Raw genomic sequence first — 53,145 nt, 5'->3', positions numbered from 1 at the left:
AAGCCAGGCTTCTACAGCTCAGACGGTGTTTTCAAAACAGTATTCCTCTCTCAAGCCGAGTACATGCGATGTCCACTTCCCCCTTCTCGGGCTACGGCCTGGGCCTGCGCAAGGAGCACTATCGGGACTTCCTGGAGACCCGGGTTGCCGTCGACTTCGTCGAGGTGATCTCGGAGAATTTCATGGTCGACGGCGGTCAGCCGCGGCATATCCTGCGCCAGATCCGCGAGCGTTATCCGGTCGCGCTGCACGGTGTCTCGATGTCCGTCGGCTCGGCGGACGGGCTCGATTCCGCTTACCTGAAGCGCCTGAAGGCACTGGTCGACGAGATCGAGCCCCTGTTCGTCTCCGATCACCTGAGCTGGTCGCGCATCGACCATTTCAATTCCCATGACCTGCTGCCGGTGCCCTATACCGACGAGGCGCTGGATCTGGTCTGCGACAATATTTTCCGCGCCCAGGATGTCCTGGGCCGCACCCTGCTCCTTGAAAATCCCTCCAGCTACCTGGCCTTCGACGGCGCCTCGATGACCGAGTGGGAATTTATCGCCGCGATGTCCAGGCGCACCGGCTGTGAACTGCTGCTCGACGTCAACAACCTCTTCGTCAGTGCGAGCAACCACCGCTTCGACGCCCTGGCGTTTCTCGACGGCCTGCCGACCGACCGGGTGCGGCAGATCCACCTGGCCGGCCACAGCCAGGGCAGGGAGTTGCTGATCGATACCCATGACAGCCCGATCTGTGCCGAGGTCTGGGCGCTGTATACCCTGGCGATGACCCGCTTCGGCCCGCTGGCGACAATGATCGAGCGCGATGACCGGATCCCGCCGCTGGCCGATCTGCTCAAGGAGCTGGACATCGCCCGGACCCTCGGTGCCCTCGATGGGCGGGCCTGCTCGCGGAGTGGCGCATGAGCCTGGCGCAATGGCAGCGTGAGCTGCGCAACTGGCTGGTCAGCGCCTCGGAAGAATCGGCCGCCAAACTGGGTGCTACGGCGCAGGCCGGCTTACCCGTCTACCAGAACAACTACCGCGCGCAGTTGCTGGGGTGCCTTGAAGAGGCTTTCCCCCAGGTCCGTGCATGGATCGGCGCCGAGGCCTTTTTTACCGCCGCCGTCACCCATGTCGATCAGCATCCGCCCCATGCCTGGACCCTGGATGCCTACCCGCACGGATTCGCCGCGACCCTGGCGACGCTGTTTCCCGACAACCCCGAGGTGCATGAGCTGGCCTGGATCGAGCGGGCCCTCGACGAGTCATTCGTCGCCGCCGATGCCGAGCCGCTGCCCATGGAAGCACTGGCGAACGTGGATTGGGAGGCGGCCTGCCTGAGGCTCACGCCGTCCCTCAGAACCTGTGCCCTGACCAGCAACGCCGAGCCGATCTGGTCGGCCCTCAGCGAAGGGCTGCCGCCACCCGCGCCTGAGCGCTTGCCCGAGGCGGCTGGCCTGTTGGTGTGGCGCCGGCAGTTGTTGGTGCGCCTGCGATCCGTCGAGGCACTGGAGCACCAGGCACTGCTGTACTTGCAGGAGAGCGGCAGTTTTTCCGGGCTCTGCGAATGGCTCGTCGAACGCCTTGGCGAAACCGCCGGTATTGCCAGGGCCGGCTCGCTGCTCGCCAGTTGGCTGGGCGCTGAACTGATTGTCGGTGTCGACTGAGCTTGTGCAGGTTTCACTGGAAAACAGCCAGGGGAGTGCATGATTCTGTAGTGGGCACGCGGGTATTCTGCGCCCGTCAGCGGGTTATGATTGCCCATCGCACCTTGGAGCATTGCCATGCTGGATATCCTGAAAGACACCACCTATCGGCACCTGTTCCTCGCCCAGATCATCGCGCTGGTGGGGACCGGTCTGGCCACGGTTGCCCTCGGCCTGCTGGCCTACGACCTGGCCGGCGCGCAGGCCGGGGTCGTGCTGGGTACCGCCCTGGTGATCAAGATGACAGCCTATATCGGTATCGCCCCCGTGGCCGCGGCCTTTACCGAACGTCTTCCATGGCCTGTTCGGCGGCACCGCGGCGCAGTTTGCGCTGTCCCATGCCTGCTGGCTGATCACCTATACGCGCGCCGGCTGGTTGGGCGCGCAGGTCGGTCTCGGCGTTTCGTTCATGGTCTTGAGCGGGCTCGCCGCCTTGGCGGTCACGGTGTGTCTGGTGATCTGGCGGCCGGCCCACGAACAGGCAGCGCTCAGGCATAGCCATGACGATCTGCCCGCGGATCATCCACACCTGCAGGCCGTCGGTGGCAGGATTCACGAACACGCCTATATTATTGACGACCAGCATCGTCGCTGGCCGGCGTGAGGGTAACCCCCAGCGCCGCCGACGGCTGGTCCGGCGGGGGTTGACTTCTCTTTTTATATCAGTAACATACACGGCATTCCGCAATAGCTCAGTTGGTAGAGCAAGTGACTGTTAATCACTGGGTCCCTGGTTCGAGTCCAGGTTGTGGAGCCAGATAGAAGAAAAGCCTGCAGCGATGCAGGCTTTTTTTTGCGCGTTTTTCAGTTCTGACATCGACGGACCGGGAGCGCCAGGCTCCCGGACCGAGGGATCACCTCAGCGGCGGTCCAGCCACACCGTCTGGGCATTGCAGAACTCGCGCACCCCGAAGTGCGACAGTTCGCGACCAAAACCGCTTTTCTTCACACCGCCGAAGCTGACCCGTGGGTCGCTGGCGCTGTAGCCGTTGATGAACACTCCACCGGTTTCCAGCTCGTCGGCGAACTTGCCGGCCAGCTCCAGATCCGCGGTGTAAACGGTCGCCGTAAGCCCGAACTCGCTGTCATTGGCCAGTTCCAGCGCATGGGCGGCATCCCGTGCGGTGATGATGGAGGCCACCGGGCCGAACAGTTCCTGCTTGAACGAGGTCATCTGGTCGGTGACATCGGCCAATACCGTGGGCTCGTAGAAGTTGCCAGGTCCTTCGGCTTTTTTACCGCCGAGCAGCAAGGTCGCGCCTTGCGCCAGGGTGTCCCGGACCTGTTGATCCAGCTCGTCACGCAGATCGAAGCGAGCCATGGGGCCGATATAGGTGTCGGCGGCCAGCGGGTCGCCGATCACCAGGCGACGGGTGGCCTCGACGAACTTCTGGGTGAAGGCCTCGACGACACCTTGCTCGATGATCAGGCGCTTGGCGGCTGCGCAGACTTGCCCGGTGTTCTGGTAACGGCCGATCACGGCGGCCTTCACCGCTTCGTCGAGGTCGGCGTCATTGAGCACGATAAAGGGGTCCGAACCGCCCAGTTCCAGCACGCACTTCTTCAAGGCCGCGCCGGCCTGTGCGCCGATGGCCATGCCGGCGCGTACGCTGCCGGTGAGGGTGATCGCGGCGATGCGTGGGTCGGCAATGGCCCGGGAGACACCGTCCGGCGTGACGTTGATGACTTCGAAGACGCCTTCGGGAAAGCCGGCGCGTTTGAAGGCGTCTAACAGCAGGTAGGCGCTGCCCATGACGTTGGGCGCATGCTTGAGCACGAAGGTGTTGCCGGCCAGCAGCGTCGGCACCGCGCCGCGCAGCACTTGCCAGATGGGAAAATTCCACGGCATCACGGCCAGGATCGGACCCAGCGGGCGGTACTCGATGCGCGCCTTGCCACCTTCCACCTGGGTGGGTTCGGCACTGAGCATGGCCGGGCCGTTTTCCGCGTACCACACGCAGAGTTGTGCACATTTCTCAATTTCGCCACGGGCCTGGGCGACGGGCTTGCCCATCTCCCGGGTGATCATCTCGGCCATTTTCGTGGCGTTGTCACGTAGCGCCTGGGCCAGGGCGATCAACGCCTGTGAGCGTTGTTCCAGCGGCGTGCGCCGCCAGAGCGAGAACCCGGCCGTGGCCCGGGACAGGGCGGCATCCAGGCTCGAATCGGATTCGAAAGGGTAGTGGCCGATCTGCTCGCCATTGGCGGGGTTGATCGACAGGGCATGGGTAAGGCTGGAGATCGAAGACATGACACCGTCCTGCTGAATGGGTATGGCCTCAGAGTACGGTGGCGCTAGTTTTCTGGAAACTGAATAATGGTGAGCATATCGTTCACGATTGGAGAATGACTTGGATCTGGTCCAGTTGGAGATTTTCAAAGCCGTTGCCGAGCACGGCAGCATCAGTGCGGCCGCCCAGCAGATCCATCGGGTGCCGTCGAACCTGACCACGCGGATCAAGCAGTTGGAGCAGGATCTGGGGGTGGATCTGTTTATCCGCGAGAAAAGTCGCCTGCGGTTGTCACCGGCGGGCTGGAGTTTTCTCGACTATGCCCGGCGCATCCTCGACCTGGTCGGCGAGGCGCGGGCCACCGTGGCCGGCGAAGAACCCCAGGGCGCCTTTGCCCTGGGCTCGCTGGAGAGCACGGCGGCGGTGCGTATTCCGCAACTGCTGGCGGCCTATAACCAGCGCTATGCCAAGGTTGACCTGGACCTGTCCACCGGCCCGTCCGGGACCATGATCGATGGGGTGCTGTCCGGGCGCCTGGCGGCTGCGTTTGTCGATGGGCCGGTGCTGCATCCGGCGCTGGAAGGGGTGCCGGCCTTTGAAGAGGAGATGGTGCTGATCGCGCCGTTGCAGCATGCTCCTGTCCGGCGTGCGCAAGAGGTCAACGGCGAGAGCATCTATGCCTTTCGCGCCAACTGTTCCTACCGGCACCATTTTGAAAGCTGGTTTACCCGGGACGGCGCGGTACCCGGCAAGATCCATGAGATGGAGTCCTATCACGGCATGCTCGCCTGTGTGAGTGCCGGGGCCGGCCTGGCGCTGATGCCCCGCAGCATGCTGGAAAGCATGCCGGGCTGCAGCACCGTGAGTGTCTGGCCGTTGACCGAGTCCATGCGTTATCTGCGAACCTGGCTGGTGTGGCGCCGGGGCACGGTGTCGCAAAGCTTGAGCATGTTCGTGCGTCTGCTCGAGGAGCAGGGCGTGGTCCGCGAGGAGGCCTGAGGCGCCTGTGGACCCGCCCGAAGTGGGTTGGGAAAATGGCTGCTGGCGGCTTAGCTGACCGTCAGCAAGTAATAGCTGGATCCGAGGGTCGAGTTGTCGACGATGGCGGTGACGGTAGCCTTGGGGTTGGAGGTCGTTACCGTTTCGGTGGCGATACCGTTGATCACCGCATTGATCGAGAAGGTGTTGCTGATGTCCAGCGTCTGGGTCTGGAAACTATTGGTCACTACGACGTTTTGCAGAGGTTTGCCATTCTTGCGGATGGTGAATGTCGCTGGATTGATGCAGGTTTTCTCAAAGGCCAGTTGATCGGGGGCGACGTTTTGAAACATGACCACGTCGAAGTCATAAGTCCCCTGGGAGGCAGATTGCCGCATTTGCGCCAGAAAACCCATGCTGCCTGAAACCGTCAGCGGAGCAGACGCGTAGGTGTTGCCATCGATCAGGGTGGTGGCAATCACCTCATAGATGTCGCTCACCGGAACGGTCATCTGGCCGTTTGGTTGGACGGCGGGCACCTTCGCGATGACCTGCCGGCCTTCTTTGATGGTGTACTGAGCAGCGTATTGGGTCTGGTTGAGCAAGATAATACTCATGGACGGCTCCTGGGGCGGGGTTGTCCTTCGCCCGGACAGGTTCTCGGTGGCCGGTGCAAAAAAGCGTTCTGGAGCTTGGCTGAAATATCCAGAATGTCCAGGCTTGCCTCGATTGGGCTGGCTGCGAAGGTCTGGACAGGCGCTTACCCCCTGCTTTGACATCAGGCAGTCAAGGGATTAACGTCGCGGCTTTTTCCCGTCAGCCCAAAAGGTTGCGGGCAGTTATGGTTAAGGAAGGGCACGATGACGGAAGAAATGGTACAGCAGGACGATTTGTTTCAAACCGACAAGCGACTCTCCCTCAAGCCCGTGACGGACTTCAATGCCTTCCTGCTCCAGGCGTTTGCCGATGGGCCGTGTAAATGCATGCGTTGCGTGGAAGCGGCGGGTGTCGAAACCGGCTATGCCTTCCAGCACACCTTCGAACTGGGCAAGGTGGTCAACCGCCAGTTCGCCCGGACCACTCCAAGTGAAGTTCTCCTGGTGTTGAAGAAGGCCTGGCTGTCGTTCTTCAAGAGCGAACTGGAGGTTCCAGGTGTGCTGGATTTGTCCAGGGTGCATGAGTTCGTGAAGCCGGAACTGCATGTCCGGTTGCGTCCGCTGCTGCTGGCCTGTGGCCTGATCGTGGAGCAGGATGGCGGATGGGTGTTGCAGGCGGTTTCGGAATAGCGCGTGGGCAAGCTCCTCTGGCACGCAGATTAATGCTGACTTAACCTGCAACCGTTCAAGTAGCGTATCTTTTCCCGCAACCTTCATTTGTTGGCGTCCTCGATGTTCAGGTTTCAGCTGATCTTGACCCTGGTACTCAGCCTGATGCTGCCGATCTTCGGCAGCGTGGCCGCGGCCGCGTCTTTTTCTGAACCTTGCCCGATGCCGCTGATGAACCACGCCGGGTCGAAAATGACCGGCGCACCCTGCTGTAATGATATGGAACACGGTGCCGCCTCCAAGTCGCCCTGCAAGTCCGGCGAGGAGTGCAAGATCGGTGGCCTGGTCCAGGTCCTGACGATCAGCACCTTTACCCCTGTTCCACCGCTTCCGCTCACCCTGCAACCACCCGCCGTGCTCCAGTCTGCGCCGGCCGATCTGTGGCGCCCCCCACGTTACGTCTGATGCCTTGATCCGAACCCCCGCACGCCTGCACAAAATGGCGTAGGGGCCATCGCGACCGCGATTTGCCGCGGACGCGTCGATCCTGCATTGGAGACGAAAGCATGTTCGCTTTCCTTCCCTCACACCGCGTATTGGCCGGTGTGATCGCTGTTGTCCTGGGCGCAAGCCCCCTGGTGGTCGTCAGGGCCGAGCCGCTGAGTTTCGAGCGAGCCCAGCACCTGGCTGAAAACACCGCCCCCGAAAACCTCGCGCGCCTGGCGCAGGTCGAGTCGGCACAGTCCTCGGTCGGTCCCGCCGATGCGTTGCCCGATCCCAAGTTGATGCTGGGGATCCAGGACCTGCCGATCCAGGGTTCCGGGCGTTACTCCTTTGACGGCGACTCGATGACCGAGCGCCAGATCGGCCTGCGCCAGGAGGTGCCCAACAGTGACAAGCGCCTGGCCCGCAAGCAGCTGGCGCTGGCAAACGTGGACGTCGCCGAAGCCGAACGTCGGGCCTCGCTGCTGGAGGTCAAGCGGCAAACCGCGCTGGCCTGGCTGAATGTCTATTACGCCGAACTCAGCGTGAAAAGCTTCGATCAACTGGATCATCAGGTCGCGCTGTTGCGCAGCACCACACCGTCGCGTATCGCCGCCGGCACCGCGCAGGCGGGCGATCTGCTCCAGGCCGACCAGGAAGCCCTGGCCCTGGCCGACCGGCGTGACGAACTGGTACAGAACATCGCCATGGCCCGGGCCAAGCTGCGTCGCTGGATCGGTGCCGATGCCGATCAACCCCTGGCCGACGGGCCGCCGACCTGGGGCCCGATCCTGCCGCATAGCCAGCACACCCTGGGTCGCCATCCGGACTTGCAGGCCGCCACGGCCCGGGTCAGCGAAGCCAATGCCGAACTGGCCGATGCCATCGCCCAGAAGAAGCCTGACTGGGGCGTCGAGCTGGTCTACGGCCATCGGGACCGGCAGTTCGGCGGCGATATGGCGTCGCTGCAATTCACCTTCGACCTGCCGCTGTTCACCGGTTCCCGCCAGGGGCCGCGGATCAATGCGCGGCAGCATGAGGTCGAGCAACGGGAAGCCGAGCAGGAAGTCATGTTGCGTGAGCACAAGGCCGATCTGGAAAGCGGGCTGGCCGAACTCGAGCGCTTGAAGAAAGCCCTGGAGCGCTCGCAGCAGTCAGCGATTCCCCTGGCCGAGCGCCGTGCCGAGCTTTCATTGGCCTCCTACAAGGCCGGCAAGAGCCCGTTGAACGAAGTGATCGGTGCCCGTCGCGATCTGATCGAGGCGCAGTTGCGCAGCGTCAGCCAACAGAATCAGTTCAGCCAACTGTCCGCCAGCCTGTATTACGCCTATGTCGAGGGCCTGAAATGAAGAAGCTCACTTACTCGCTGTTGACCCTCGCGCTGGCGGGACTGGGCGTTGCCGGGGGCTACTGGCTCGGCCACGGTGGGACTGCGATGTCCGCTGCGGCCGATGGCGCAAAAAAGGAACGCCCGGCCCTGTACTGGTTCGACCCGATGTACCCGACCCAGCATTTCAATGCACCGGGTAAGTCGCCGTTCATGGATATGCAACTGGTGCCCAAGTATGTCGATGGCGTCGAGGATACCTCGTCCATCAGCGTGTCACCGCAGCTGGCCCAGAACCTCGGCATGCGCACCGCCGTGGTGGTGCGTGAACGCCTGCCCGGCGGTCTTGATGCCGTCGGTTCGTTGGGCTACAACCAGCGCGATATCGCCAATCTGCAAGCCCGTGCGGCGGGCTTTGTCGAGCGCGTCTATGACCGCGCGCCCGGCGATGTGCTGCCGGCCGGCGCGCCCCTGGTGGATCTGTTGATACCCGAGTGGTCGGCCGCGCAACTGGAGTTCGTCGCGGTCCTTGCCAGCGGCGACAGCCGTTTGATCCAGGCCTCGCGCCAACGCCTGCAACTGCTCGGCATGCCCGAGGCAGTGATCGCCCAGGTGGCGAAGACCCGCACGGTGCGTCCGGTGCTGACCCTGACCACGCCGATTGCCGGTGAGCTGCAAAGCCTGGAGGTGCGCGCGGGCATGAGCGTGTCCGCCGGGATGAGTCTGGCGCGGATCAACGGGCTGGGCAGCGTCTGGCTCGATAGCGCGATCCCCGAGGCGCAGGCGACCTTGGTCCAGGTGGGCGCCCCGGTGTCCGTGGCCTTGTCCGCTTATCCCGCACAGACCTTGACGGGAAAGGTGGTGGCGATATTACCGAGTGTCGATCCGCAGAACCGCACTCTGACGGTACGCAGCCAGTTGCCCAACCCGGACGGCAAGCTGCGTCCGGGCATGTTCGCCAGCGTGCGCCTCGCCGATCCCGATCCGACCCCGAGCCTGCTGGTACCCAGCGAAGCGGTGATCCGCACGGGCAAGCGCACCCTGGTGATGCTGGCCGGGGATCAGGGCCGCTACAAACCGCTGGAAGTCCGTATCGGCCGTGAATCCGCCGGGCGTATCGAAGTGCTCGACGGCCTGAGCGAAGGCCAGAAAGTGGTGACCTCCGGGCAGTTCCTGCTCGATTCGGAAGCCAGCCTGCAAGGCATCGTTCCAACCGATGAAGCAATGGCTCCGATGGCACGAATGGACGCGACGGACTCGATGGAGGGCATGAAATGATCACGCGCCTGATCCACTGGTCCATCGGCAATCGTTTCCTGATCCTGCTGGCGACTCTGTTTATTGTCGCCTGGGGTATCTGGTCGGTGCGCAACACGCCGCTCGATGCACTGCCGGACCTGTCCGACACCCAGGTAATCGTCCGTACCACTTTCCCCGGACAGGCGCCGCAGATCGTCGAAAACCAGATCACCTATCCGTTGGCCAGCACCTTGCTGTCGGTCCCCGGGGCGAAGACCGTGCGCGGCTACTCGTTCTTCGGCGACTCCTTTGTCTATGTGATTTTCGAGGACGGCACCGACCTGTACTGGGCTCGCTCGCGGGTGCTGGAATACCTCAACCAGGCCCAGGGTCGTTTGCCCCAGGGGGTGACCAGCACACTCGGCCCGGATGCCACCGGCGTCGGCTGGATTTATCAATACGCCCTGGTGGACCGCAGCGGCCAGCATGACCTGGCGCAACTGCGCGGGATCCAGGACTGGTTCCTCAAGTACGAGCTCAAGACTGTACCCAACGTGGCTGAAGTCGCCACCATCGGCGGCATGGTCAAGGAGTACCAGGTGCTGCTCGACCCGCAGAAGATGGTGGCCTACGGCATCACCCAGCAACAGGTGAACGAGGCGCTGAAGAGTGCCAACCAGGAGGCGGGCGGTTCGGTGTTGGAACTGGCCGAACGCGAATACATGGTGCGGGCTTCGGGGTACCTGAAGAGCCTGGAGGACTTTCGCAATATTCCGTTGAAAACCTCGGCGCAAGGCGTGCCGGTGTTGCTCGGCCAGGTGGCGACGATCCAGATCGGCCCGCAGATGCGCCGTGGCATTGCCGAGCTGGACGGCCAGGGCGAGGCGGTCGGCGGCGTGGTGATCCTGCGCTCGGGCAAGAACGCCGATGAAACCCTGAAGGCGGTGAAAGCTCGTATCGACAGCTTGCGCGGCAGCCTGCCGTCCGGAGTAGAACTGATCACCACCTACGACCGTTCGCAGCTGATCGACCGGGCGGTGCACAACCTCAGCTTCAAACTGCTGGAAGAGTTCGGTGTGGTGGCGCTGGTGTGTCTGCTGTTCCTCTGGCACTGGCGCTCGTCCCTGGTGGCGATCATCACCCTGCCGTTGGGGGTGTTGATGGCCTTTATCGTGATGCGCATCGAGGGCGTCAACGCCAATATCATGTCCCTGGGCGGTATCGCCATTGCCATCGGCGCGATGGTCGATGCGGCGGTGGTGATGATCGAGAACGCCCATAAACATATCGAGGCCTGGCAACTGCGCCATCCCGGCCAGAAGCTGCAAGGCGAGGCCCATTGGCGGGTGATCGGCGAGGCGGCGGCGGAGGTCGGACCGGCGCTGTTTTTCAGCCTGTTGATCATCACGTTGTCGTTCCTCCCGGTGTTCACCCTGGAGGCCCAGGAAGGGCGGTTGTTCGGGCCGCTGGCGTTTACCAAGTCCTATTCGATGGCCGCAGCTGCCGGGTTGTCGGTGACCCTGGTGCCGGTACTGATGGGCTACTGGATTCGCGGTCATATTCCCAGTGAGCAGCAGAACCCGCTCAATCGCTGGTTGATCGCAGCCTATCGTCCTCTGCTGGATGCGGTGCTGAAATGGCCGAAGTTGACCCTGGCACTGGCGCTGCTGATCTTCCTTTCCAGCCTCTGGCCCTTGAGCCAGTTGGGTGGGGAATTCATGCCGGCGCTGGATGAAGGTGACCTGCTGTATATGCCTTCGGCATTGCCGGGGTTGCCGGCGAGCAAGGCCAGTGAGCTGTTGCAGCAGACCAACCGGATGATCCGTACGGTGCCGGAAGTCGAGCATGTCTTCGGCAAGTCCGGACGGGCTGAAAGTGCTACCGATCCGGCGCCGTTGGAGATGTTTGAAACCACCATCAAGTTCAAACCCCGTGAGCAATGGCGCGCCGGTATGACCCCAGAGAAGTTGATCGAAGCGCTGGATCAGGCGGTCAAGGTGCCGGGTCTGTCGAACCTCTGGGTCCCGCCGATCCGCAACCGGATCGATATGCTCGCCACCGGTATCAAGAGCCCGATCGGGGTCAAGGTGGCCGGCACGTCCCTGGCCGATATCGATGAGGTCGCTCACCAGGTTGAAGCCGTTGCCAAGCAGGTGCCGGGTGTCAGTTCGGCCCTGGCGGAGCGCTTGACCGGAGGCAGTTACCTCGATATTCGGATCAATCGCCTGGCGGCGGCCCGCTACGGATTGAGCATTGCCGATGTGCAAGCGGTGGTGTCCGGTGCCGTGGGCGGCAGCACGGTGGGGGAGACGGTCGAGGGCGTCGCCCGTTATCCGATCAACCTGCGTTATCCGCGGGAATGGCGCGACAGTCCGCAGGCCTTGCAGCAATTGCCGATGCTGACCGCCAGCGGGCAGCAGATCACCCTCGGTGCGGTGGCGGATATCGGTGTGAGCGCGGGGCCGCCGATGCTGCGCAGCGAGAATGGTCGGCTGTCCGGTTGGGTCTATGTGGATGTCCGGGGCCGCGACCTCGCCTCGACCGCCCGCGACCTGCAGCAACAGGTGGCACAGCAGGTGAAGCTCAAGGCCGGGATGACGGTGTCGTATTCCGGGCAGTACGAGTTCCTGGAACGGGCCAATGCCCGGCTGATGTGGGTGGTGCCGGCCACCTTGCTGATCATTTTTGTACTGCTGTACCTGACCTTCGGGCGTTTCAGCGAAGCGGGATTGATCATGCTGACCCTGCCTTTTGCGCTGTCCGGCGGCGTCTGGTTGCTCTACCTGCTGGGCTTCAACCTGTCGGTGGCCACGGGCGTGGGGTTTATTGCCCTGGCCGGGGTGTCGGCGGAGTTTGGCGTGATCATGCTGCTGTATCTGAAGAACGCCTGGATGGCGCGTCTGGATGCCGGGCGGGAGGAGAATCGTGACTTGCTGGAGGCAATAGGCGAGGGCGCGGTGTTGCGGGTTCGGCCGAAGGTGATGACGGTGGCGGTGATTATTGCCGGTCTGCTGCCGATTCTCTGGGGCAGCGGTACCGGGTCCGAAGTGATGAAGCGGATTGCCGCGCCGATGGTTGGCGGGATGATCACCGCGCCGTTGTTGTCGATGCTGGTGCTGCCGGCGGCGTATTGGTTGATGAAGCGTCGGCGTTAGAGTGATAAGGGGGGCTGTCAGCCTCCCCAGGATTTTTGTTCCTCTTTACTGGCCTGGATCAAATTGCCGAAGTGCCGAATCCCTTAGCGTGCACCTTTCACGCTAGTCATGGACGATGCACCTATGCAAAACCTGGATCGACAACACGATATCCAACCCCTTTCCCAGGTGGACATGACCGTCCACCTCAACGGTCAACCCGTACCGGCCGCCGCCGGCGAGACCGTCCTCAGCGTGCTGCAATCGGTCGGCCTGCGACAGCTGGCGCGCAACGATCATGGCGAAGTTGCCGGGGCCTTCTGCGGCATGGGCGTTTGCCAGTGCTGCCTGGTCTCGATTGATGGCCGGCACAAGCGCCGGGCCTGCCAGACGCTGGTACGGCCCGGCATGCAGATCGAAACCGCTGTCAGCCGCTTCCCCGTGCTGGAGGTGCTATGAGCCGCCTGCCTGTGGTGATTGTCGGCGGAGGTCCGGCCGCCATGGCCGCTGCCGCCGAGCTGGCCCGGCATTCGGTGCCCAGCGTGCTGTTCGAGGAAGCCTCGCGCCTGGGCGGCGTGGTCTATCGCGGGCCGTTGCGCAAGGGGGTCGACCTCGGCTACCTGGGCACGCGCTACCGCGAGGTGCTGGAGCGCCTGCACGGTGAGTTCGCGCGCTATTCCGACCGGGTCGATGTGCGCCTGGGCACGCGGATTGTCGGTGGCGAAGGCACACGAACGCTGATGGCGCTGGATGCCGATGAGCGCCTGCAGCAGATCGAGTATTCGCAACTGTTGCTGGCGGCCGGCTGCCATGAGCGCAATGTGCCGTTTCCCGGCTGGACCTTGCCCGGGGTCATGCTGCTCGGCGGTTTGCAGTTGCAGATCAAGAGCGGTGTGGTCAAACCGTTGGGAACCACGGTCATTGCCGGCACTGGTCCCTTGCTGCCGTTGGTGGCCTGCCAGTTGCACGCGGCCGGGGTGCCGGTGGCGGGTGTCTATGAAGCCAGCGCCTTGGGCCGGATTGCCCGCGAAAGCCTGGCCTTGCTGAACAAGCCGCAGATGTTTCTCGATGGCTTGAGCATGCTCGCCTACCTGAAATTGCACGGCATCCCGTTCTACTACGGCTGGGGCGTGGTCGAAGCCCAGGGACAGGAAGAGTTGACCAGCGTGACCCTGGCGCCATATTCCAGCGATTGGCAGCCGGACCTCGCCCAGGCGCAGCGGGTCGAGGCGCGGACCCTGGCGGTTGGTTATGGCTTTGTCCCGCGCACCCAACTCAGCCAGCAGATGGGCTTGGCCCATGGCGTCGGCGAGGACGGCTGCCTGCGGCCCGAAAGCAACGTCTGGCAGCAGAGCAGCGAGCCGACCATCCATCTGGCCGGCGACATGAGCGGGATTCGTGGCGGCGAGGCGGCGATGCTGGCCGGCAGGATTGCCGCCGTGTCGATCCTGATGCAGCGCGATGTGCTCGACGCCGAGGGGGCCCTGGTCCTGCGCCAGATCTACCTGGACAAGCTGACGAAAATCCGCAAGTTCCGCGCCGGCGTCGATCGCTACACCCGACGCGGCATCCGGCAGATCGACCTGCCCCGCGCCGACACACTGATCTGCCGCTGCGAACACACGACCCGCGCCGAGATCGACCGCGCCCTGTCCCAGGGCGTCGAGGACATGGCCGCGCTGAAGATGCGTACGCGGGTCAGCATGGGCGATTGCCAGGGGCGCATGTGCGTCGGTTATTGCAGCGACCGCCTGCGGCAGGCCACCGGACGCACGGATGTCGGTTGGCTGCGCCCGCGTTTTCCCATCGAACCGATTCCCTTTTCCGCCTTCGAGAGTCTGGGCAAGGACGTCTGAACCATGAACAGAACCTATGATGTGGTGATTGCCGGTGGTGGAGTGATCGGTGCTTCCTGTGCCTACCACCTGTCCCGGCGCCAGAACCTGCGGATCGCCCTGATCGACGCCAAGCGTCCCGGCAATGCGACCCGCGCTTCGGCCGGCGGTCTGTGGGCCATCGGTGAGTCGGTTGGGCTGGGTTGTGGGGTGATCTTCTTTCGCATGATGTCGGCCCAGCGTCGCGAGGCCCATGGTGCGGCGGTGGCGGTGGATGCAAGTACCCCGCATATCCTGCCGCCGGCATTCTTCGAGTTTGCCTTGCAGTCCAACGCTCTCTATCCGCAGCTGCACCGCGAACTGATTGTACACCATGGCATGGATTTCAAGTTCGAACGCACCGGCTTGAAATACGTGATCTATGACGATGAAGACCGACTGTATGCCGAGCATATCGTTTCGCGGATTCCGCACCTGGCGGACCAGTTGCGCTGGCTGGACCGGGAAGCACTGCGCGAGGCGGAACCTGCGGTAAGCCATGAAGCGCAAGGTGCGCTGGAGTTTCTCTGCGACCACCAGGTCAGCCCGTTCCGCCTGGCCGACGCCTACACCGAGGGCGCGCGGCAGAATGGCGTGGACCTGTATTTCAATACCAACGTCACCGGCGTTCTGCGCCAGGGCGAGCGGGTCACTGGCGTGCGCACCGCCGAGCAGGGCACCTTCCACTGCGGCACCTTGATCAATGCCGCCGGGGCCTGGGCCGCCGAACTCAGCGAGCAGGCCAGCGGGATCAGGCTGCCGGTCAAGCCGGTAAAGGGGCAGATCCTCCTGACCGAGCGCATGCCCAAGCTGCTGGAGGGCTGCCTGACCACCAGCGATTGTTATATGGCGCAAAAGGACAACGGTGAAATCCTGATTGGCAGCACCACCGAGGACAAGGGCTTCGATGTCAGCACGACCTTTCCGGAAGTCGCCGGCCTGGTGCAGGGGGCCATACGCTGTGTGCCCGGACTCAAGGACATCAACCTCAAACGCTGCTGGGCCGGCCTGCGTCCGGGCTCGCCCGACGAATTGCCGATACTCGGGCCGATGGCCGGTGTCGAGGGCTATCTCAATGCCTGCGGACATTTCCGTACCGGCATCCTCACATCGGCGATCACCGGCGTGATGCTGGAGCACCTGGTCCATCAGGAACCGTTGCCCCTGGATATCACGCCGTTTCTGGCGGATCGCTTCGAGGCGGGCTTGCTCAAAGGCGTCGGATAACGGTATCTATCCAGGTGTTTCGCGGGCTCACGCATTGAGCCGCGCCCGAATGGATACCTGCATGGACTATTTCGCCGCCCTCACGGCCTTTGTCGAGGCCGCCCAGGCCAACAATTTTTCCCGGGCGGCCGAGAAGCTTTCGATCAAGGCCTCGACCGTATCGCGTTATATCAAGGACCTGGAGCAGGACCTGGGCATTGCCTTGTTCAATCGCTCCACCCGTACCCTGCGCCTGACCGAGGGCGGCGAAACCTTTCTGCATCACGCCTTGCGGGTGCTCGCCGAACTGGACCAGGCGCGGGCCGCGACCTCGGCCCTCAACCAGCAACCCCGGGGGCTGCTCAAACTCAACCTGCCACCGGCCTTTGCCCGGCACCATGTGTTGCCGCTGTTGGGCGACTTTGCCGAACGTTTTCCACAAATCCGCCTGGAGCTGACCCTGGAAGACAGTCATGTCAACCTGATCAGTGCCGGGGTCGATCTGGCGCTGCGGGTCGGGGTGCTGCCGGACTCGTCGCTCAAGGCACGCAAGCTGGCAGCCGAACACACGCTGCTGTGCGTCAGCCCCGAATATGCCCGGCAGCATTCGCCGCCACGCTCGCCGCAAGCGCTGGCGGAGAGTTCCGCGATACTGAATGGCAACCTGCCTGACGAGGTGTTTTTTGTTTCGCGGCAGGCCCCTGGCGCCCAGGCCGAGCGTGTTGCAATCAAGGGCCACCTGCGGATCAACGATCTGGATGCGCAACTGCTGGCGGTACGTCAGGGATTGGGCATGGCGTTGTTGCCGGATTGGCTGGTGGCCGATCTGCTCGGGCGAGGCGAACTGGTGCACTGGCTGCCCGACTGGCAGGCCCAGGCCACACAGATCGCCGCGTCACTCTGGTTTGTCTATCCGCCCAAGCGCACCGTCTCGTCGAAGGTGCGCAGTTTTATCGACTTCATGCTCGAACGTATCGGCACGCCACCTTATTGGCAGCCTTGATCCGCTCAACTGAAGCGAATGTCCAGGGCGCGCAGGTAGGTCTGCAGGCCGGCATCCTGGATCGGAATCAGGAAGGCTTCGCGGTCCGACTCGTTGTAGTGCGCATGCCAGTACCCCGGCGGCGTGACGAAGGCCAGCCCGGGTGCCCAGTCGACCCGGGTCGGGTTGCGGATCTGGCCGTGTTCATCGACCTCGGTGCCGACCAGGCTGTAGCAGCCGGGCGGGCAGTCGATGATGAAGTCCAGGGCGATCGACTGGTGACGGTGGGGTTTCTGCACCGAGCCCGGCGGCAGGATGCCGTACATCGCCCAGAGCACGTGGGTCACGGTGCGGGTCTGGGGGAAGTGCCGATTGCCCAGCAGGATGCTGATCCGACTGCGGTCCTGGGCGCGTGGGTCGTCGGCGGCTTCGCGCAGCTTGGCGTTGGCGGTTTGCGCCGGGTACAGGGTGGCACTGAAGCGGTCTTGCTGGCTGCTGACACCGAGATAACGCAGCAGCGGTTCGTCATGCACGTAGTAGAAGCGGCTGTCCTCGCTGGCGGCCAGTTCGATTGCCTGGCGGCCGGGCAGGGCGATAAAGCAGCCCTTGTCCCACTCGAACCGGGCCTCGCCCTGCACCAGGCGGCCGCGCCCTGCAATCACATAAAGCACCTGGGACGTGGCATTGGGTTGCAGGGTCAGCGAGTCGCCGGCATTCAAGCGGATAAAGTTCGCGCACAGCCCGGGCCCGGTGGCCGGGCCTTCGCAGCCGAGGGCCTCGCTCAGGTCCAGTGGCACCAGCCGCGACGGTCCGCTGTTGTAGAGCGAGGCGGGAAAGTCCTGGTAGGGGATGCGCGAGATCAATCCGGCGCTGATCGGGTTGGCGGCCTTGCTGTATTCGAAGTACTCGGCGTCCTGTTCACAGGCGGGCAGTTCGGTGCTGGCGATCATCGGTTGTTGACGGTTCATGCTCGGGCCTCTCGACGTTATGGTTATAGGGCGCAGAGCGCTCACTATACGAAGCCCGCCGCTGTGGATTAAGGCCTCAACGGGAACAGCAGTTATGTGCAAAAGGGCAGTGGGGCGCGGGTGCCGGGCTGCAAACTCGCTCGCCGCCTCAGGCCAGGGACGCCAGGCGCTCCACGGTTTCCGGGTACTTCTCGACCAGGCGGATCAGCGTGGTGGCCTGGGCATTGGGTTTGGCCCGGCCCTGTTCCCAGTTTTCCAGGGTCCGGGTGTTGGTGCGCAGGTACAGGGCGAACACCGCCCGCGACAGCTTCAACTGGGTACGGATCGCCACCAGTTCATCGGCGCTGATCGGTTGCAGCTTGTTCAACTGGACCTTGTGGGTGCGCAGGGTGACTTTGCCCCGACGGTCATCGGCCAGGGCATCGAAGCCCTCGACCAGTTCTGCAAAAATGTCACGCTTCATGATGGTTTCTCGCCTCTATCTCGGTGTCCAGAAGCCGCTTCAGGATTCCCTTCTGCTGCGGGCTCAAATCGTCCTGCTCGTTTTTGTCGTACAGGGTGAACAGCCAGAACTGGGAACCTGGCGGCCATTTGTAATAGATCACCCGGATGCCACCCCGTTTACCTTTTTGTCGCTTCATGTCCACGCAGCGGACCTTGCGTAATCCACCGGTGCCCTGGATGACCTCGCCGGCTTCAGGATTGCGCAGCAAGGCGAGTTGAAAACAGCGAAACGCCTCGTCGCCCAGGTAGGCTCTGCGATGACGCTCGAAGGGAGGTAGTTCGATAAACAGAGCATTCATTATTTGTACGCTACTTACGTATGGATTTGAAGGGGGAATATGTGTCTGTTCTTCACCCTAGTTGAGTCCTGACAGACTCTTTGTGGGGCTTTTCTCTCATGGATGCAGCTTTGAGCAACGGTATTTGTCAGGCGATGTTTGTCGATCGCGATTGATATTTTTCCCTTGCAACGGGTCGTTTTCCATCAATCCCGGCCCGGGAGGCTGCTCTAGATTAGGTTCCAACGCCGGCAGACGAACCGAGCGCTCAAACCTGGTCGAGGAGCACGTCCATGCAACCGATTCATATCCAGAAACAACAATCCCGGGTCGAAGGCTGGGATCAGCAGGATCCCGAAGAAGCCTTCACCTTGCCGTCGCGGTATTTCTTCGATGCGGGGCTGTTCCAGGCCGAGCGCGACAATATCTTCATGCGCGCCTGGCACGTGGCCGGGCACAAGAACGAGTTCGCCGAGCCAGGGCAGTACGTGGTCTGCGACCTGTTCGACCAGAGCATCGTGGTGGCCTGTAGTCGGGAAGGGCAGATCCATGCTTTCCATAATGTCTGTCAGCATCGCGGCAACCGTCTGCTTGAACAGCGCCGTGGCACCACCGGCGGGGTGGTGCGCTGTGCCTACCATTCCTGGTGTTATGAAATGGATGGCAGCCTGCGGGGTGCACCACGTTGCGAGCGGATGAAAAACTTCGAGTTGCAGCAGTTCAATATTCCCAAGGTACGGACCGAAGAGCTGGGCGGTTTTATCTACTTCAACCTGGACCCCGAGGCAGCGTCGTTGCGCGAGCTGTTTCCCGGGGCCGACGAGGAAATGCGCCGGGTGTTTCCCGACCTCGAGCAGATGCAATTGATCGACGAGCAGGACGTGATCGTGCCGGCCAACTGGAAGGTGATCATGGACAACTCCATCGAGGGGTATCACTTCAAGTTGTCCGGTCCGTGCCATGTCGACCTGGCCAAACTGATCGACTTCAAGGGCTACCAGTTGACCAAACGCGACAACTGGTGGACCTACGCCGCGCCGGCCAATCTCGCCGCCACCGAGGCCTATGGGGTGAAACTGCGCAGCGACCTGAACCCCGAGGAATGCTTTTTCAATATCGGCCTGTGGCCGAACAACACCTTCTATACCTTCCCGTTTTCCGAGTTCCTTGGCTCGTTCATGATGATTCCGCTGGATGCCGAGCGCTCGCTGCTGCGCTTCGGTTACTACTCCGCCAATGCCCGCACGGCCGAGATCAGCACGGCCTGTATGAAATGGATGAACGAGGACCTCGGGCCGGAAGATATCGCCCTGAATATCTCGGTGCAGAAGGGCCTTCGCTCCCTGGGTTACGACCAGGGCCGCTACATGATCGACGCCCAGCGCAGCAACGAAAGCGAGCACCTGGTGCATCACTTTCATCGGCTGGTGTTCCAGGGCATTCACGGCCACAACGACCGCTGAAACGCCTCGAGGCGAGTCGCGCCGCTGCTCGCCTGAACCTTGCGACGGAGTACGCCCGGTCATGTCCGAACACGAATTCGATTACCTGATTGTCGGTGCCGGCTCGGCCGGTTGTGTCCTGGCCCATCGCCTGGGGGAAGACCCGGACGTGCGCATCCTGCTGCTGGAAGCCGGGCCCGCCGACAGCAGCTGGACCATCGATATGCCGTCGGCGGTGGGTATCGTCGTCGGCGGCAGCCGCTACAACTGGAGCTATCTGTCCGAGCCTGAACCGGGACTCGATGGACGGCGGATCGGCACGCCGCGTGGGCGCACCCTGGGTGGCTCGTCGTCGATCAATGGCATGGTCTATATCCGTGGTCATGCCCGTGACTACGACCAGTGGGCCGCCCAGGGCTGCAGCGGCTGGAGTTACCAGGAGGTGCTGCCGTACTTTATTCGCGCCCAGGCCCATGCCGAGGGACCGGATAGCTACCGCGGTGCCCAGGGGCATTTGCACGTCACCCCGGGGAATATCGGTACGCCGTTGTGTGCCGCTTTTGTCGAAGCCGGGGTCGAGGCCGGTTATGCACCGAGCAACGACCTCAATGGCTATCGCCAGGAGGGCTTCGGTCCGGTGGATCGCACTACCCGTGGCGGCAAGCGCTGGAGTACTGCCAAAGGCTATCTGCGCGAGGCCTTGCTGCGCGGCAATGTGCAGGTGGCCACCGGTGCCCTGGCGCTGCGGATCCTGTTCAAGGACAAGCGCGCCTATGGCCTGGAGTACGAGCAGAATGGCCATGTCTGGCAGGCCCGGGCCCGGCGTGAGGTATTGCTCACGGCGGGGGCGATCAACTCGCCGCAATTGCTGCTGTTGTCTGGCATCGGCCCGGCCGCCGAGCTGCGCGATCTCGGGCTGACGGTGCGGCATGATCTGCCGGGTGTCGGCCGGCGCCTCAACGATCATCCCGACGCCGTGGTGCAGTACCTGTGCAAGAAGCCGGTATCGCTCTACCCCTGGACCACCGCGCCGGGCAAATGGTGGATCGGCGCTCGCTGGTTCGTCAGTCACGACGGCCCGGCGGCCAGCAATCACTTCGAGGCTGGAGCGTTTATCCGTTCGCGGGCCGGGGTCGAGCATCCGGACCTGCAACTGACCTTCATGCCCCTGGCGGTCAAGCCCGGCAGCGTCGACCTGGTGCCGGCCCATGCGTTCCAGGTGCATATCGACCTGATGCGCCCCAGCAGCCTGGGCCGCGTCACTCTCGGCAGCAGTGACCCACGCCAGCCGCCGCGAATCCTGTTCAACTACCTCAGTACCGAGCAGGACTGTGCCGATATGCGTGCGGGGGCGCGGCTGGTGCGGGAAATCATCGGGCAACCGGCGATGGCGGCGTTTGCGGGGGAGGAGCTGGTGCCCGGTGCCCAGGCGCAAAGCGATGCAGAGCTCGATGCCTGGGCCCGGCGTATCACCGAAACCGGCTACCATGCCAGCGGTACCTGCAAGATGGGGCCCGGCGACGATCCCGAGGCGGTGGTTGACCCGCAGTTGCGGGTCCATGGCGTGGAGGGCTTGCGGGTAGTGGATGCCTCGATCATGCCGGTGATTGTCAGCGGCAACACCAATGCGCCGACGGTGATGATCGCCGAGAAGGCCAGCGACCTGATCCGTGGGCGGACACCTTTGCCGACGGCGCAGGTGCCGGTGTGGATACATCCGCGCTGGCAAACCGAGCAACGTTGAGAGCTGCGGTCCGATATATTGAAACCACCACGGAACCTGTAGGAGCAGGGCTTGCCCGCGAAGCTTTTGGCGATCTCAAAGGCCTCTTCGCTACGATGCGGCGTCCCGACAAGCCAGGCTCCTACAGGGATCGCGTCGGGTCCCAGATTCATGTTCGGCCTTAACAACCGTAGAGCCCGTCAAAGAGGCCAGTGATGAACCCGCAAACCAGTACTCAGCCACCCGATTGGCGCCGCGCCGATGCCGCGCCCTGGCGTATCGTCGTATTGCTGTTGCCGTCGTTCTCCCATCTGGGCCTGGCGGCGGCGATCGAGCCGTTGGCGATTGCCAACTGGCTGACCCAGCGCCCGCTTTTCGAATGGACCCTGTTGTCCCTCGACGGTCAGCCGGTGCCCGCCAGCAACGGCTTGTCCACGATGGTCGCCGGCAGCCCCGACGCCGAGCAGGGTTTTGATGCCTGTCTGGTGATCGCCAGTTTCGATGTGCACAAGCACAGCCGCAATCAATCGCTGAAGAGCTGGTTGCGCAAGCAGGCGCTGTTCGGCGCGGTGTTGATGGGGGTGGAAACCGGCACCGAACTGCTGGCCGCCGCCGGCGTGCTGGACGGCTATGAAGCGGCAGTGCACTGGGACAACTGGCAGGGTTTCCAGGAAAGTTACCCACGGGTGAAAGCGCGGACCCAGCTCTATACCCTGGAGCGCCAGCGCCTGACCTGTGCCGGTGCTACCTCGACCCTGGACATGATGATCAGTTGGCTGGGACAGAGCGTGGACGGCGACCTGGCCCGCGAGATTGCCATGCACCTGCTGATGGGCCGCGTGCGCCAGCCGCTGGACAACCAGCTCGACGACGGTCTGGCGAGTACCCGGTTGTCCAGCGCCAAGATGCGCCGTGCGGTGCAGTTGATGGAGCAGGCGCTGGAGGAACCGCTGGACTGCGAGGCGATTGCCGCCAAGGTCGGCTTGTCCCAGCGCCAACTGGAGCGCCAGTTCAAGCAGCACACCGGCTTGTCGCCGCTCAAGTACTACATGAGCCTGCGTCTGGCGCGGGCCCATAACCTGTTGCAACAGACGCGCCTGAGCGTGGCCCAGGTCGCGGCCTGTTCGGGATTCGGTTCGCTGGAGCATTTCTCCCGCACCTACCGCGCGCGTTTCGGTTGCCCGCCGAGCGAGGACCGCAGCCAGGTGTTCAGTGCGCCGGTGATGCGCCAGCCACTGAGTCGCGAACTGCTTGAGGAATAACCCCGATCCACCAGACTACACGCGTTCCCCCTGTAGGAGCCGCGTTAACCAGTATCGACAACGGTTCTGCGGGCTCAAGGTCTGTGGGCTAGTGCGCAAACTCCGGCTCCTCCTCCTCGAGAATCCCCAGCAACGCCGCGAAATGCTTCTCGGCGAACCCTGGATAGTCCAGCCATTGCCGCGCGGTCTTGCGCGCCACTTCGTCGCTGGCGATACGCAATGGCCGCCCCGTCGACAACGCGGTGATATACACCTCACATGCCCGCTCGAAGTAGTACAAATCATCGAAAGCCTGGGCCACGCTGGGCGCTGCCACCAACAGGCCATGGTTGCCCATCAGCAGGATCGGCTTGTCCCCCAGCAGCCGGCTGACCCGCTCGGCCTCGTCGCCCAGGCCCATGCCATCGAACCCGTCATCGACCGCCACGCGCTCGAAAAAACGCATGGCGTTCTGGTCGATGGGCGGCAGGTTTGAATCCGCCAGGCAGGCCAGTGCGGTGGCATATTTCGAATGGGTGTGCAGGATGCAGCGGGCATGGGGCTGGTTGCGGTGCAGCGCGCTGTGCAAGGCCGAGGCGGTGATATCTGGTGCGTTCGGGCCCGCCAGGCTCGATGGATCGTCGGCATTGACCAGCAACAGGTCGCTGGCCCTGATCCGCGAGAAATGTCGGCCGTAAGGGTTGATCAGAAACTCCCGCCCATCCGCCGACAGCGCCACGCTGAAGTGGTTGGCGATCGACTCGTGCAACCCCAGCCGCGCCGCCCAGCGAAAGGCGCAGGCCAGCTCCCGGCGCAACAACGTCTGTGGGGATGACGCCTCGGTGGCGATGTTCATGCTGGACTCCTGATCCCGGCGGGTGATGTTCAGGAGTCTAGGGATGTCAGCCGCGGCCGCTTGATGGGAAGCGACACGGCTTGACGTCATTGCCTCAGTCCGCCACGAACAGTTGCACGATCAGCCAGGCGTTCGCCGCGCTGATCACCACGAACAAACCCCAGGCCAGTGCCTTGGTGTACCAGCGATTCACGAACTCACCCATCAGGCGTTCATCGCTGGTCATGCGGATCAACGGATACAACGCAAAGGGCAATTGCAGGCTCAGCACCACCTGGCTCAGCACCAGCAATTTGCCCACCGCATCTTCGCCCATCAGCCAGACCCCGACAAAGGCCGGGATCAGCGCCAGGCCACGGGTGATCAAGCGGCGCTGCCAGCAGGGAATCTTCAGGTTCAGGTAGCCTTCCATGATCACCTGGCCGGCGATGGTGCCGGTAAAGGTCGAACTCTGCCCGGACGCCAGCAGCGCGATGCCGAACAAGGTACTGGCGAACGCGCCGCCCACCAGCGGATCGAGCAGGTGATAGGCGTCCTGGATTTCCACCACGGCGGTATGCCCGTTCTGGTGGAAGGCCGCCGCGGCGAGGATCAGGATCGCCGCGTTGACCAGCAAGGCCAGGGCCAGGGAGCCGAGGGTGTCGATACGCGCCAGTTGCACGGCGTCCTGGCGGCTGGCCAGGTCCGTGCCGATCAGCCGGGTCTGCACCACCGAGGTGTGCAGGTAGAGGTTATGGGGCATCACCGTGGCCCCGAGAATACCGATGGCCAGGTACAACGGCGCGGCGTCGCTGATGGCCGAGAGGGACGGCTTGAAGCCCTGGAACACGTCCGGCCAGTAGGGTTTGATCAGCACCAGCTCGATGAAAAAACACACGCCGATGGTCGCCACCAGCACCAGCATGATTGCTTCCAGGCGCCGGAAACCGCGATTCTGCAGGGCCAGGATAAGCAGGGTATCGAAGGCCGTCAGGGCAATGCCGAAGGTCAGCGAGCAGCCCAGCAGCAGATGAAAGGCCAAGGCACAACCGAGGACTTCGGCGAGGTCGGTGGCGATGATCGAGATTTCCGCCAGCAGCCACTGGAACCTGGCCGAGCGCCGGCTGTAGCGCTCGCGACAGAGCTGCGCCAGGTCGCGGCCGGTGGCGATCCCCAGGCGTGAGCAAAGGCACTGCACCGCCATGCCGGCGAGGCTCGCCAGCAGCACCACGAACAACAGGTTGTAGCCGTAACGCGAGCCGGCCTCGATGGCCGTGGCCCAGTTGCCCGGGTCCATATAACCGATGGAAATCAGCAGGCCGGGTCCGGCGAAGCGCAGGGCGCGCTTGAAGAACGGCGCCCCGCGGTCGACGGCGATCGAACCGTTCACTTCAGAGGGACAGAAGGGGGCGGTGGCAACTTTCGGCAGGCTGAATTTCACTCGGCGTTCCAGGACAGCGGGCGGGAAATGCCAGCTTAGACGTTTGGCGCACGGGGCCCAAGCTATCGAGGTGATTGAAAAAGGCATTCAATCTGACAAGCTCCGCTCCCACACAAGTTCCGCTCCTCACAAAATCCGTGTTCAGCATGGCGCAGATAGCGGCTTCAGGGTTGCCACGGGGTGATATCGCCGCTGAGTTTGCGGTCGAGGAAACACGCGGCACTGATCAGCGCCAGGTGGGTCAGGGCTTGCGGGGTATTGCCCAGGTGCCTGGCTTGCGGATCGAACTCTTCGGCATACAACCCCAATGGGTTGGCGTAGCGCAGCAGTTGTTCGAACTCCAGGTGCGCCTGCTCAACCCGTCCGGCCCGGGCCAGGCATTCGACATACCAGAACGAGCAGGCGGCGAAAGCGCCTTCGCTGCCTGGCAAGCCGTCGATGGGGTGATCGTCGTTGCGATAGCGATAGACCATGCCGTCGCGCACCAGGCTTTTCTGGATCGCCTCCAGGGTCGCCAGCCAGCGCGGATCGGTGGCGCCGACAAAACGCACCAGTGGCATCAGCAGCATCGAGCCGTCGAGGCCGGTGCCGCCGATATGCTGGACGAAATGCCCGCGCTCGGCGTTCCAGAAGTTGCTCCAGATATCGGCGTGGATCGCCTGGCGAGTCTGGTCCCAGCGGGCGAACGGGGCCGGCAGCGAGCGCTTGGAGGCCAGGCGAATGGCGCGGTCCAGGGCGACCCAGCACATCAGTCGCGAGTGCAGGAAGTGGTGTTTCTCGCCGCGCATTTCCCAGATCCCGACGTCGCTCTGGTTCCAGGTGTCGCAGACTTGATCGACAATCTGGCCGACATGCAGCCAGCCTTCATGGGAAATCGCTTCGCCATATTTGTTTGTCAGGTACACCGCGTCCAGCAACTCGCCGAAGATATCCAGTTGGACCTGCTCGTAGGCCTGGTTGCCGATGCGCACCGGGCGGGCATTGCCATAGCCGGACAGGTGCGTCAGTTCGGTTTCCGGCAGTTCCTGGGTGCCGTCGATGGCATAGAGGATGTTCAGCTTCAACGGCTGATCGCTGCAATCGCCGACCCGTCCGCGCAACCAGCGCATAAAGTTGTTGGCTTCCTCGACATAGCCCAGGCGCATGAAGGCGTAGACGGTGAAGGAGGCGTCGCGGATCCAGGTATAGCGATAATCCCAGTTACGCTGGCCGCCGGGGCTTTCCGGCAGGCCGAAGGTCACGGCGGCGAGGATCGCGCCGTGCTTGCGGGAGGTCAGCAGCTTGAGGGCCAGGGCCGAGCGGTTGACCGCCTCGCGCCAGCGCCCGCGATAGTTCGAGCGCCCGAGCCAGTGGCGCCAGAAGGTCAGGGTGCGTTGCAGGGCCAACTCACTGGTGCCGACCTTGATGCGTGGATCGTCGGCCGCACCGAGAAGGAATTCGGCGCTTTGTTGCTGTTCCAGGGTGAAGCTGGCGACGGCGGCCTGTCGGTCCAGTTGCAGCGGTTGGTCGGAACACAGACGCAGGCTGGGCTGATCCGGTGCGTCGAAGCACACATCGTCGCCGTCGAGGCGGGCACTCGTTGCGGCTCGGGCGTAGTCATGGCGCACCGCGCAGCGCAGCTGGAACGTGGCCCGGCCGCTGATCACCCGGACCCGGCGGATCAGCATCGGCAGGTCGTTTTCGTCGTCGCTGACCGGCAGCAGGTCGGTGATTTCCACCACCGCGCTGGCGCTCAGCCAGCGGGTTTGCAGGACATTGGTGTCCGGCAGGTAGATTTGTTCGCGACGGGCATCGGGCAGGTCCGGGGCCAGTTGGAAAATCCCGGCTTCGGGGGTGTCGAGCAAGGAGCAGAAGATCGAAGGGCTGTCGAAGGCCGGCCAACAGAAAAAGTCGATGCTGCCGCGGTCGTTGATCAGCGCGGCACTGCTCATGTCGCCAATGACGCCGTGGGCCTCGATTGCGCTCTGGGGTTCGTTGGAAAGATCAGGCATGGCCGAGAAACTCCGGGTAGAGAGGCATGCGGCTGTCAGCGCAGGCCTTTGAATGCACTTACTGAGCTGACTGGCATTCCTCGGCGGAGTTCAGGCGGGCAGGTGCTTATTGCTCCGGGGTGTCGTCGGGGGCCGGGTCACCGCCGTAGTGCTGGCCCAGTTCGACGCGCTTTTCCTCGACCCAGCCGCTGAAGTCATCACCGTTCTTGGCGATGTACGTCACCTGGTCCCAGCCGTCTTCGGTGCTGGCATACACCGTGAGGCCGTCGCCGGGCACGACGAAGACTTTTTTGGTGATACAGGCGCTGTTGGGGGCGCTATGAAAGTAGGCCCGGCCCTGGCCGATAACCTTGCCTTCGACGGGGGGGCGGTAGCTGCCGGCTTCGGCGTTGGCCTTTTCATGCAGGGCATCGCAATCGACCGCCGCCTCGGCGGCAAAGGCCGAGGGCGAGAGGTTCAGCAGCAGGCAGGCAACAGGCAGCAGGCGGGCGGTGCGTTCCATGCGGGAGGTGTCCATTCAGGTGCGTGTGAAGGTGTTGATCATACTGTGTCGGCTCGCTGGTCTTCAGCCGGGAAGGGCAATCGGCGTGAGTACCGGCTTGCCGGAAAAATACGCCAGCAGGTTTTCGGCCACCAGCGCCACCGTGGCTTCGGAGGCTTCCGGCGACAGACCGGCCACATGGGGTGTCAGCACCACGTTGTCGAGGCCCTTGAGGACATCCGGCACATTCGGTTCGTCGTCGAATACATCCAGCGCCGCGCCGGCGAGACGACCTTGCTGCAGGGCGGCCACCAGGTCGGCGGTCACCACTACGCTGGCCCGTGCGATGTTGACCAGGAAACCCTGCGGGCCGAGGGCTTCAAGGGTCTGCCGGTCGATCAGGCCGTCGGTGCTGGCGCCGCCCGGAGTGGCGATGATCAGGTAGTCCGAGGCCAGCGCCAGCTCGGTGGTCGTGGCGCAATAGTGGTAATCGATATCCGTGCGCGGTCGTCGGTTGTGATAGCTCACGGTCATGCCGAAACCCAGGGCCGCGCGCTGGGCAATCGCCTGGCCCACCGCGCCCATGCCGAGGATGCCCAGGCGCTTGCCGCCCAGGGACGGACGCGTCAGCTTGCGCCATTCGCCGCGGCGCACCGAGGCATCGGCGCGGGGAATATCGCGCACCAGCGACAGCAGCAGGGCCATGGCATGGTCGGCCACGGGGGCGGCGTTGGCACCGGCGCCGTTGGTCACGACGATGCCCCGCTGCGCGGCAGCGTGCAGGTCGACCTTTTCATAGCCGGCACCGATCACGCAGATGATTTCGAGTTGGGGCAGGGCGGCCATTTCATCGGCGAACAGCCCCAGTGGGCCACGAGTGAGCACGGCGTTGATGCGTGCGCCATGCTCGGCAATGGCTTGCGCGCGCAGGGCTTGGGTCGGCGCCAGGATCAGTTCGAAGCCGTGCTTCTGGATGATTGGCAGGTAGTCGTCGACGGTTTCCACGAGTACCAGCAGCACGTTGCTCATGTGTTTCTCCGGGCCGTATCAATAAGGATGACCGGCAAGGTATCGCCCCGCCGGTGGTTGAGCTCAGGTTGCTCTGGCGCCGTAGCGACCACGGTAATCACTGGGAGAAAAACCGGTGATTTTCTTGAAGGTCGAACGGAATGCACCGGGGTCCTGGTAACCCACGGTCCAGGCGATATGGTCGACGGTGCCGTTGGTGAATTCAAGCATTTCCCGCGCCTTGCCGACTCGCAGGTGCTGGCAGTACTCCGTTGGACGCAGGCCGGTGGCGGCACGAAAGTGGCGCAGGAAGGTCCGTTCTTCCAGGCCGGCCTTGTCGGCCATGGCATTGACGCTGACCTCCAGCGCACCGCTGCTTTGCAGCCAGTGCTGGACCTTGAGGATCGCGGCGTCGCCGTGTCCCAGGATCGGCGCAAAGTTGCCGGCGCATTCACTGCTGTCACGGTGTTCGATCAGCAGGTAGCGCGCGGTACGCGTTGCGATCCCCGGCCCCAGCAGCCGTTCGACCAGGCGCATGCCCAGCTCGGCCCAGGCCATCAGCCCGGCGGTGGTGATCAGGTCGCCGTCGTCGATGATCGGCTTGTGGGTGTCGAGGCGTATCTGCGGGTAGAGCGCGGCAAAGGCCTTGGCCGAATTCCAGTGGGTGGTGGCGGGGCGCTGGTCGAGCAGCCCGGTCTGGGCCAGCACGAAGGCGCCCATGCACACAGAGCCGATGATCGCCCCGTGGCTATGTTGTTCGCGGACCCAGGCGGCACTGAGCTGCAGGGACGCGGGCGAGGGTGTATCGCCCAGCGATGGCGGAATGACCACGGCGACCGGTTGGCCGTCCGCGCCCGGCTGGCTGTCGTAGATCCGTTCGAGGGACTCGCCCGTGGCGCGGGTCGCCCAATGGCTGATGCGCAGCAGCCGGGCGGCATCGCCGTGTTCGGCGACCATGCGATTGGCCACGCTGAACAGGTCGGTCAGGCCGTGGATGGCGGCGGTCTGCGCGCCGGGATAGAGGAGCAGGCCGATCTCGGCCACGGCGCTGTCGTTGCGCCCTTCGGCGGTGGTGGCGCGGTCGATGGCGGCCGTGGGCGCGTCCATTGTCAGTTTTCCCCTCGAAAGTGTCGGTCCGGCCAATCCCCGGAGCCCGGTGGGAACTGGATACTTGATCCGGTAAAGCAAAGCAACCGAACGCTGCACCACTCAATCGAGGAAGATGATATGTCCGTACAAGCGCTGATCCTGGTGGATATCCAGAATGACTATTTCCCGGGCGGAAAATGGACCCTGAGCGGCGCCGATGCGGCGGCCGACAAGGCCGCCGCGATTCTGGCCGCCGCCCGTGAGGCGGGCGACCTGGTGGTGCATGTCCGCCACGAGTCCGCGAGCGCCGATGCGCCGTTTTTTGTCCCCGGTTCCGAAGGGGCTAAGTTGCACACCAAGGTCCTCAACCGTGCCGACGAGCAGGTGATTCTCAAGCATTTCATCAACTCGTTTCGCGACACCGAACTGGCGACGGTGCTGGAGCGCAATGGCATCAAGGAACTGGTGGTGGTCGGCAGCATGAGTCACCTGTGTGTCGACGCCATCACCCGCGCGGCGGCTGACCAGGGCTACACGGTCACGGTGATTCACGATGCCTGTGCGTCACGGGACCTGGAGTTCAATGGCCTGACGGTGCCGGCGGCCCATGTGCACGGCGCATTCATGGCCTCCCTGGCGTTCGGTTATGCCACGGTGATTTCCGCCGAGCAGTGGCTGGCGCGCTAAGCCGCGATCTCCCCGGCAGGCATCGGCCTGCCGGGGAGTCGGTTATTGAGTTCCCCCCAGAATCGATTTCGGCTCGAGGAACGCCTCCAGCCCGAAGGTTCCGTATTCCCGGCCGATGCCCGACTGCTTGAAACCGCCGAAAGGTGCCGCCGGCTCGTGGGCCAGGGTGTTGATCAGCACGCGCCCGGCCTCCAGGCGGTCGGCGACCTGGCGGGCCCGTTCGACATCGGCGGACATCACGTAGGCCTGCAGGCCATAGGGCGTGTCATTGGCGATGCGGATCGCTTCTTCCTGATCGCGATAGGTAATGATCGACAGCACCGGCCCGAAGATTTCCTCGCGGGCGATGGTCATCTCGTTGGTCACGCCACTGAACACGGTCGGGCGTACGAACCAGCCCTTGTCCACGCCCTGGGGCAGGCCTTCGCCACCCACCAGCAGACGGGCGCCATCGTCGATACCGATACGGATATAGCGTTGCACCCGCTGCCATTGTTTTTCACTGACCATCGGCCCGACGGTGGTCTGTGGATCCAGGGGATCACCGGCCTTGACCGTGTCGATGGCCTGGACCACGGCAGCTTCGACCTCATGCAGGCGTTTTTCCGGCACCAGTATCCGGGTCCCGGCGATGCACGCCTGGCCGCTGTTCATGAAACCGGCCTGCAAGGCCAGGGGAATGGCCTGGCTCAGGTCGGCATCGTCGAGGATCACCACCGGCGATTTACCGCCCAGTTCCAGGGTGACGCGCTTGAGTGTCTCGGCGGCGCTGCGCAGGATGCTTTTGCCCACCGGGGTGGAGCCGGTAAAGGAGATTTTCGCGACATCCGGATGACTGCTGATGGTCGCGCCGACGGTTTCACCGCGGCCGGTGACGATATTGAACAACCCCGGCGGCAGGTCGGCTTCGTGCAGGGCTTCGGTGACGATGCGAGTCTGGATCGCACTCATCTCGCTGGGCTTGATCACCGCAGTACAACCGGCGGCCAGGGCGGCGGCAAGCTTGCCGCAGATAAAACCGGCGTCGTTGTTCCAGGGGGTGATCAGGCCGGCCACACCGAGGGGCTGCATGATCACCTCGGCGGTTCCGGCGCGGCGCTTGAAGTCGTAGTGTTCGAGGATCTTCGCCGCTTCGAGCAAAACGCTGGCGGCATGCTGGGCCATCCAGCGCGAGCGCGAGGCGGGGGCACCGTACTCCTCGATCAGGGCGTCGCTGAGCGGGTCTTCCCGGGCGGCAATGGCGGCGTGCATACGCTGCAACATGGCCAGGCGTTCGGTCTTGGTCGTGTGGGAGAAGGCTGGAAACGCGGCCTTGGCGGCGGCAATCGCGGCGTGGGCATCCTGTTCGTCCGCCAGGCGCACCTGACCGATGACCTGGCCTGTCGCCGGGTTGAACAGGTCGAACAGTTCCTCGCCATGAGGCGTGACAAAGGCGCCATTGATATAGATATGGTCGATGCGTTGCATGGCTGCTCCGAGGTGGGTGTCTGTGGTGTGAGTCAGGATAAGCGGCTAGGATTGGCCTGATAAGCCGGATGAAGCGGCATGGGTTAATGAGTGATCTGGGATAATGCGCACATCAGGCCTGACAGAATTGGAAGCGGTGCTGGCTGTGGCCCGGCATCGGAGTTTTCGTGCGGCGGCCACTGAACTGGACGTCTCGACCTCGGCGCTGAGCCATGCGGTGTCGGCGCTGGAGGCGCGGATTGGCGCGCGCCTGTTCAATCGCACCACCCGCAGCGTGGCGTTGTCCGAGGCCGGGGCGCAATTTGTCGAGAGCATTGCGCCGGCGATGTCGACCATTCGTGAAGCGATGGAGCAGGCCGGCAACCATGGGGATATGCCGACGGGCACCTTGCGTATCAACAGCGCGGTGGGAGCGGTGAAGCAGGCGATGCCCTTGTTCCTGGAGTACATGCGGCGTTATCCGGACATGAAGGTGGATATCGTCACCGAGGGCAAGTTGATCGATATCGTCGTCGAGGGGTTTGATGCCGGGATTCGCCTGACCGAAAGCGTGCCCCAGGACATGATCGCCATTCCCCTGGGTTTACCGTTGCGGCTGCTGGTGATGGGCAGCCCGGAGTATTTTTCCCGGCATCCGGTGCCGCAGGTGCCGATGGATCTGCTGAACCACCGTTGCATCCGCCTGCGCCTGCCCAGCGGGCGGATCTACCACTGGGAGTTCGAGCGCCATGGTGAGTCCTACGAGGTCGATGTACAGGGTGTGCTGACCCTGGACGAATCGACTCTGGTGCTGGAGGCGGCGCGGGCGGGATTGGGGTTGGCGTATGCCTCGCAGTGGAACGCCACCGCCGATCTGGCGGCGGGTACCCTGGTGCCGGTGCTGGAGGAGTGGACGCCGCCTTACGGTGGCTTGTCGCTGTATTACCCGGGGCGCCGCTATGTGCCGGCGGGGTTGCGGGCGTTGATCGAGTTGATCAGGGAGCGCAGTGGTCAGTCTGTGTAGTTATGGGGTGCCTGTTTCTGCCTCTTCGCGGGCAAGCTCCGCTCCCACTTTGCACCGAGCAAGGCTGGAGAGGTGAGCGCCGTGCAGGGCAAGTCTTTGTGGAGAAATCAGGACCTGTGGGAGGGGAGCTTGTCGGATAGCCGCGAAGGGGTCAGGACAGGCACCTACGATTGAATGGACTCACACGAAATATTCAGTGTCATTGATCCACCCGCTCCCTGACCCAGCTCCTGTATTTTCAAGCTTTTCCAGCCTCAGGAGGGTCAAGGATGACTACTCGTTTCAACTCCTGCCATTTACGTAAGGGCCGTTATTCGGAATCCGGTGGTATTTATTTGCTGACGGCAGTAGTCCGGGAACGTGAACCCATCTTCAGGGATTTCAATCTTGGACGCCTGCTGGTCCGCAGCTTCAGATATGCAGAGGAAGAACAGTTGGCGCGTTCCCTGGCTTGGGTGGTGATGCCTGACCATTTCCATTGGCTCATCGAGCTTCAGGGGACCTGCCTTGGAGATTTGGTGCGCAGGACCAAGTCCCGGGCAACCAGTGCTGTCAATCGAAGACTGCAACGCACGGGCGCACTCTGGCAAAGCAGCTTTCATGATCGGGCGATACGTCGGGAAGAAGATTTGCAGTCTGTGGCACGCTACATAGTGGCCAATCCACTGCGAGCCGGCCTGGTGAAACGGGTGGGCGATTACCCGTTGTGGGACGCCATTTGGCTTTAGTTGTGTGTTGTCTGCTCCGGCCTCTTCGCGGGCAAGCTCCGCTCCCACTTTGCACCGAGTAAGGCTTGAGTGGTGCTTGCCGTGTAGATCCGACGGAAGCAGAACCAGGCTTTATGCCCAATACAGGGTCTGTGGGCAGAGTCAGGCTTTGATGCACAACACAGGACTCATGTGGGAGCGGAGCTTGCCCGCGAAGAGGCCGGCAGAATCAATGTGCTTCCCCAGCCTTGATCCCCGCCGGCAGCGCCTTGGTCAACAGCACCGCCAACATGCTGATTCCCAGCGCGATCCCGACAAAATGGAAGGCGTCGTTATAGGCCATGATCGATGCCTGCTGATGGGTGATCTCGCTCAGTTTGCCCAGCGCCGCACCGTCGCCACCCAGCTTCTCCGAAAGCATCGTCAGGCGCTCGGCCACCTGCGGGTTGCCCGGCACGATTGCCTCGCGCAAATAGTCGAAATAGACCTTGGTCCGCGCATCCAGCAAGGTCGCCAGCAGGGCGATGCCGATGGCCCCGCCGAGGTTGCGCAGGATGTTGAACAGGCTCGACGCCGACCCCGCGTCCTGGGGCAGGATATAGGCGGTGGCGATCAGCGAGATGGTCACCATGATCAGCGGCTGGCCCAGCGCCCGGATGATCTGGATCTGGTTGAACTGCGGGCCGGCAAAGTCCGGGTTGAGTACCCCGGAGGAAAAACTCGCCAGGCCGAACAAGCCGAAACCCAAGGTACACAGCAGCTTCGGCGAGATGAATTTCATCAGCTTGGGCACCAGCGGAATCAGGAACAGCTGCGGCACCCCCATCCACATGATCACTTCGCCGATCTGCAAGGCGTTGTAGTTCTGGATCTGCGCCAGGTACAGCGGCAGCAGGTAGATCGAGCCATACAGGCCCACGCCCATGCCCAGGCTGGCAATGCTGGACAGGCCGAAGTTGCGGTTCTGCAGGATGCGCAGGTTGATCAGCGGGTTGGCCTTGGACAGTTGCAGGATCACGAAGGTGATCAGGCTCAGCAGGGCGATACTGCCCAGCGTCACGATCAGGTCCGATTCCAGCCAGTCCTTGCGATGGCCTTCTTCGAGGAACACTTGCAGGCAGCCCAGGCCGATGCCGAGGCTGACGATCCCGGCGTAGTCGGTGCTCTTGAGCAGTTCCCAATGGGACTCTTTCTTTTCCAGGCCGTAGAGCAGGCCAGCGATCATGATCAGGCCGGGCGGGATATTGATGTAGAAAATGTACTGCCAGCCCCAGTTCTCCGTGAGCCAGCCGCCAATGGTCGGTCCGATGGACGGGGCGAAGGTGGCGGTCATGGCGAACATCGCCATGCCCTTGGCGCGGTGGTGGTCCGGCAGCTTGATCAGGGTCAGGGTGAACGCCAGGGGGATCAGCGCGCCACCGGTGAAACCCTGCATGGCGCGGAACACGATCATGCTTTCCAGGCTCCAGGCCATGGAGCAGAGCAGCGACGAGCCGAGGAAACCCAGCGAGACCCAGACCGCCAGCCGCCGCGCCGAGAGCAATTGCACCAGCCAGGCGGTGAGGGGAATCATGATGATTTCCGCCACCAGGTAGGAGGTGGAAATCCACGAGCCCTCTTCCAGGGTCGCCGACAGGGCACCCTGGATATCCTTGAGCGAGGAGTTGGTGATCTGGATATCGAGCACGGCCATGAAGGCACCGAGCATCACGCTCATCACCGCGATCCAGTCCCGGCGGGTCGGTTCGCCCACCGGTCGGATCAGTGGGTCACCGGCCATGCTGGGCGTCGCGCAGATCGACCTTGACGGTGACCGACATGCCCGGACGGATCTTGCCCTGCAACGGATTGTCGGCGGCAAAGGTCAGCTTGACCGGAATGCGCTGCACCACCTTGGTGAAGTTGCCGGTGGCGTTGTCCGGCGGCAGCAGGCTGAACTGCGCGCCGGAGGCGGCGAACAGGCTTTGGACCTGGCCCTGGATCGGCGTGTCCTCATAGGCATCGAAGGTCAGCGTCGCGTGCTGGCCCGGCTGCATATGGCCGATCTGGGTTTCCTTGAAGTTGGCCTGGATCCAGATGTCCCGGTCCGGGACGATCGACAGCAGGTAGGCACCGGCCTGCACATACTGGCCGTTGCGCGCCGCGCGCTGGCCGACCAGGCCGCTGATGGGCGCGTGGATCTCGCTGCGGGTCAGGTTCAGTTCGGCCTGGGCCAGGTCGGCGCGGGCATTGGCGATCTGTGCGTCGAGGCGCTTGAGCTCGGCACTCAGGGCCGTGACCTGCTGGCGCTGGCCTTGCAGGTCGGCCTGGGCCTTGACCACTTGCGAACGGGCGATATGGTTGTCGGCGGAAAGCGTGGTGACCCGTTCTTCCGAAACATAGCCGGGCTTGCGCAGGGTCTGTGCGCGGTTCAGGTGGAGCTGCGAACGGCCGAGACTGGCCTGGCTGGACGCCACCTGGGCATCGGCGGAGGCGATCAGGCTGGCTTGCTGGGTCAGCTTGCTCTGGGCCTGTACCCGTTCGGCCTCACGGGTGGCGAGGGTGGCATTGGCGCGGTCGATGGCCAACTGGAAATCAGCGCCTTCGAGTCGCACCAGCAACTGGCCCTTTTCCACATGCTGGTTGTCCGCCACCAGCACTTCGTCAATGCGCGCGCCCAGCTGGCTGGAGACCCGGGTGATTTCGCCCTGGACATAAGCGTTATCGGTGCTTTCATAAAAGCGTCCCCTGAAGAACCACTGGGCAAAAAAGCCCAGGGCGATCAACAGGACCAGGAACAGGAAAATAAACAGGCGACGCTTGAGTTGAGAGGGCATGGGCAGCAACACATCAATGTGTAAGTGAATTTTACGGTAGACGAATCTGGCACAGCAGGATTAATGGGTAAATGCCAGTAGCGGAGAAAGCCCGGTTTTCGGGGCCTGGCGCCATTTTTAGACCGAAGCTTGGCTTATATGCCCTCAGTCGGATGCCCTGTGCTGGAGCCCGGATGGTTGTGCCTGTTACCATTCGCCCTTTGTTTTATCTCCACTTCGAGACCGCCCATGACCACCGTTCGCACGCGCATCGCGCCATCGCCCACCGGCGATCCCCACGTCGGCACCGCCTACATCGCCTTGTTCAACTACTGCTTTGCCAAGCAGCACGGTGGTGAGTTCATCCTGCGGATCGAAGACACCGATCAGCTGCGTTCGACCCGCGAGTCCGAACAGCAGATTTTCGATGCCCTGAACTGGCTGGGCATCACCTGGGCCGAGGGTCCGGATGTCGGTGGCCCCCACGGTCCGTACCGGCAGAGCGAACGTAGCGAGATCTACAAGAAATACACCCAGCAACTGGTCGACATGGGCCACGCCTTCCCGTGCTTCTGCACCGCCGAAGAGCTGGACCAGATGCGTGCCGAGCAGATGGCCCGTGGCGAGACCCCGCGCTACGACGGTCGTGCGTTGTTGCTGTCGAAGGAAGAAGTGGCCCGGCGCCTGGCCGCCGGCGAGCCCCATGTGATCCGCATGAAAGTGCCGAGCGAAGGCGTCTGCGTGGTGCCGGACATGCTCCGTGGCGATGTCGAGATCCCGTGGGATCGCATGGACATGCAGGTGCTGATGAAGACCGACGGCCTGCCGACCTACTTCCTGGCCAACGTGGTCGACGACCACCTGATGGGCATCACCCACGTGCTGCGTGGCGAAGAGTGGCTGCCGTCGGCGCCCAAGCTGATCCTGCTCTACGAATACTTCGGCTGGGAACAGCCGCAGCTGTGCTACATGCCGCTGTTGCGCAACCCGGACAAGAGCAAGCTGTCCAAGCGCAAGAACCCGACTTCGGTGACCTTCTACGAGCGCATGGGCTTCATGCCTGAGGCCATGCTCAACTACCTGGGGCGCATGGGCTGGTCGATGCCCGACGAGCGCGAGAAGTTCTCCCTGGAGGAGATGGTCGAGCACTTCGACCTGTCCCGCGTCTCCCTGGGCGGGCCGATCTTCGATATCGAGAAGCTGTCCTGGCTCAATGGCCAGTGGCTGCGCGACCTGCCGGTGGAAGAATTCGCCAGCCGGGTGCAGAACTGGGCGCTGAATCCCGAGTACCTGATGAAGATCGCGCCGCTGGTCCAGGGCCGGGTCGAGACTTTCAGCCAGGTCGCGCCGCTGGCGAACTTCTTCTTCGCCGGTAGCCTGCCGCTGGACGCCAAGTTGTTCGAGCACAAGAAGCTCTCGGCCGACGACGTGCGCAAGTTGATGCAGTTGATCCTGTGGAAGCTGGAAAGCCTGCGCCAGTGGGAAAAGGACAGCATCACCGCGACCATCCAGGCGGTGGTCGACTCCCTGGAGTTGAAACTGCGCGATGCCATGCCGCTGATGTTCGCCTCGATCACCGGACAGGCCAGTTCGGTATCGGTGCTCGATGCCATGGAAATCCTCGGGCCGGACCTCACGCGTTTCCGTCTGCGCCAGGCCCTGGATTTGCTCGGTGGGGTGTCGAAGAAAGAAAACAAGGAATGGGAAAAGCTGCTGGGCGCGATTGGCTGATCAGCCACAGGGCCGCTTGCGAAGGCGGCCCTGAGGTCGGTTTTACCCCTGGTTTCACCGGGGCAGGGCGGTAAGTGGTTGTTATGCCGACAAAAAATTTTCAAAAAGTTTGAAAATAAGTTTGACAGCTCCCCGATACGCCCTTAAGATTCGCCCCGTCCTCACCGATGAGGGGCTATAGCTCAGCTGGGAGAGCGCTTGCATGGCATGCAAGAGGTCGACGGTTCGATCCCGTCTAGCTCCACCAATTTACACTTCAAGGCCTGGCCACACCGGCTTTGAAGCGATCAGCACTCAGCGCTGATCAGTTGTATAGAAGGGTTTGCGTCCCCTTCGTCTAGTGGCCTAGGACACCGCCCTTTCACGGCGGTAACAGGGGTTCGAGTCCCCTAGGGGACGCCAGTTTTACAGAAGCGATGTTGCAGGTTGATGTCGTTCCGCCTACGAGGCGATAAATCCGGGGCTATAGCTCAGCTGGGAGAGCGCTTGCATGGCATGCAAGAGGTCGACGGTTCGATCCCGTCTAGCTCCACCAATTTACACTTCAAGGTCTGGCCACACCGGCCTTGAAGCGATCAACACTCAGCGTTGATCATGTTAGAAGGGTTTGTGTCCCCTTCGTCTAGTGGCCTAGGACACCGCCCTTTCACGGCGGTAACAGGGGTTCGAGTCCCCTAGGGGACGCCACGATTGCCCGCTCTGCGGGATTTTATAAGGGTCATTCAATTATTGAATGGCCCTTTTGTTTGTCTGGCGTTTGGCCCTTTGCTCCCTGCAATCCATTTTTTAATACCCATGGCTCGGACCAGCGGTCAGAATAAAGTCTTGCGGAAAAATATTATGCGAATAATATTTCTGCGTGATGTCTGGAGGTGGCAATGAACGACAAGAAAGCTCAAACCCGCGAGCGCATTCTGCAGGCGGCGAGTAACGCCCTGATCCAGCGCGGCCCGGTCGAGCCGAGTGTCAGTGAAGTGATGGGCGCCGCCGGGTTGACCGTCGGCGGTTTCTACGCGCACTTCGAGAGCAAGGACGCGCTGATGCTGGAGGCGTTCAAGCAATTGCTCGCCCAGCGCCGGGCGAAGATGAATGAGGTCGACAGCCAGTTGCCGGGCGAAGAGCGACGTGCCCTGTTCGCGGCCTTCTATCTGTCGCGCAAGCACCGTGATGCGGTCCAGCAGGCCTGTCCGATCCCGTCGATCGTCGGGGAAATGTGCAACCTGCCGGAGTGTTTCCGCGAAGCCCTGAACGAGCATGTGGAACTGATGGTCGCGCAACTGGCGTCCAGCCCCGAGGACACCGACAAGGCCCTGGCCGATATCGCACTGATGATCGGCGGCCTGGCCGTGGCCCGGGCGCTGGGCCCTGGCGAGTTGTCCGACCGAATCCTGCGGGCGGCCAAAACGGCGGTCATCTGAGGGTTGTTCCGTTACACTGCCCGGGTCTTTGATTTGACCGGGAGCGGTACATGAGTTGGGATCTGGCGACACCCTTCATCCTCGATTTGCAGGTGGCCGACGAGGATATCGATGGTCTCGGGCACGCCAACAACGCGGTGTATGTCAGCTGGCTGGAACGCTGCGCCTGGCGTCACTCGCAGCGCCTGGGCCTGGACTTGACCGAGTATCGGCGCCTGGATCGGGCCATGGCCGTGGTCCGGCATGAAATCGACTACCTGGCCGCCGCCTACGAAGGCGACGAGTTGCAGCTGGCGACCTGGATCGTCGACTGGGACCAGCGCCTGAAAATGACCCGGCGTTTCCAGCTGGTCCGTCCCTGCGACAACCTGACCCTGCTGCGCGCGCAAACCACCTTTGTCTGCATCGAGCTGTCCAGCGGCAAGCCCAAGCGCATGCCGGCGGAATTCATCGAGGGCTACGGGCCGGCCGTGCAGTCGGTCTGAGGGCGTACCGGTTTGTGCCGGAACCCCGTAAACTGCCGCACTTTTTTTATGTTCGCTTTTTTTGATGACCGTTTTTTCCGATGAGAGTACCCATGCAAATTGCCCTGGCACCCATGGAGGGGTTGGTCGACAACATCCTGCGTGATGTGCTGACCCGCGTTGGCGGTATCGACTGGTGTGTCACCGAGTTTATCCGGATCAATGACTCGCTGTTGACGCCGGCCTACTACCACAAGTTCGCCCCCGAACTGCTGACCGACGCCCGCACGGCGGCCGGCGTACCGCTGCGGGTGCAACTGCTGGGTTCCGATCCGGTGTGCCTGGCGGAAAACGCGGCGCTGGCCTGTGAGCTGGGCTCCCAGGTGATCGACCTGAATTTCGGTTGCCCGGCCAAGACCGTGAACAAATCCCGGGGCGGGGCGGTGCTGCTCAAGGAGCCGGAGCTGCTCAACGCCATTGTCGAGCAGGTGCGGCGCGCGGTGCCGGCGCATATCCCGGTGACGGCGAAGATGCGCCTGGGTTTCGACAGCCCGGACGGGGCGCTGGTCTGCGGCACGGCCCTGGCCGAAGGGGGCGCCTCGCAGATCGTCGTGCACGCCCGGACCAAGGTCGACGGCTACAAGCCGCCGGCTCATTGGGAGTGGGTGGCGCGGGTGCAGGAAGTGGTCAAGGTGCCGGTGTTCGCCAATGGCGATATCTGGTCGGTGGACGACTGGCGACGCTGTCGCGAGATCAGCGGTGCCGAGGACATCATGCTCGGTCGCGGCCTGGTCTCGCGTCCGGACCTGGCCCGGCAGATCGCCGCGGCGCGGGCCGGCGAAGAGGTGGTGGAGATGACCTGGGCCGAGCTGCTGCCGCTGCTGCGCGACTTCTGGGCGCAAGCCGAGGCGCAGTTGACGCCGCGCCAGGCGCCGGGTCGTTTGAAGCAGTGGCTGGCGATGTTGACGCGCAATTATCCGGAGGCGGTGGAGCTGTTTACCCACCTGCGCCGCGAGACCGATTGCGAGGCGGTCGGACGCCTGTTGAACGTGCCGTTGCCTGAAGCGGCCTGAAAAATTTCACGACAATCTCTTGAAATGCGTGGGCGAGTTCCTATCTAGGGATTACGCGATGCCGAATTCGGGTCGCGGACTAAACCACTCGCTGAATTTCAGGAGATTGACATGACTACCGCATTTTCCCTGGCTCCACTGTTCCGTTCTTCCGTCGGTTTCGATCGTTTCAACGATCTGTTCGAGACCGCACTGCGCAATGAGCCGGGCAGCAGCTACCCACCCTACAACGTTGAAAAGCATGGCGACGATGAGTACCGCATCGTCGTGGCCGCCGCCGGTTTCCAGGAAGAAGACCTGGAACTGCAGGTCGAGAAGGGTGTGCTGACCGTCAGTGGCGGCAAGCGTGAGCCCACGACTGAAAACGTCAGCTACCTGCACCAGGGCATCGCCCAGCGCGCGTTCAAGTTGTCCTTCCGCCTGGCCGACCATATCGAGGTCAAGGCCGCGGGCCTGAGCAACGGTCTGTTGAATATCGACCTGCTGCGGGTCGTGCCGGAAGAGGCCAAGCCAAAGCGCATTGCCATTAATGCCGGGCAAAAGCCGGCGCTGCAGCACTGATCTGACGCTGCATCAACTGAAAAACCCCGTCTTCGAGGCGGGGTTTTTCGTTGTGGAGCAGCCTCGGGCGTTTACCCAGCCGCCTGGCTGACACCGAACCTGTAGGAGCCGGCTTGCTGGCGATGGTGGCCTCATCGTCACCCTCGCAACCCAGCCTTTCGGCTGATCGCCAGCAAGCCGGCTCCTACAGGTTGGTGGTGTGCCCGGGAGTGGGGAGTTCCGTGGGCTTTTTGGATTCGTCCCCCTGCCTGTTGGGGCCTACAGGTCGGTGGTGTGTTCGGTCGTGGGTGATTCCAGGAGCTTTTTGAACTCCTCCAGAGGCAGCGGCCGACTGTGCAGGTAACCCTGGTACAGATGGCAACCCAGCCCCTCCAGGAACACCAGTTGCTCCGGCAACTCCACCCCTTCGGCAATCACCGTCAGCCCCAGACTGCGGGCCATGGCGACAATGGCGCGGATGATTTCCGCGTCGTTGGGGTCGTGGGTCGCGTCGCGCACGAACGACTGGTCGATCTTCAAGGCGTCCACCGGCAGGCGCTTGAGGTAGGTCAGCGACGAATAACCGGTGCCGAAATCATCCATGGCAAAACTGACGCCGAGCTTGTTCAGGCGGCGCATCTTGCTGATGGTGTCCTCCAGGTTCTGGATCACGATGCCTTCGGTGATTTCCAGTTTCAGCATCGAGGACGGCACGTTGTAGCGGGTCAACGTACGCTCCACCCGTTCGACAAAGTCGGTCTGGCGGAACTGCCGCGGGCTGATGTTCACGCACAGGCTGAAGGCATGGCTGATCAGGCCTTCGCCCAGCAATATGCCGAAGGCCTCGCAGGCGTGGTCAAGAATCCAGGTACCGACTTCAAGAATCAGCCCGCTGTCTTCCAGGACCTTGATGAACTCGGTCGGCGATTGCGCGCCAAGTTCCGGATGGTGCCAGCGCACCAGGGCTTCGGCGCCGATGATGCTGTTGTCGCGGGCGTCCACCTGGGGTTGGAAATGCACACTGAATTCACCCCGGGAAAGCGCCTGGCGCAGGTCGTTTTCCATACGCAGGCGTTCGCTGGCGGCTTTCTGCATGGTGCTGTGGAACAGCTGGGTGATGTTGCGTCCGGAATCCTTGGCCCGGTACAGCGCGATATCGGCGCGCTTGAGCAGGTCGGCGGGGGTCGTGCCGTGGTCGGGGATCAGCGCCACGCCGATGCTCGGGGTCACTTGCAGGCGCTGGCCGTCGAGGAACATCGGTTCGGCCAGCAACTCACGAATGGTGTCCGCCAGCTCGCGGACCTTGTGCGTGACCTCGCTGCGTGAACCGTCCAGGCCGCTGAGCAGCACCACGAACTCGTCGCCACCAAGGCGCGCCACGGTGTCTTCGGTGCGCACGCTGGCTTCCAGGCGGGCGGTCACCACCTTGAGCACGGTGTCGCCCACCGGGTGACCGAGGGAGTCGTTGATGTGCTTGAAGTGGTCGAGGTCGAGGAACAGCAAGGCGCCGCGCAGGTTGTGGCGCTTGAGCAGGGCGATCTGCTGGCTCAGGCGGTCCATCAGCAGGGCGCGGTTGGGCAGGTTGGTCAGCGGGTCGTGATAGGCCAGGTGGCGGATCTGTGCCTGGGCATTCTTCAACTGGCTGATATCCCGGGCCGTCAGCAGCAGGCACGCGGTTTCATTGAGGATGATCGGTTCGACCGAGACCTCGACGGTGAGCACATCGCCGCGTTTGTTGCGTCCGAGCATGTCGCGGTGCGGGACATGGCCCTTTTCCTTCAGCTCCGCCAGCAGGGCGGTGCGCTGCTTGTGATCGGCCCAGACACCGATTTCATACACCGTGCGGCCGATGACTTCGCTGCTGGTGTAGCCGGTCAGCCGGCAGAAGCCGTCGTTGACCTCCAGGTAGCGCCCGCTGTCGCGTTCGGTGATGGTGATGGCGTCGGGACTGGAGTGGAAGGCCTTGGCGAATTTCTCCTCGCTGGCCTTGAGCGCCGCTTCGGCCCGCTGTTGCTGGGTGATGTCGCGCAAGGTGGTGACGATGCACGTCTGCCCTTCGACCACGATCTGCCGGCTGGCGATCACGCAGGTCAGGGCGTGGCCGCGCTTGTGGTGAACGATCACCGCGACATTGTTCAGGGCCTGGTCGCGGATCACCTGCTGGATACGCTGCAGGCGCTTGGCCGAGTCGTCCCACAGGCCGATCTGCTCGGCGCTGCGATTGCGCACTTCGTCGATGTTCCAGCCGAACACCTGGGTGAAGGCCGGGTTGATCTCGATGAACTGCCCGGTTTCTTGGCGGGTGACGCAGATCGGGTCGGGACTGGCCTGGAACAGGCTGGCGAACTTCTCTTCCGAGGCCACCAGGCGCTGTTCGCGCTCCACCTGTTCGGTGATATCCAGCAGGGTACCGGCCATGCGCAGCGGGTTGCCCTGTTCGTCGCGGTAGAGGCGGGCACGGCTTTCAAGGTACCGCGAGGCACCGTTTTCCAGCTGCACCCGATAGGTCAGCTGATAGTTGCCCTCCGGACCTTCGCGCAGGCTGCGATAGGCGTGACGCATGCTTTCGCGTTCGCTGGTGGGTACACCGTCGAAAAACGCGTCAAAGGATTCATGGAACGGCTGTGGCTCCAGGCCGTGCAACTGCGCGGCGCGTGCCGAGCCATAGAGCATGCCGCTGGGGATATGCCAGTCCCAGGTGCCCAGTTGCGCCGAGTCCAGGGCGAGGTCGAGACGGTCCTGGCTGTCCTTGAGGGCCAGCTCGGCGTTCTTGCGTTCGGTGGTGTCGAGAAAGGTGCTCAGCAAGTAGGCCTGGCCTTCCAGTTCGACCCGCTGGGCGCTGAGGATGCCGGCGTGAATCTGCCCGTTGCTGGCCCGTAGCTGCACTTCCTGGCTGACCGCTTCGCCGCGGCTGTTGATCGACTTGACCAGGCGTTCGCGTTCTTCGGGGTCGACCCAGAGTCCGATCTCCACGGTGGTCCGTCCGATCACCTGGAGCGCCGGCCAGCCGAACAGGCTTTCGAAGCACTGGTTGGCCTCGCTGATCAGGCCGTCTTCTTCACGGGTCAGCAGCACCATGTTGGGGCATAGGTGAAACAGGGTGGCGAAGCGTTTTTCCGAACTGCTGAGGGCATGCTCGCGCTGGCGCTGGTGGGTGATTTCGCGGATGACCCCGATCATTCGCGGCTTGCCGTTCTTGTCCGGCAACAGGCTGCCATTGATTTCCAGCCAGTGCAGGCTGCCGTCGGGCCAGAGGATGCGGTGATGCATCGCCTGTTCGATGGGCTCGCCCTCCAATACCGCATGAAAGGCCCGCAGGGTGCGCGCGCGGTCCTCGACCGGCAGCAGGTCGAGGTAGTCGATGTCCTTGGGCAGTGGCTGGTGCGGATCGAAGCCGAACAGCGCCTGGGTGCCACGGGACCAACTGACCTGGCCGCTTTCAATATCCCAGCACCAGGCCCCGAGGCGCGCGCCGTTGAGGGCGGCGAGCAGTTGCGAGGCGCTTTCCCAGCTCTGTTCCGACACGTGAGGGTCGAGTGCATGAATGCGTGGCAGGGGCGGAATACGGTTGGCGTGCTTGGGCATTTACAGCTGTCCTTGGGATGAAAGGAACGTTGTGCCGCAAAAAGCTGTTTGGAATAAAGCAGGCTTGTCTTATGCCGTCAATCCTGGCTTGTCACCCTGCGCATCCAATAAAGCCATGAAAGCCCGGGCGGCATTCGACAGTGTCCGTTCCGTGTGCAGGATATAGCCTAGCTGGCGAGTCAGTTGTATGCCCGGTAAAGGAATGCTCGCCACCTGATCATCGAGCATGGTTCGCGGCAGGACGCTCCAGGCCAGGCCGATGGAGACCATCATCTTGATGGTTTCCAGATAATTGGTGCTCATGGCGATGTTCGGCGTCAGGCCCTGGGCTTCGAACAGGCGCTGGACGATATGGTGGGTAAAGGTGTTGCCACCCGGGAAGACCGCCGGGTGATGGGCGATGTCCTTGAGGCTGACCGGGCCGTGGCTGACCAGCGGATGCTCGAGGGCGACGACGAAATCCAGTGGGTCGTCCCACACCGGCACGGCGCGCACCAGGCCGTGGGGTTCCGGGGCCAGGGTGATGACCGCCAGTTCGGCGCGACCGTGGAGAATTTCCTCGTAGGCAACTTCCGAATCGAGAAATTGAATATCCAGCGCCACCTGTGGGTAACGTCGGGTAAAGGCCCGCAGCAGGGGAGGCAGGCGGTGCAGGCCAATATGATGGCTGGTGGCCAGCGTCAGGCGACCGCTCACTTCGCCGGTGAGGTTGGTCAGCGCCCGGCGGGTGTCGTCCAGCACATTGAGAATCTGATAGGCGCGCGGCAGCAGGGCCCGGCCGGCCTCGGTCAGGCCGATTTCACGGCCCAGCCGGTCGAACAGGCGGACATTGAGTTGCTGCTCAAGTCCGGCGATGCGCTTGCTGATGGCCGGCTGTGTCAGGTGCAGGCGTTCGCCCGCGCCGGAGAAGCTGCCGGTCTCGGCGATGGCGATAAAGGCGTTGAGGTTGGCCAGGTCCATTCTAGTATTCCAGCTGGTTATCCAAAGCATAAAAAATATGAATTTGAGTTATTCACTCTAACCCCATAGCATCGACCTCACAAGCCAAAGGGTTATTGAGAACAGTCATCAATAAACCGGGGCATAGAAACAAGCTGATGAGGAAACGTCTGATGGCCGGCAAAACGCTTTACGACAAGCTCTGGGATTCTCACGAAGTGAAACGGCGCGACGATGGGTCGTCGCTGATCTACATCGACCGTCACATCATTCATGAAGTGACGTCGCCCCAGGCTTTCGAAGGCCTGCGCCTGGCCGGGCGCAAGCCCTGGCGTGTCGACTCGATCATCGCCACCCCGGACCACAACGTGCCGACCACCCCGGAACGCAAGGGCGGGATCGAGGCGATTGTCGACCAGGTGTCGCGTTTGCAGGTGCAGACCCTCGACGATTACTGCGATGAATATGGCATCACCGAATTCAAGATGAATGACGTGCGTCAAGGCATTGTTCACGTGATCGGCCCGGAGCAGGGTGCAACCTTGCCGGGCATGACCGTGGTCTGCGGCGATTCCCATACTTCGACCCACGGTGCCTTCGGTGCCTTGGCCCACGGTATCGGCACCTCCGAGGTCGAACACGTGTTCGCCACCCAGTGTCTGGTGGCCAAGAAGATGAAGAACATGCTGGTGCGGGTCGAAGGCACCTTGCCGTTTGGCGTGACCGCCAAGGACATCGTCCTCGCCGTGATCGGCAAGATCGGCACCGCCGGCGGTAATGGCCATGCCATCGAGTTCGCCGGCAGTGCGATTCGTGACCTGTCCGTCGAAGGCCGCATGACCATCTGCAACATGTCCATCGAAGCCGGTGCCCGCGTCGGCCTGGTGGCTGCCGATGAAAAGACGGTGGCTTACGTCAAGGGCCGTCCTTTCGCACCGAAAGGCGCGGAGTGGGACCTGGCCGTCGAAGCCTGGAAAGACCTGGTGTCCGATGCCGACGCGCAGTTCGACACCGTGGTCGAGCTGGATGCCGCGCAGATCAAGCCGCAGGTCAGTTGGGGGACCTCGCCGGAAATGGTCCTGGCGGTTGACCAGAACGTGCCGGACCCGGCCCGCGAACCGGACCTGGTCAAGCGTGGTTCCATTGAGCGTGCCTTGAAGTACATGGGGTTGACCGCCAACCAGGCGATCACCGATATCCAGTTGGACCGCGTCTTCATCGGTTCCTGCACCAACTCGCGGATCGAAGACCTGCGCGCTGCTGCCGTGATCGCCAAGGGCCGCAAGGTCGCTTCGACCATCAAGCAGGCGATTGTCGTGCCGGGTTCGGGACTGGTGAAAGCCCAGGCTGAAGCCGAAGGCCTGGACAAGATTTTCCTCGAAGCCGGTTTCGAATGGCGCGAGCCGGGTTGCTCGATGTGCCTGGCGATGAACCCGGACCGCCTGGAAAGTGGCGAGCACTGCGCCTCGACGTCCAACCGTAACTTCGAAGGCCGCCAGGGTGCCGGTGGTCGTACCCACCTGGTGAGCCCGGCCATGGCCGCCGCCGCCGCCGTGAGCGGTCGTTTTGTCGACGTTCGTGAATTGATCTGAGGAGCGCAGCATGAAAGCCTTTACCCAGCACACCGGTCTTGTCGCGCCTCTGGATCGTGCCAACGTCGACACCGACCAGATCATTCCCAAGCAGTTCCTGAAGTCGATCAAGCGCACCGGCTTCGGTCCCAACCTGTTCGACGAGTGGCGTTACCTGGACGTGGGTTATGCCTACCAGGACAACTCCAAGCGCCCGTTGAACAAGGATTTCGTGTTGAACGCCGAGCGTTACCAGGGCGCCAGTGTGTTGCTGGCCCGGGAAAACTTCGGTTGTGGTTCCAGCCGCGAGCACGCGCCGTGGGCCCTGGAGGAGTACGGCTTCCGCAGCATCATTGCGCCGAGCTACGCCGACATCTTCTTTAATAACAGCTTCAAGAACGGCCTGTTGCCGATCATCCTCAAGGACAGTGAGGTCGACGAGCTGTTCCAGCAGGTCGAAACGACCCTGGGTTATCAGTTGACGGTCGATCTGCAGGCGCAGACCGTGACTCGCCCGGACGGCAAGGTCTATCACTTCGAAGTCGATGCGTTTCGCAAGCATTGCCTGCTCAACGGCCTGGACGATATCGGCCTGACCTTGCAGGACGGCGACGCGATTGCCGCGTTTGAAGCCAAGCACCGGGCCAGCCAGCCGTGGTTGTTTCGCGACGCTTGATTTGAGGTGTTGAAGTAGGCAAGGCCGGCCTCTTCGCGGGCAAGCCCTGCTCCTACAGTTTTGCGTCGTACACAAAATTGGTGAACGACAGAGAACTGTAGGAGCAGGGCTTGTCGGACCGCCGCACCGCCGCGAAGACGGCCTGACCGGCGATACAGAACTCTCGGCTAAAGGAAAATTCCATGACCGGCAAAGCCCACACCGCAGTCGTTCAAAAGCAATTCGGCGAACAGGCCAGCGCCTACCTGAGCAGCGCCGTGCACGCCCAGGGCGCCGAATTCGCCTTGCTCCAGGCCGAGTTGGCCGGACATTCCGACGCCCGGGTCCTGGACCTGGGCTGCGGTGCCGGCCATGTGAGCTTTCACGTCGCCCCGCTGGTCAAGAAAGTGGCCGCCTACGACCTCTCGCAGCAGATGCTCGACGTGGTTGCAGCTGCCGCCACCGAGCGCGGCCTGAACAATATCGCCACGGTGTGCGGCGCGGCCGAAAGCCTGCCGTTCGCCGATGGCGAGTTCGACTTCGTCTTCAGTCGCTACTCGGCGCACCACTGGAGCGACCTGGGCCTGGCCTTGCGGGAAGTGCGTCGGGTCCTCAAGCCCGGTGGCGTGGCAGCCTTTATCGACGTCATATCCCCCGGCAGTCCGTTGTTCGACACCTACCTGCAAAGTGTCGAGGTTTTGCGCGACACCAGCCATGTCCGCGATTATTCGGCGGGTGAGTGGCTGCGCCAGGTCAACGAGGCCGGGCTGCACGTACGCAGTACCCAGCGTCAGCGCCTGCGCCTGGAGTTCGGCTCCTGGGTCGAACGCATGCGCACCCCGCAGCCGTTGCGAACCGCCATTCGCGATTTGCAGCAGGCAATGGGCGCGGAAGTGCGAGAATATTTTGAGATTGAGGCCGATGGTTCGTTCAGTACAGATGTCCTGGTGCTGTGGGCCGAGCGATAGACTTTTTCCAGCCGCGCCCGTGACCATGGGCGCGGCGACAGATGACATGAGGAAAGCATGAGCAAGCAGATTCTGATTCTCCCAGGCGACGGTATTGGTCCGGAAATCATGGCCGAAGCGGTCAAGGTGCTGGAATTGGCCAGCGAGAAGTACAGCCTCGGTTTCGAGCTGAGCCACGACGTGATCGGCGGCGCAGCCATCGACAAGCACGGCGTGCCCCTGGCCGACGAGACCCTGGAACGTGCCCGCGCCGCCGATGCCGTGCTGCTGGGCGCTGTCGGTGGGCCGAAGTGGGACAAGATCGAGCGTGATATCCGCCCTGAACGCGGCCTGCTGAAAATCCGTGCGCAACTGGGCCTGTTCGGTAACCTGCGTCCGGCGATCCTCTACCCGCAACTAGCCGACGCCTCCAGCCTGAAGCCGGAAATCGTCTCAGGCCTGGATATCCTCATCGTCCGCGAACTGACCGGCGGTATCTACTTCGGCGCGCCACGCGGCACCCGCACCCTGGAAAATGGCGAGCGCCAGTCCTACGACACCCTGCCGTACAGCGAAAGCGAGATCCGCCGCATTGCCCGGGTCGGCTTCGACATGGCGCGGGTACGCGGCAAGAAGCTCTGCTCGGTGGACAAGGCCAACGTCCTGGCCTCCAGCCAGCTGTGGCGTGAAGTGGTCGAGCAGGTTGCCCTGGATTACCCGGACATCGAGCTGAGCCACATGTATGTCGACAACGCCGCCATGCAACTGGTGCGGGCGCCGAAACAGTTCGATGTGATCGTCACCGACAATATGTTCGGCGATATCCTCTCCGACCAGGCTTCGATGCTCACCGGTTCCATCGGCATGCTGCCGTCGGCGTCCCTGGATGCCAATAACAAAGGCATGTACGAGCCGTGCCACGGCTCTGCGCCGGACATCGCCGGGCTGGGTATCGCCAACCCGCTGGCGACCATCCTGTCGGTGTCGATGCTGCTGCGTTACAGCTTCAAACTGCACGAAGCGGCGCAGGCGATCGAGACCGCGGTCAGCCATGTGCTGGACCAGGGTTTGCGCACCGGCGACATCTGGTCGGCCGGTTGCACTAAAGTCGGTACGCAGGAAATGGGCGACGCAGTAGTCGCCGCGCTGCGGAATCTGTAATCTCTCGGGCCCACCGCCTCTTCCATCCCTGGAGGCGGTGACCCACTTTTGTAAAAGGTGTAGTTGCGATGAAACGTGTAGGTCTGATCGGTTGGCGCGGCATGGTCGGTTCCGTGCTCATGCAGCGGATGCTGGAAGAGCAGGATTTCGATCTGATTGAGCCGGTGTTTTTCACCACTTCCAATGTCGGTGGCCAAGGCCCGTCCGTGGGCAAGGACATTGCTCCGCTGAAGGATGCCTACAGCATTGAAGAGCTCAAGACCCTCGACGTGATCCTGACCTGCCAGGGCGGCGACTACACCAGCGAGGTTTTCCCCAAGCTGCGCGAAGCCGGCTGGCAGGGTTACTGGATCGACGCTGCTTCCAGCCTGCGCATGCAGGATGATGCGGTGATCGTTCTCGACCCGGTCAACCGCAAGGTCATCGACCAGCAGCTGGACGCCGGGACCAGGAACTACATCGGTGGCAACTGCACCGTCAGCCTGATGCTGATGGGCCTGGGTGGCCTGTTCGAGGCCGGCCTGGTGGAATGGATGAGCGCCATGACCTATCAGGCGGCCTCCGGTGCCGGCGCGCAGAACATGCGTGAGCTGATCAAGCAGATGGGCGCGACCCACGCCGCCGTCGCCGATCAACTGGCCGACCCGGCCAGTGCCATCCTCGACATCGACCGCCGTGTCGCCGAAGCCATGCGCAGTGACGCGTACCCGACCGAAAACTTCGGCGTGCCCCTGGCTGGCAGCCTGATCCCGTGGATCGACAAGGAACTGCCGAACGGCCAGAGCCGTGAAGAGTGGAAGGCCCAGGCCGAGACCAACAAGATCCTCGGTCGCTTCAAGAGCCCGATCCCGGTGGACGGTATCTGCGTGCGCATCGGCGCCATGCGCTGCCACAGCCAGGCGCTGACCATCAAGCTGAACAAGGACGTGCCGATCGCCGATATCGAAGGGCTGATCAGCCAGCACAACCCGTGGGTCAAGCTGGTGCCGAACCAGCGTGAAATCAGCATGCAGGAACTGAGTCCGACCAAAGTCACCGGTACGCTGAATATCCCGGTGGGCCGTCTGCGCAAGCTGAACATGGGTTCGCAGTTCCTCGGTGCCTTCACCGTGGGCGACCAGTTGCTCTGGGGGGCGGCCGAGCCGCTGCGGCGCATGCTGCGTATCCTGCTGGAGCGTTGATCCGCTGAGGCTTTGAAAAACCCGCTTCTCGTCAGAGTCGCGGGTTTTTTTATACCCTGGATGTCGACAAGGCCTGCGTGCAATTGCCTGACCGCCTGGTCACGGGTAAAGTGCCGCTCCCCCCGTTTCACCTGAGGTCATCCCATGAGCCAGTCCTTTGATATTGCCGTGATCGGCGCCACCGGCACCGTCGGCGAGACCCTGGTGCAGATCCTCGAAGAACGCGATTTCCCGGTGGCCAACCTGCACCTGCTGGCCAGCAGCGAGTCGGCGGGGCACTCGGTGCCGTTTCGCGGCAAGAACGTGCGGGTGCGCGAAGTCGACGAATTCGACTTCGGTAAAGTCCAGCTGGTGTTTTTCGCCGCCGGCCCCGCAGTGACCATCAGCTTTGCCCCGCGTGCGACGGCGGCGGGTTGCACGGTGATCGACCTGTCCGGCGCCTTGCCCGCGCCCCAGGTCGTGCCGGAGGCCAATCCCGAGGTGCTGGCGACCCTCGGCAAGCCGGTGCAGGTCGGCAGCCCGAGCGCCGCCGCCACGGCGTTGGCGGTGGTGCTGGCGCCGCTCAAGGACCTGGACATCCAGCGCGTCACGCTGACCGCGGCCCTGGCGGTATCGAGCCAGGGCCGCGAGGCGGTGACCGAGCTGGCCCGACAAACGGCGGAGTTGTTGAACGTCCGCCCGCTGGAACCGCGTTTTTTCGATCGGCAGATGGCTTTCAACCTGCTGGCCCAGGTCGGCAAGCCGGACGCCGAGGGCCATGTCTCCCTGGAAAAACGCCTGGTCAGCGAGCTTCGTCAGTTGCTCTCGGCACCTTTGTTAAAAATTTCAGTGACTTGCATTCAAGCCCCGGTGTTTTTCGGCGATAGCTATAGTGTCTCTTTGCAAACCGCTGGCGAGGTTGATCTGGCCGCGGTGAACGCTACGCTGGAAGCAGCGGCGGGAATCGAGCTGGTGGAAGCCGGCGACTACCCGACCGCGGTGGGTGACGCGGTGGGTCAGGATGTGGTTTATGTCGGACGGGTGCGTCGCGGTGTGGACGACCCGTGTGAGCTGAATCTGTGGCTGACAGCCGATAATGTACGCAAAGGTGCGGCATTGAACGCTGTGCAACTGGCAGAGCTGTTGATAAAAGACCTGCTGTAAAAGATACTTGGCGGCAATTTGCAGAATGATTCTAGCCTGACGCTATGCTCAGGCTGGTTGCTGGAGGTGAACCTGTCCTCGGGCATTTGCAAGGGCGTCGGCTGAAACCGCGCGCTGCGGCGATGTTTTCAAGGGCGCGCACGCTGCCGCAAGGCGGGCGACACCACCTTCTCGCTAGCCGAGGAATGCACAAACAAAGGAAGAGGCTATGGTTCAAGTTCGCAAACTGGTGTTAGCAATAGCGGCCGCTTCGGCGCTGTCTTCCGGTATGGCACACGCGCTTGGGCTTGGGGAAGTGACCCTCAAGTCAACTCTGAACCAGCCATTGCTGGCAGAAATCGAATTGCAGGACGTCAGTGGCCTCAGCGCTTCTGACATCGTTCCGAGCCTGGCCTCGCCCCAGGCCTTCGCCGACGCCGGGGTCAGTCGCCAGGATTTCCTCAACGACCTGACGTTCACGCCGGTGATCAATCCCAACGGTCGCAGCGTGGTGCGGGTCACCTCGAGCAAACCGTTGTCCGAAGCCTATGTGCGCTTCCTGGTGCAGGTGCAGTGGCCCAATGGCCGGTTGATGCGCGACTACAGCGTGTTGCTCGATCCGTCGAAATACACCCCGCCCGCTGACGCCGCCAAACCAGCCGCTGCTGCGGCGGCGACTGCTC

General features: G+C 62.9%; 46 protein-coding genes, 5 tRNA genes and 1 pseudogene (1 of these 52 running past the window's edge). 36 read left to right on the top strand and 16 right to left on the bottom strand.

Going from position 1 to position 53,145, the window contains the following annotated elements; genetic code table 11:
* Positions 1-68: 68 nt before the first annotated feature.
* The 4 genes and pseudogenes from CWE01_RS24010 to CWE01_RS23995 all read left to right on the top strand — a co-directional run bounded on the left by CWE01_RS24010 (position 69) and on the right by CWE01_RS23995 (position 2,453).
* Positions 69-914: a DUF692 domain-containing protein gene (locus tag CWE01_RS24010; protein ID WP_100943027.1), complete on the top strand. Its 846-nt coding sequence runs from the start codon at positions 69-71 to the stop codon at positions 912-914.
* Positions 911-1,657, top strand: a complete 747-nt coding sequence (locus CWE01_RS24005) for a DNA-binding domain-containing protein (protein WP_100943026.1) — start codon at positions 911-913, stop codon at positions 1,655-1,657. The genes CWE01_RS24010 and CWE01_RS24005 overlap by 4 nt, the downstream gene beginning before the upstream one ends.
* 117 nt (positions 1,658-1,774) lie before the next feature.
* Positions 1,775-2,300, top strand: a pseudogene (locus tag CWE01_RS24000) (hypothetical protein).
* Positions 2,301-2,377: 77 nt separating this feature from the next.
* Positions 2,378-2,453 (top strand) — tRNA-Asn (locus CWE01_RS23995).
* 102 nt (positions 2,454-2,555) lie between these two features.
* Here the strand turns inward: CWE01_RS23995 and CWE01_RS23990 are convergent.
* Positions 2,556-3,947, bottom strand: coding sequence for an aldehyde dehydrogenase family protein (locus tag CWE01_RS23990; protein ID WP_100943025.1), 1,392 nt, complete (start codon positions 3,945-3,947; stop codon positions 2,556-2,558).
* A gap of 100 nt (positions 3,948-4,047) precedes the next feature.
* On the opposite strand from CWE01_RS23990, the gene CWE01_RS23985 reads away from it, so the two are divergent.
* Complete coding sequence (locus CWE01_RS23985; protein ID WP_100943024.1) at positions 4,048-4,926, top strand: LysR family transcriptional regulator; 879 nt, start codon at positions 4,048-4,050, stop codon at positions 4,924-4,926.
* 50 nt (positions 4,927-4,976) lie between these two features.
* Here CWE01_RS23985 and CWE01_RS23980 read toward each other — a convergent pair whose 3' ends face one another.
* Positions 4,977-5,522, bottom strand: a complete 546-nt coding sequence (locus tag CWE01_RS23980) for a hypothetical protein (RefSeq protein WP_100943023.1) — start codon at positions 5,520-5,522, stop codon at positions 4,977-4,979.
* Between the two features lie 243 nt (positions 5,523-5,765).
* Here CWE01_RS23980 and CWE01_RS23975 point away from each other — a divergent pair, with 243 nt between their 5' ends.
* The 9 genes from CWE01_RS23975 (at position 5,766) to CWE01_RS23935 (ending at position 16,436) form a co-directional block, all read left to right on the top strand.
* A complete protein-coding gene (locus tag CWE01_RS23975; RefSeq protein ID WP_100943022.1) occupies positions 5,766-6,191 on the top strand; it encodes a hypothetical protein in 426 nt (141 codons plus the stop codon).
* 102 nt (positions 6,192-6,293) lie between these two features.
* Positions 6,294-6,635, top strand: a complete 342-nt coding sequence (locus tag CWE01_RS23970) for a hypothetical protein (RefSeq protein WP_177144770.1) — start codon at positions 6,294-6,296, stop codon at positions 6,633-6,635.
* Positions 6,636-6,736: 101 nt separating this feature from the next.
* A complete protein-coding gene (locus tag CWE01_RS23965) occupies positions 6,737-8,002 on the top strand; it encodes a TolC family protein (RefSeq protein WP_100943021.1) in 1,266 nt (421 codons plus the stop codon).
* Entirely contained in the window at positions 7,999-9,258 is a 1,260-nt protein-coding gene (locus CWE01_RS23960; protein WP_100943020.1) for an efflux RND transporter periplasmic adaptor subunit, read from the top strand. The genes CWE01_RS23965 and CWE01_RS23960 overlap by 4 nt, the downstream gene beginning before the upstream one ends.
* Entirely contained in the window at positions 9,255-12,374 is a 3,120-nt protein-coding gene (locus CWE01_RS23955) for an efflux RND transporter permease subunit (protein ID WP_100943019.1), read from the top strand. The genes CWE01_RS23960 and CWE01_RS23955 overlap by 4 nt, the downstream gene beginning before the upstream one ends.
* 123 nt (positions 12,375-12,497) lie before the next feature.
* Positions 12,498-12,812, top strand: a complete 315-nt coding sequence (hcnA, locus tag CWE01_RS23950; protein WP_100943018.1) for a cyanide-forming glycine dehydrogenase subunit HcnA — start codon at positions 12,498-12,500, stop codon at positions 12,810-12,812.
* Positions 12,809-14,209, top strand: a complete 1,401-nt coding sequence (gene hcnB, locus CWE01_RS23945; protein WP_100943017.1) for a cyanide-forming glycine dehydrogenase subunit HcnB — start codon at positions 12,809-12,811, stop codon at positions 14,207-14,209. The genes hcnA and hcnB overlap by 4 nt, the downstream gene beginning before the upstream one ends.
* A 3-nt stretch (positions 14,210-14,212) precedes the next feature.
* Complete coding sequence (gene hcnC / locus CWE01_RS23940; RefSeq protein WP_100943016.1) at positions 14,213-15,454, top strand: cyanide-forming glycine dehydrogenase subunit HcnC; 1,242 nt, start codon at positions 14,213-14,215, stop codon at positions 15,452-15,454.
* A gap of 61 nt (positions 15,455-15,515) precedes the next feature.
* Entirely contained in the window at positions 15,516-16,436 is a 921-nt protein-coding gene (locus CWE01_RS23935) for a LysR family transcriptional regulator (RefSeq protein WP_100943015.1), read from the top strand.
* A gap of 5 nt (positions 16,437-16,441) precedes the next feature.
* Here CWE01_RS23935 and CWE01_RS23930 read toward each other — a convergent pair whose 3' ends face one another.
* The 3 genes from CWE01_RS23930 to CWE01_RS23920 form a co-directional block, all read right to left on the bottom strand.
* Entirely contained in the window at positions 16,442-17,383 is a 942-nt protein-coding gene (locus tag CWE01_RS23930; RefSeq protein WP_100943014.1) for a cupin, read from the bottom strand.
* A gap of 148 nt (positions 17,384-17,531) precedes the next feature.
* A complete protein-coding gene (locus CWE01_RS23925) occupies positions 17,532-17,846 on the bottom strand; it encodes a DNA-binding transcriptional regulator (RefSeq protein WP_100943013.1) in 315 nt (104 codons plus the stop codon).
* A complete protein-coding gene (locus tag CWE01_RS23920) occupies positions 17,836-18,186 on the bottom strand; it encodes a toxin (protein WP_100943012.1) in 351 nt (116 codons plus the stop codon). Before CWE01_RS23920 ends, CWE01_RS23925 begins: the two co-directional genes overlap by 11 nt.
* Before the next feature lie 272 nt (positions 18,187-18,458).
* On the opposite strand from CWE01_RS23920, the gene CWE01_RS23915 reads away from it, so the two are divergent.
* The 3 genes from CWE01_RS23915 (at position 18,459) to CWE01_RS23905 (ending at position 22,592) form a co-directional block, all read left to right on the top strand.
* The gene (locus CWE01_RS23915; protein WP_100943011.1) at positions 18,459-19,628 is read left to right on the top strand and encodes an aromatic ring-hydroxylating dioxygenase subunit alpha; all 1,170 of its coding nucleotides are present in this window, start codon (positions 18,459-18,461) and stop codon (positions 19,626-19,628) included.
* A gap of 61 nt (positions 19,629-19,689) precedes the next feature.
* Positions 19,690-21,351 (top strand): choline dehydrogenase, encoded by a 1,662-nt coding sequence (locus CWE01_RS23910; protein ID WP_100943010.1) that lies wholly within the window; start codon positions 19,690-19,692, stop codon positions 21,349-21,351.
* 194 nt (positions 21,352-21,545) lie between these two features.
* Positions 21,546-22,592 carry a GlxA family transcriptional regulator gene (locus tag CWE01_RS23905; RefSeq protein ID WP_100943009.1) on the top strand — a complete coding sequence of 349 codons (1,047 nt, stop codon included), beginning with the start codon at positions 21,546-21,548 and terminating at the stop codon, positions 22,590-22,592.
* A gap of 88 nt (positions 22,593-22,680) precedes the next feature.
* Here CWE01_RS23905 and CWE01_RS23900 read toward each other — a convergent pair whose 3' ends face one another.
* The 6 genes from CWE01_RS23900 to CWE01_RS23875 all read right to left on the bottom strand — a co-directional run bounded on the left by CWE01_RS23900 (position 22,681) and on the right by CWE01_RS23875 (position 29,434).
* A complete protein-coding gene (locus CWE01_RS23900) occupies positions 22,681-23,427 on the bottom strand; it encodes a class II aldolase and adducin N-terminal domain-containing protein (protein ID WP_100943008.1) in 747 nt (248 codons plus the stop codon).
* A gap of 94 nt (positions 23,428-23,521) precedes the next feature.
* Positions 23,522-24,847 carry an Nramp family divalent metal transporter gene (locus CWE01_RS23895; RefSeq protein ID WP_100943007.1) on the bottom strand — a complete coding sequence of 442 codons (1,326 nt, stop codon included), beginning with the start codon at positions 24,845-24,847 and terminating at the stop codon, positions 23,522-23,524.
* 164 nt (positions 24,848-25,011) lie between these two features.
* Positions 25,012-26,838 carry a glycoside hydrolase family 15 protein gene (locus tag CWE01_RS23890; RefSeq protein ID WP_100943006.1) on the bottom strand — a complete coding sequence of 609 codons (1,827 nt, stop codon included), beginning with the start codon at positions 26,836-26,838 and terminating at the stop codon, positions 25,012-25,014.
* 106 nt (positions 26,839-26,944) lie between these two features.
* The gene (locus CWE01_RS23885; RefSeq protein ID WP_177410507.1) at positions 26,945-27,340 is read right to left on the bottom strand and encodes a hypothetical protein; all 396 of its coding nucleotides are present in this window, start codon (positions 27,338-27,340) and stop codon (positions 26,945-26,947) included.
* A gap of 63 nt (positions 27,341-27,403) precedes the next feature.
* Entirely contained in the window at positions 27,404-28,348 is a 945-nt protein-coding gene (locus CWE01_RS23880) for a 2-hydroxyacid dehydrogenase (protein ID WP_100943005.1), read from the bottom strand.
* Between the two features lie 63 nt (positions 28,349-28,411).
* Positions 28,412-29,434, bottom strand: coding sequence for a GlxA family transcriptional regulator (locus CWE01_RS23875; protein WP_100943004.1), 1,023 nt, complete (start codon positions 29,432-29,434; stop codon positions 28,412-28,414).
* Between the two features lie 120 nt (positions 29,435-29,554).
* Here CWE01_RS23875 and CWE01_RS23870 point away from each other — a divergent pair, with 120 nt between their 5' ends.
* Entirely contained in the window at positions 29,555-30,103 is a 549-nt protein-coding gene (locus tag CWE01_RS23870; protein WP_100943003.1) for a cysteine hydrolase family protein, read from the top strand.
* A 42-nt stretch (positions 30,104-30,145) separates the two neighbouring features.
* On the opposite strand, the gene CWE01_RS23865 is transcribed toward CWE01_RS23870, so the two are convergent.
* Entirely contained in the window at positions 30,146-31,570 is a 1,425-nt protein-coding gene (locus CWE01_RS23865) for an aldehyde dehydrogenase family protein (protein WP_100943002.1), read from the bottom strand.
* A gap of 103 nt (positions 31,571-31,673) precedes the next feature.
* On the opposite strand from CWE01_RS23865, the gene CWE01_RS23860 reads away from it, so the two are divergent.
* Complete coding sequence (locus tag CWE01_RS23860) at positions 31,674-32,573, top strand: LysR family transcriptional regulator (RefSeq protein ID WP_100943001.1); 900 nt, start codon at positions 31,674-31,676, stop codon at positions 32,571-32,573.
* A 269-nt stretch (positions 32,574-32,842) separates the two neighbouring features.
* The gene (locus tag CWE01_RS23855) at positions 32,843-33,301 is read left to right on the top strand and encodes a transposase (protein WP_100943000.1); all 459 of its coding nucleotides are present in this window, start codon (positions 32,843-32,845) and stop codon (positions 33,299-33,301) included.
* Between the two features lie 208 nt (positions 33,302-33,509).
* Here CWE01_RS23855 and CWE01_RS23850 read toward each other — a convergent pair whose 3' ends face one another.
* Positions 33,510-35,000, bottom strand: coding sequence for an MDR family MFS transporter (locus CWE01_RS23850; RefSeq protein WP_177410511.1), 1,491 nt, complete (start codon positions 34,998-35,000; stop codon positions 33,510-33,512).
* Positions 35,001-35,049: 49 nt separating this feature from the next.
* Positions 35,050-36,096: an HlyD family secretion protein gene (locus CWE01_RS23845; protein ID WP_100942998.1), complete on the bottom strand. Its 1,047-nt coding sequence runs from the start codon at positions 36,094-36,096 to the stop codon at positions 35,050-35,052.
* A 228-nt stretch (positions 36,097-36,324) separates the two neighbouring features.
* Between CWE01_RS23845 and gltX the strand changes: the two genes are divergently transcribed.
* From gltX to CWE01_RS23800, 9 genes are all read left to right on the top strand, one after another.
* Positions 36,325-37,806, top strand: a complete 1,482-nt coding sequence (gltX, locus tag CWE01_RS23840) for a glutamate--tRNA ligase (protein ID WP_100942997.1) — start codon at positions 36,325-36,327, stop codon at positions 37,804-37,806.
* A 171-nt stretch (positions 37,807-37,977) separates the two neighbouring features.
* Positions 37,978-38,053: transfer RNA gene (locus tag CWE01_RS23835), tRNA-Ala, on the top strand.
* A 79-nt stretch (positions 38,054-38,132) separates the two neighbouring features.
* Positions 38,133-38,208: transfer RNA gene (locus tag CWE01_RS23830), tRNA-Glu, on the top strand.
* A gap of 57 nt (positions 38,209-38,265) precedes the next feature.
* Positions 38,266-38,341: transfer RNA gene (locus CWE01_RS23825), tRNA-Ala, on the top strand.
* Positions 38,342-38,417: 76 nt separating this feature from the next.
* A tRNA-Glu gene (locus tag CWE01_RS23820) sits at positions 38,418-38,493 on the top strand.
* 191 nt (positions 38,494-38,684) lie between these two features.
* Positions 38,685-39,224 (top strand): TetR/AcrR family transcriptional regulator, encoded by a 540-nt coding sequence (locus tag CWE01_RS23815; RefSeq protein WP_100942996.1) that lies wholly within the window; start codon positions 38,685-38,687, stop codon positions 39,222-39,224.
* Between the two features lie 50 nt (positions 39,225-39,274).
* On the top strand, positions 39,275-39,709 hold the full coding sequence (locus CWE01_RS23810) for a thioesterase family protein (protein WP_100942995.1): 435 nt from the start codon (positions 39,275-39,277) through the stop codon (positions 39,707-39,709).
* A 92-nt stretch (positions 39,710-39,801) separates the two neighbouring features.
* Complete coding sequence (locus tag CWE01_RS23805; RefSeq protein ID WP_100942994.1) at positions 39,802-40,761, top strand: tRNA-dihydrouridine synthase; 960 nt, start codon at positions 39,802-39,804, stop codon at positions 40,759-40,761.
* A 111-nt stretch (positions 40,762-40,872) separates the two neighbouring features.
* Positions 40,873-41,322 carry an Hsp20 family protein gene (locus CWE01_RS23800; RefSeq protein WP_100942993.1) on the top strand — a complete coding sequence of 150 codons (450 nt, stop codon included), beginning with the start codon at positions 40,873-40,875 and terminating at the stop codon, positions 41,320-41,322.
* Between the two features lie 258 nt (positions 41,323-41,580).
* On the opposite strand, the gene CWE01_RS23795 is transcribed toward CWE01_RS23800, so the two are convergent.
* Both CWE01_RS23795 and CWE01_RS23790 read right to left on the bottom strand, forming a co-directional pair.
* Positions 41,581-44,886 (bottom strand): PAS domain S-box protein, encoded by a 3,306-nt coding sequence (locus tag CWE01_RS23795; RefSeq protein ID WP_100942992.1) that lies wholly within the window; start codon positions 44,884-44,886, stop codon positions 41,581-41,583.
* Between the two features lie 69 nt (positions 44,887-44,955).
* Positions 44,956-45,846 carry a LysR family transcriptional regulator gene (locus CWE01_RS23790; protein WP_100942991.1) on the bottom strand — a complete coding sequence of 297 codons (891 nt, stop codon included), beginning with the start codon at positions 45,844-45,846 and terminating at the stop codon, positions 44,956-44,958.
* A gap of 152 nt (positions 45,847-45,998) precedes the next feature.
* On the opposite strand from CWE01_RS23790, the gene leuC reads away from it, so the two are divergent.
* From leuC to CWE01_RS23755, 7 genes are all read left to right on the top strand, one after another.
* Positions 45,999-47,417: a 3-isopropylmalate dehydratase large subunit gene (gene leuC / locus CWE01_RS23785; RefSeq protein ID WP_100942990.1), complete on the top strand. Its 1,419-nt coding sequence runs from the start codon at positions 45,999-46,001 to the stop codon at positions 47,415-47,417.
* A gap of 10 nt (positions 47,418-47,427) precedes the next feature.
* On the top strand, positions 47,428-48,072 hold the full coding sequence (leuD, locus tag CWE01_RS23780; RefSeq protein ID WP_100942989.1) for a 3-isopropylmalate dehydratase small subunit: 645 nt from the start codon (positions 47,428-47,430) through the stop codon (positions 48,070-48,072).
* Positions 48,073-48,254: 182 nt separating this feature from the next.
* Positions 48,255-49,019: a class I SAM-dependent methyltransferase gene (locus CWE01_RS23775; protein WP_100942988.1), complete on the top strand. Its 765-nt coding sequence runs from the start codon at positions 48,255-48,257 to the stop codon at positions 49,017-49,019.
* A gap of 57 nt (positions 49,020-49,076) precedes the next feature.
* Positions 49,077-50,159 (top strand): 3-isopropylmalate dehydrogenase, encoded by a 1,083-nt coding sequence (gene leuB, locus CWE01_RS23770; RefSeq protein WP_100942987.1) that lies wholly within the window; start codon positions 49,077-49,079, stop codon positions 50,157-50,159.
* Between the two features lie 68 nt (positions 50,160-50,227).
* Positions 50,228-51,340 carry an aspartate-semialdehyde dehydrogenase gene (gene asd / locus CWE01_RS23765; protein ID WP_100942986.1) on the top strand — a complete coding sequence of 371 codons (1,113 nt, stop codon included), beginning with the start codon at positions 50,228-50,230 and terminating at the stop codon, positions 51,338-51,340.
* A gap of 144 nt (positions 51,341-51,484) precedes the next feature.
* Positions 51,485-52,483 (top strand): aspartate-semialdehyde dehydrogenase, encoded by a 999-nt coding sequence (locus CWE01_RS23760; RefSeq protein ID WP_100942985.1) that lies wholly within the window; start codon positions 51,485-51,487, stop codon positions 52,481-52,483.
* Positions 52,484-52,691: 208 nt separating this feature from the next.
* Positions 52,692-53,145: the 5' end (the start) of a FimV/HubP family polar landmark protein gene (locus tag CWE01_RS23755; RefSeq protein WP_100942984.1), read on the top strand. Its footprint extends 2,138 nt past the window's final position; 454 of the gene's 2,592 nt are visible here — the first part of the coding sequence; it begins with the start codon at positions 52,692-52,694; the stop codon falls past the right edge of the window.

This window comes from Pseudomonas sp. QS1027 (genome assembly GCF_002814235.1).
In the GTDB taxonomy this organism is placed as follows: Bacteria; Pseudomonadota; Gammaproteobacteria; order Pseudomonadales; family Pseudomonadaceae; genus Aquipseudomonas.
Note: the sequence above shows the minus strand (reverse complement) of the source record. Positions and strands in the feature narration are given on the sequence as shown.

Excerpts from the sequence above, each read along its gene's own strand:
- CWE01_RS24010 (WP_100943027.1), top strand. The coding sequence starts at position 69 with ATGTCCACTTCCCCCTTCTCGGGCTACGGCCTGGGCCTGCGCAAGGAG.
- CWE01_RS24005 (WP_100943026.1), top strand. The coding sequence starts at position 911 with ATGAGCCTGGCGCAATGGCAGCGTGAGCTGCGCAACTGGCTGGTCAGC.
- CWE01_RS23990 (WP_100943025.1), bottom strand. The coding sequence starts at position 3,947 with ATGTCTTCGATCTCCAGCCTTACCCATGCCCTGTCGATCAACCCCGCC.
- CWE01_RS23980 (WP_100943023.1), bottom strand. The coding sequence starts at position 5,522 with ATGAGTATTATCTTGCTCAACCAGACCCAATACGCTGCTCAGTACACC.
- CWE01_RS23975 (WP_100943022.1), top strand. The coding sequence starts at position 5,766 with ATGACGGAAGAAATGGTACAGCAGGACGATTTGTTTCAAACCGACAAG.
- CWE01_RS23970 (WP_177144770.1), top strand. The coding sequence starts at position 6,294 with ATGTTCAGGTTTCAGCTGATCTTGACCCTGGTACTCAGCCTGATGCTG.
- CWE01_RS23965 (WP_100943021.1), top strand. The coding sequence starts at position 6,737 with ATGTTCGCTTTCCTTCCCTCACACCGCGTATTGGCCGGTGTGATCGCT.
- CWE01_RS23960 (WP_100943020.1), top strand. The coding sequence starts at position 7,999 with ATGAAGAAGCTCACTTACTCGCTGTTGACCCTCGCGCTGGCGGGACTG.
- CWE01_RS23955 (WP_100943019.1), top strand. The coding sequence starts at position 9,255 with ATGATCACGCGCCTGATCCACTGGTCCATCGGCAATCGTTTCCTGATC.
- hcnA (WP_100943018.1), top strand. The coding sequence starts at position 12,498 with ATGCAAAACCTGGATCGACAACACGATATCCAACCCCTTTCCCAGGTG.
- hcnB (WP_100943017.1), top strand. The coding sequence starts at position 12,809 with ATGAGCCGCCTGCCTGTGGTGATTGTCGGCGGAGGTCCGGCCGCCATG.
- hcnC (WP_100943016.1), top strand. The coding sequence starts at position 14,213 with ATGAACAGAACCTATGATGTGGTGATTGCCGGTGGTGGAGTGATCGGT.
- CWE01_RS23935 (WP_100943015.1), top strand. The coding sequence starts at position 15,516 with ATGGACTATTTCGCCGCCCTCACGGCCTTTGTCGAGGCCGCCCAGGCC.
- CWE01_RS23930 (WP_100943014.1), bottom strand. The coding sequence starts at position 17,383 with ATGAACCGTCAACAACCGATGATCGCCAGCACCGAACTGCCCGCCTGT.
- CWE01_RS23925 (WP_100943013.1), bottom strand. The coding sequence starts at position 17,846 with ATGAAGCGTGACATTTTTGCAGAACTGGTCGAGGGCTTCGATGCCCTG.
- CWE01_RS23920 (WP_100943012.1), bottom strand. The coding sequence starts at position 18,186 with ATGAATGCTCTGTTTATCGAACTACCTCCCTTCGAGCGTCATCGCAGA.
- CWE01_RS23915 (WP_100943011.1), top strand. The coding sequence starts at position 18,459 with ATGCAACCGATTCATATCCAGAAACAACAATCCCGGGTCGAAGGCTGG.
- CWE01_RS23910 (WP_100943010.1), top strand. The coding sequence starts at position 19,690 with ATGTCCGAACACGAATTCGATTACCTGATTGTCGGTGCCGGCTCGGCC.
- CWE01_RS23905 (WP_100943009.1), top strand. The coding sequence starts at position 21,546 with ATGAACCCGCAAACCAGTACTCAGCCACCCGATTGGCGCCGCGCCGAT.
- CWE01_RS23900 (WP_100943008.1), bottom strand. The coding sequence starts at position 23,427 with ATGAACATCGCCACCGAGGCGTCATCCCCACAGACGTTGTTGCGCCGG.
- CWE01_RS23890 (WP_100943006.1), bottom strand. The coding sequence starts at position 26,838 with ATGCCTGATCTTTCCAACGAACCCCAGAGCGCAATCGAGGCCCACGGC.
- CWE01_RS23885 (WP_177410507.1), bottom strand. The coding sequence starts at position 27,340 with ATGGAACGCACCGCCCGCCTGCTGCCTGTTGCCTGCCTGCTGCTGAAC.
- CWE01_RS23880 (WP_100943005.1), bottom strand. The coding sequence starts at position 28,348 with ATGAGCAACGTGCTGCTGGTACTCGTGGAAACCGTCGACGACTACCTG.
- CWE01_RS23875 (WP_100943004.1), bottom strand. The coding sequence starts at position 29,434 with ATGGACGCGCCCACGGCCGCCATCGACCGCGCCACCACCGCCGAAGGG.
- CWE01_RS23870 (WP_100943003.1), top strand. The coding sequence starts at position 29,555 with ATGTCCGTACAAGCGCTGATCCTGGTGGATATCCAGAATGACTATTTC.
- CWE01_RS23865 (WP_100943002.1), bottom strand. The coding sequence starts at position 31,570 with ATGCAACGCATCGACCATATCTATATCAATGGCGCCTTTGTCACGCCT.
- CWE01_RS23860 (WP_100943001.1), top strand. The coding sequence starts at position 31,674 with ATGCGCACATCAGGCCTGACAGAATTGGAAGCGGTGCTGGCTGTGGCC.
- CWE01_RS23855 (WP_100943000.1), top strand. The coding sequence starts at position 32,843 with ATGACTACTCGTTTCAACTCCTGCCATTTACGTAAGGGCCGTTATTCG.
- CWE01_RS23845 (WP_100942998.1), bottom strand. The coding sequence starts at position 36,096 with ATGCCCTCTCAACTCAAGCGTCGCCTGTTTATTTTCCTGTTCCTGGTC.
- gltX (WP_100942997.1), top strand. The coding sequence starts at position 36,325 with ATGACCACCGTTCGCACGCGCATCGCGCCATCGCCCACCGGCGATCCC.
- CWE01_RS23815 (WP_100942996.1), top strand. The coding sequence starts at position 38,685 with ATGAACGACAAGAAAGCTCAAACCCGCGAGCGCATTCTGCAGGCGGCG.
- CWE01_RS23810 (WP_100942995.1), top strand. The coding sequence starts at position 39,275 with ATGAGTTGGGATCTGGCGACACCCTTCATCCTCGATTTGCAGGTGGCC.
- CWE01_RS23805 (WP_100942994.1), top strand. The coding sequence starts at position 39,802 with ATGCAAATTGCCCTGGCACCCATGGAGGGGTTGGTCGACAACATCCTG.
- CWE01_RS23800 (WP_100942993.1), top strand. The coding sequence starts at position 40,873 with ATGACTACCGCATTTTCCCTGGCTCCACTGTTCCGTTCTTCCGTCGGT.
- CWE01_RS23795 (WP_100942992.1), bottom strand. The coding sequence starts at position 44,886 with ATGCCCAAGCACGCCAACCGTATTCCGCCCCTGCCACGCATTCATGCA.
- CWE01_RS23790 (WP_100942991.1), bottom strand. The coding sequence starts at position 45,846 with ATGGACCTGGCCAACCTCAACGCCTTTATCGCCATCGCCGAGACCGGC.
- leuC (WP_100942990.1), top strand. The coding sequence starts at position 45,999 with ATGGCCGGCAAAACGCTTTACGACAAGCTCTGGGATTCTCACGAAGTG.
- leuD (WP_100942989.1), top strand. The coding sequence starts at position 47,428 with ATGAAAGCCTTTACCCAGCACACCGGTCTTGTCGCGCCTCTGGATCGT.
- CWE01_RS23775 (WP_100942988.1), top strand. The coding sequence starts at position 48,255 with ATGACCGGCAAAGCCCACACCGCAGTCGTTCAAAAGCAATTCGGCGAA.
- leuB (WP_100942987.1), top strand. The coding sequence starts at position 49,077 with ATGAGCAAGCAGATTCTGATTCTCCCAGGCGACGGTATTGGTCCGGAA.
- asd (WP_100942986.1), top strand. The coding sequence starts at position 50,228 with ATGAAACGTGTAGGTCTGATCGGTTGGCGCGGCATGGTCGGTTCCGTG.
- CWE01_RS23760 (WP_100942985.1), top strand. The coding sequence starts at position 51,485 with ATGAGCCAGTCCTTTGATATTGCCGTGATCGGCGCCACCGGCACCGTC.